The sequence below is a fragment of the Opitutales bacterium genome, assembly GCA_013215165.1.
In the GTDB taxonomy this organism is placed as follows: domain Bacteria; phylum Verrucomicrobiota; class Verrucomicrobiia; order Opitutales; family JABSRG01; genus JABSRG01.
In genome coordinates, this window is record JABSRG010000026.1 from 1 (window position 1) to 44,675 (window position 44,675).

Genomic DNA, 44,675 nt, shown 5'->3' on the forward strand with positions numbered 1-44,675 from the left:
TCTACTGCTTCACCAAAAGAACTGAGTGTCTGCTGCCCGAGCTTGTTAATCCTGGCAACGAGTTCGTCTTCGACAGCGTCAATCCGGGTGCTTTGCCCCTGCTTGAGCCGACTGAGCTCGACCACTTCTTTAACCCGATCGAATAGTAGCGGATCTGCTTTGAGAACAGAAAGGAGGGCGTCGAGCTCCGATTGTTCGACTTGTTTTGGAGAGGATTTTTTATCAGCCATCCCAAGCCTATTTCATATTAGTGAACGCTTGTACACCTTAAAGTGGTGTTTCTGCAAAAAAACTCCCCGTTCCTTCAATTGCACCCAATACTACACCATCACCAAATCCTGAATTGACACACATGACTCAAAACCGTTTTCTCCTTCATTTTTCTTTAATTTAAGGGAATCATCATGTCTCAGCACAACAGTTTCAAAGTCGGCGCTTCATCAAGCGGTAACAAACGCACAGTACTCAAGCGCTTCGAGCGCGTGTCACTACTCAAAAAACGCGGCCAGTGGAAAGACGGAGACCGCGTCGTAGGCCTAAAGAAGACAAAACCCGAATAACTGACCGCCTCTTACCTATTCACAAAGCCTGATTTCCAGACGAAGTCAGGCTTTTTTCGGCAAAGGTAACCGCCGAAAAACACAACCCAACGGCGTAAGCATACTTTTCTCTGTCTCGATGGTTGCAGAATCGACGATTCTGTCTCATTTACGCCGGGATGGAAAACGTCATTATCATTGGCACCGGCTGCGCCGGACTCACCTCAGCTATCTATACAGCTCGCGCTAACCTCGAGCCTCTCTTACTCGAAGGCTCACAGCCAGGTGGACAGCTGACTACGACGAGTGAGGTTGAAAACTTTCCTGGATTTCCAGAGGGCGTCGATGGCTTTATGCTTATGGACAGCCTGCGCAAGCAAGCGACACGCTTCGGCACTCGATTCGCCTCGGAATTGATCAAATCCGTTGAATTCGAAGGTGAAGTAAAAAAACTCACCACCGAGTCTGGAAAAATCTACGAAACCAAGACCGTCATCATAGCAACCGGGGCACGCCCACGCCTGCTCGACATACCGGGCGAAAAGGAGATGTATGGTGGAAAGGGTGTCACTACATGCGCCACGTGTGACGGCGCCTTTTATCGCGATATGGACGTCGTCGTGATCGGCGGTGGCGACTCCGCCTGTGAAGAGGCCCTGTTCCTCACTCGATTCTGTTCCAAAGTCACGATGGTGCACCGACGCGACGAATTCCGTGCGTCACCCATCATGGCAGACCGCGCTAAAAATCACGAAAAAATCGAGATCATCTGGGACTCGGTCGTAGACGAAATCATTCCTGACGATCAAGGCATGACCCGCGCCATCAAAGTGACGAATCGCAATACCAGCGAGCCTTCCGAAGTTGAATGTAAAGGTGTCTTTATCGCTATCGGACACATTCCTAACACCGACTTTGCCCAAGACGTCCTCAAGACTGATGAAGACGGCTACATTGTCCCCGAGTTGGGAAGCCAAGTCCGCACGAGCATCCCTGGGATCTTCGTCGCTGGAGACTGTGCCGACCACGTCTATCGCCAAGCGATCACCGCCGCCGGCATGGGCTGCCAAGCCGCAATCGACGCCGAGCGCTGGCTCGCCGACCAGGAATAAATAACACGCAAAACAACTTCGAAGCAAAACGCCGACCCACACCACGGGGCGGCGTTTTTTGTACTAACTTGCTTAATACAGCAGCGCCTAGCCGGTGACCCTTCACTCGGGCGGCTTACTCGCCACGACAAATGAGTGGCCACAATCAAACTCATTGGGTTCGAGAATGGCCGCATGGCGCCCATGCCATCGCCCCGACTCCAGGTCAGAGCGCAAGCAAGCTACAGCAGAGTCGAGTTGCTGCGGGTCCATCAGCCTGAACGACGAGATTCCAGCACGAAAAGCCTCGTCAAGGTATTCTTCTGGTCTCCGCCAAGCCGAACAAAAAAATCCGTCCTGATTATCGGACGGAACTGGATAGGCTTCATCAACCGCTCCGGCAAAACCAACGACAGCAAGACGCTGAAGCAATTGACCCATAGGTGGGAAAATCGCTTCAGCTTCAACAAACAAGGCATCGAAATAAGCACGCATCCAGAAATCTGAGGGAATACGCCTTGGGTCAGAAGTGAATGCAACAAAACGGCCGCCCGGTTTCAAAACCCGGCGTATTTGATTCAGTCCCAACTCTGGATCAGTAAAGTGGTGCATTGACAGAGTGCAATAGACTGCATCGAACTGATCATCGTCAAAAGGCATGGCCTCAGCGCTGCCTCGGTACCAGTCAATCGAATCGCGTCCTACCGCGCTTTCCAACATGATTGTCGAAGGTTCGAGAGCAGTCATCGAATAGCCGAGATCAGCCAGCGCCGCAGTATAGTTCCCCGTGCCAGCGCCAACATCTAAAATATGAGCACCCTCCGGCTGATCCAGCAACGCCACTAATTTGCTCAAAATACGCACATCAGCAGCCCGCCTAGAATTGTAGCCTTTGCCAATCAAATCGTAAGTCGGTAATTTCGTGCTCATAATCTCTTCAGTAATACCAAAACAACAGAGCGTCCAACTTATGCTGCTCGCCCACCCTAAACTATTAGATCACAACATTCATCGATTTCTTAGGCTAGTTCTAGAGGACATTGCCTTAGCCAGCACACATCCAGTTCCTAAATAAGAGATATTACACTATATCGAACTAACCTCCTTGATATGATGCGACATATCCAAGGATGCTTCACGGACCAAATCTAGGATCTTAAATTTCTCCTCTTCAAGCACATCTCGGCTCCAGGTCGTCGCGTATGTGTCAAAACTTCTTTCTAGCCGGTCGAGACAATCGACCACTGCCGGACTATCGATGAAGACCGCCTTAGTATACATACAAATGGCAAACCCATACCGCATATCCTGAGCGGCTATACGTTGCGCCTCATACATCTCTCGAGTCGCATCGAAATCGCGTCCGTCGGCATAGATGAGGCTTTCTCGTTCACTAGAACCTTGATGGCTATACAACCAAATTTCCCGATACCGTATGCCAATACTCTGGTCGAGATACAGCATAATTCCATCGGCAAATTCTTTGACGGCTTCCTTTTTCGCCGCCAAAGCCGAGAGTCGAACTTCACGCATTTCGCGCCGAGTTTCCAACGTATTCGTCACAAGGAGTGATGATAGAGTCAAAAAACCCCCAGCCACAAATGACAGAAAAAACGGGCTGTTTATAAAAGAAATAAGGCCTTTAGACCGCGATACTTTTTGGGTATCCCCAGAGTGCTCTATCAGGGCCTCAACTTCATCTGAGATATTCGTGTCCATTAATGTAGAGTGGTCTAAACTTTAGAATTCCGAGGTTCAACAATAGCAATACCTGAACCATTCACGACCCAACTTATCCAAGTTAATTCGCGGATTCTTTGCACTCTTCTCTAGAAATCTCTTATCAACAGGCTCGTAACACCAAAGTCACGTGTCCCTTATTGACCTACTACGAGATTAGGCCACGGTCAGATATTCGATCTATAATCCTGACCTAATTATGAACTATAAACGCCTGGGCCGCAGCGGCATTGTTGTATCGGATATCTGCATGGGAACCATGACCTTTGGTTCCAGTTGTGATGAGGACGAAGCTTTCCGAATCTTAGACCGCTCGCTTGAGGCCGGTATCACATTTTTTGACACTGCAGAAATCTACCCTGTCCCGCCCAAGGCCGAATACGTCAACGAGACCGAACGCATTTTTGGACGTTGGCTCAAAACCAAAGAACGCTCCCAGGTCATCATCGCGACCAAAGTCACGGGACCTGGCCATGGTTGGTTCAAACCTCCTGTGCGCCACGGTCTGACTGCTCTGGATCCGGTTAACATCCGCATTGCTATCGAAGGGAGCCTCGAGCGCCTGGGCACGGACTACATCGACCTCTATCAAACTCATTGGCCCGACCATGACTATGGCTACGAGGAGACCCTCACTGCGCTCAATGAGCTCGTCTCCGAAGGGCTTGTCCGCGTCATCGGGTCCAGCAATGAGACCGCCTGGGGCGCGATGAAAGCAGACGCCACTGCAAAAGAATTGGGCCTGCTCAGCCGGTACGAGACGATCCAAAACAACTTCTCCCTGGCGAACCGGCGCTTCGAAGATAGCCTGGCAGACATCTGCACCCGTGAAGGCTTAAGCTGCCTACCCTACTCACCTCTAGCCGGCGGCGTCCTAACTGGAAAATACAATGGCGACACCTACCCCGATGACGCCCGCTTCAGCGCTTATTTGAAACAAGGAGGCGAACGCCAAAAGAAAATGGCCCACCGGTTCGTGAATGAAAAAACCTTGGGCACCACCGCCGACCTCATGGAATTGGCCCAGGAAGTCGGCACTACGGCCACAGCCTTGGCAACCGCCTGGAGCAAACAGTTTGACTGGGTCGCCTCAACGATCGTCGGCGCCAACACGGTCGCGCAGCTCGACGAAATTCTTGGGGGCGACGAACTTAAAATTACCGACGAAATCAACGGCGCTATCGACGCTATCAGCCAGAAATATCCCTACCCCATGGGCTGATGGATCGAGACCTTCACCGATATGCATGAGCAACTTTCATCCACTTTTGGATGAATTCAGTTTCGCAAATTCGGTAAAAGAGCCCACATGCTGATCCTTTAACTAAAAGAAAACCTATGCAGTTCGACACGAACACACTCTCTACTCTTGCCACCGAAGCCCGGGGCATCGCAATCGACGGCGTGGTCGCCGCAGGATATGTGGGGCACCTCGGCATGCCCCTCGGAGCCGCTGAAATTGGCGCAGTCACTTACGGCTATGGCCTCAAAGTAGATCCCGCCAAACCGCGCTGGATCAACCGCGACCGCTTCGTGCTCTCTGCTGGTCACGGCTCCATGTTTCTCTATGGCTGGCTCCATCTCGCTGGTTTCGACGTTACCAAGGAAGATCTTTCCAAATTCCGGCACCTTCATAGCAAAACCCCGGGACACCCTGAGTATGGCTATACCGACGGCATCGAAGCCACCACCGGCCCCCTCGGCCAAGGTGTCGGAAATTCCGTGGGACTCGCCGTCTCTGGTAAAATGGCAGAATCTTTCTTCAACACAGAGGAGCATGCTATCTTCGACTACAATGTCTTCTGCCTCGCAGGAGATGGCTGCCTGCAGGAGGGCGTTGCCCGTGAAGCGGTTGCCTTCGCCGGCCACCAAAAGCTCGACAACCTCATTCTCATTTACGACTCCAACGACGTCACCCTCGACGCCATGGGCGAGGCCTCGCAATCCGAGAACACTCAACATGTATATGAAGCCCTGGGCTGGGAAGTTCTCGTCGTCGACGGACACGATCTTGACGCACTCAAAGCGGCGATCGACTACGCCCGGGTCGCCAAGAACGGCAAACCGAAGCTCATCGAAGCTAAGACTGAAATCGGTCGTGGAATACCTGAAGTAGCCGGCACCAGCGGCGCCCATGGTGAAGGCGGTGCCAAATTTGCCGAAGCCTCGATCAACGCCCTCGGCCTTCCCGGCGATCCCTTCTATGTCTCCGAGGAATCCAAGGCCTACTTGGACTCGTTGAAGGCAGAACGCGCTAGCGCATCAGCAGCATGGGATGCACTGTATGCCGACTGGAAAGCTGCCAATGCTGAGTTAGCGCAGACTCTCGAAGACGGTTATGCCAACAAGCTGCCTTCCTTTGACGAGCTCTCTGCGCTCGTTTCAGCCAACGAAAAAGCTGCCGCGACGCGGGCTTCAGCAGGTGCCGCACTGAGCGCCCTTGCTGCTAAACTGCCACTTGTCGTATCCGGCTCTGCCGATCTCCACGGATCCACGAAGAATTACCTCAAAGAAGCGGACGGCGACTTCATGCCCGACAACCGCAAGGGCCGAAACATCCTCTTCGGTATTCGCGAACACGCCATGGGTGCGATCGTCAACGGCATCGCGTACGAAGGCCTCTTTTACGCTTCGGGCGCGACCTTCTTCACTTTCTCCGACTATATGCGCCCCAGCGTGCGCCTCTCGGCTTTGTCCCATATCAACTCCCTCTGGTATTGGACCCACGACAGTGTCGGTGTCGGCGTCGACGGCCCAACTCACCAGCCCGTCGAAACGATGGCCTCGCTGCGCGTCATGCCGCAACTCAGCATGATCAAACCCGGAGACCCCGAAGAATCAGTCGGCGCTATTATCGCCGGCCTTCTACGCACCGATGGCCCCACGGGCTTGAGCTTGTCGCGCCAAAATCTACCACTCATCGAGACGGTTCCCGCAGAAGAACGCCGCAAAGGCGTCCTCAAAGGCGGATACATTATCAAGAAAGAGGCGGGCGAGCTGACCCACATCATCATCTCCTGTGGTAGTGAATTGTCCCTCGCTGTCGAAGCCGCCGAAGCACTCGGAGACGGCGTGCGTGTCGTCTCTATGCCCAGCACCTTTCTCTTCGACCAACAGGACGCAGCATACCAAGAGTCCATCCTGCCGGCTTCTTGCACAAAGCGCGTCGCTGTAGAAGCGGGCGTCCCAGATAGCTGGTATAAATATGTAGGCTTTGCTGGTAAAATCGTCGGCTTCACTCGCTTTGGCCTCAGCGCTCCAGGTGACCAAATCCTCAACGAACTCGGCATCACCAAAGACGCCGTAATCGAGGCCGCAAAAAGCCTGTAAACTCGAGATAGATTTACTTTCGAAGACCCGGTGCACTCAATGGCATCGGGTCTTTTTATTTCAGTGACTTCCTGTTCAGAGCATGAGAAGAGCCCTGCCCAAGCGTATTACGTAGGATGATGGGGAGAGCGATTGCCACGGGGTGGGTCAAAGCTCAGGTCAAACAATGGCTATCGCCATCAATCTAGAGATTTCTTCGCCAAATAGCCACGGCCCCAAAGCAAAACACTCGCGTCTACTAGCGTGCATTAGCGGATCCCTAAAAGACTAAAACCCAGCCGAGAGGCATATAGACACTCCCACGATCTCCTTTTTTAGCACCAGAAAGCGCAGAAGTTTTTTGGGAAGCCATACTCTCTCGATTCTCAAATTCCGCGCTATTCTGCGTCTTCCGCGGCTCATTTAGAATGAGCTAAATTCAAATGTGGTATGCTCTAAAAACCACCTTGCCCATCCTCCACCGGCGGCGTCGGCAGTAAGTCGGTTGGCTCAGCCGGAATGATCGGCCCTAAAGGAACAGCTGGCGTCACCGACTCGGACGGTCGTGCACTGACTGGAATCATGATTGGCATGGGGGCAGATTCAACAGGTTTCAAGGTCGGACGTGGCTTAGGTTTTGGGGTCAAGCGAACGAGCTGTGGATCAGGCGCCATCCATTGAATACTCCCTGATCGTACATCGTAGACAGCCCCAACAATCTTCAGCAGCCCGTCCATCACACGTTGTTTCGTGAGGGGTGAGATCTCAAGGAGGTCGCTGATCGACTGTTGGACATTGGCTTGCACTGCAAAGGGCAATAGTTCTTCTCCAGACAACTCGGGAAAACGCTTTATAGCCTCTTCGACCGCAGGCACCATGTTGTCGAGCAGCCGAGGAAGGTTTCCCGGCAAAGCGGATTCCTCCAATACGGCCCGCACCGCAGCACAATCCGCATTGCCCAAGATCACAAGAAGCGGTGTGCCCAGTTGGTCGACGCCATACTCAATGGACGCGGCCTGATCCACATCCACGACCGCACCAGCGACCCGGACCACAAATAAATCGCCCAAACCCTGATCAAACAATATCTCAGGCGGCACTCGGCTATCACTGCTACAGAGAATAGTCGCTACTGGGTGATGTCCATGTTCAGCCAGAGCCTGCAATCGAGTCCGAGACTGCCTTGGATGCGCAGAATTCGCGGAGACAAACCGAGCGTTTCCCGACTTCAGCAGAGTCATCACCTCTTCCGGCATCATCGACGAGCCCGAAGTGCTCGCCGAGCTCATAGAGGAGGTCAAAAAGCTTGAACAAAGCAAAATAATCAGTGGACGCATGGCTCAAAAGTCGCCGAGGCATCCCGGCCCTTGAATGGCTTAACCCCTGCTGATTATTTACTTTCCAAAGGCGTCAAACACAAAAAACGGGTTATATCTTGTGATTCAGTGACGAACTGACCTAACTATTTAATACATGCAGAGTATCGGCGATAGACTCGAAGAAGCCCGCAAACGGCAAAACCTCACACTGAGAGAGGCATCTGATGCCACCAAAGTCAGGGTAGACTTTCTGACGGCATACGAGAAGAACGAGTTCGTCTTCGACCTCCCGGAAATCTACCGACGCGGATTCCTAAAAATTTACGCTTCCTTCCTGAAGCTCGACGTGAAGAAGGTGATGCTCGACTATTCAGCCCTCACTGCCTCAGCAGCATCAGGACGAGCAGCACGCCAAAGCCATCTGGCGCGCATGGACCTCGATCCTGCGGAGAATGCCACGTCACAAAATAAACCGTCCTTCCGCCCAACAGCCAGTGGTCTAAAGCGAGGCGATGAACACGCTGAAAACTCCGCCACCGCCTCAGGCAAACAAACCCCAATGCCCAAACTCCCAGGCAGCGTCGATTCAGGCACCCTTTGGAAGTTTGGATTAGTCATCGTCGGTGGCCTCCTAGGGATGGTCATTCTCATCCTCTTCGTCAATCAATGGACCCAAGTAGATCCAGACGACATTGACAGGCCTGTTTCCACAACGATGACCTCGACCGAAACCGGCGAAGACAACGCCGCATCCGCGCCCCAAGAAGCTCAGCAATTCACGCTAATCGCAGCCGGAGGCGATGTATTCGTACGCGTCACCGAAGTCGGCTCGGGCGCAGTCCTTCACAACGGCACCATCGCCGACGGAGGATCTGCCGACATATCGTCAAATGGCGCCGCCCGAATCATGTACACGGAACCCAACTTCTTCCGCGTCATCAAAAATGGTCAAACCTTTCGCGCTGCCGACGGCTCCCACCAAATGCGAACCGACCAGTTCTAGAGAGAAGTCTGACCCGTCCTCATGTTTTGTAGGATGATCGCGAGAGTGATTGCCATCGGACGAGTCAAAGATCAATTCAATCAACAGTCGTCATCTCCACGCTATCCAAGAGATCCGAGCTTGAATCAGTTCCAGCCATTCTAGCGCCCCAAAACTTTAGAACCTTGACGCCCAACCCACACGAGGCTTGTCTCCTCATCGAGTCGGGCCGTAGCGCAGTCTGGTAGCGCACTTCGCTGGGGGTGAAGGGGTCGCAGGTTCAAATCCTGTCGGCCCGACCATTTTGAGTTTTTGGAGTTCAATTCAAACTTCACATCAAACTGGAGGTGAGATACTTACAGTTTTTATGGTCCTGTCCTAATTTGTGCGAGAATCGGTAAAATCACCGCATAATCCGATTTTTGTGTCCCTATGTGTGTCCATAGCAGTCGTTATTGAGAAAGTTGAACTCTATACCAACGACTTACGAAAAAAGCCGACAGGTTGTCGGCCTGCCAACTTAAATCACACCTGAAGAGATCAAGACATCACTTTACAACCATGCTTTTTTGATGCTAGCATTAAAAAATGCATGGTTTAGATCGAAAACTTAAGCAGCGGGTTCTTGAGCTACTCGACTATTTCCCCGCGGTTGCACTACTAGGGCCACGCCAGTGCGGAAAAACAACACTCGCATTTGAGATCAAGGAAAGCTGGAGCAAGAAATCCACCTACCTTGACCTGGAAAATGCCGCAGACTTGGCGAAACTGGACGATAGCGTCGGCTATCTAAAACCCTTAGAAGAGCAATTGGTCATAATGGACGAGGTCCAGCACCGCCCTGCACTCTTCCCCGAAATACGCGGCCTAATTGATGACGGCCGACGCAGAGGGCTACGAAGCGGCCGGTTTCTATTCTTAGGTTCAGCATCTTATGAGCTACTCAAACAAAGCGGTGAAAGCCTTGCTGGGCGCATCGCATTTTTAGAGCTCACCCCATTTCGGTTCGATGAGGTGCGCCATGAGGAGATCGATAAGCTCTGGCTACGCGGAGGATTCCCCGACAGTTTTCTCGCACCAACAGAAAGCGTTTCCGCAGAATGGCGACGCAACTTTATAGACACCTATTTAACACGCGACTTAAGCATGTATGGAAAGGCGGACTCATTACCAGCGATGCGCGATCTCCTGAAAATGACTGCACATCTTCACAGCCAAGTTTTAAACGTGAGCCAGCTGGTCGAATCGCATGATTTCAGCCGACAGCAAATCAGCGACTATCTCGATCTTTTTGAGCACACATTCGTCATCCGCCGTTTGAAACCATACTTCACGAACGTAGGGAAGCGGCTCACAAAAAGACCGAAGATATATATTCGCGACAGCGGGCTGCTGCATCAATTAGTCGGAATCCAAGACTACGACACGCTAAGTGGGCACCCGATCAGAGGTGCCAGCTGGGAAGGCTTCGTCATCGAACAGATCACCGCCTTGCTTCCAAGCTGGGAGCCATACTTCTACCGCACATCTAATGGAGCGGAACTCGACCTACTCATGCTAAGAGGAGAGACAATTCTAGCTTTCGAGATCAAAGCTTCGGTCGAAGCGAAACTCACCAAAGGGTTTTACACTGCTTGCGAGGACATTAGGCCAAGTGAAACCTTCATCGTGTCACGTAATAACGGAACGTGGAATACTTCCAGCGGCGTCACCCACACCAATATCAATGATTTACGAAAAATTCTATCTAGCTACGCAGATTAGAATCCACGACAAAACGTGTCTAGTTCCGCCAAATTCTTGTATCCCTATGTGTGTCCATTAGACTTCAATAGAGCTCTAAGTTGCTGCACAAGAATGGGATAAGATTCACTTGGCAAAGGTTCAAATCCTGTCGGCCCGACCATTTTGAGTTTTTGGAGCTCGTGAAGTTTTACACATCGCACTGCGATAGAGCGACTTACAGGCTTTATTACTTTATCTCAATTTTCGCTAAATTCGGTAAAGCTACACCAAAATCCAAATTCTTGTGTCCCTATGTGTGTCCCAAGTGAACGCATTTTTCAAAGGCACGCTATTATTCAGTGACTTATGCAGAAAGCCGACTGGATTCGGCCCTGCCTGCGCCCAGAATGAAATTTTAAATACCTTGAGGTATTCAAATATTTACGCAATGACCCGCTTGAGGAGCCATGGAGGGAGTCGATTAAACTTGCGAGATAGCCAGAGTTGATGGTCTCTAGAAGCTGTTCATATGCTCGAATTTGCTAACCAAACAGATCAGGTAACATGGCCAAGCGTGACAAACCCATGGGCTTCTGCGATCGGATGTTTGCTCTACCAATTTGAACAAACTCAATGGCTCAATCGGCGAGAGCTGGAGAAGCGCCAATGGCCGCAGATCCAATCTATACTCAACTTCGCATACTCTAATTCTAGCCTATATCGGAAGCTCTACGATGAGCATGGAATCGATCCATCCACATTTCAGAACCTCGATGACCTATTGAACCTCCCAATCGTCAGTCGCGAGCAACTACAACGCAACGCAGACGATTGGTTCTGCAAAGAAATCCCCAAAGGCCACGGACAGATTCTCGATCACTTCACAAGTGGTTCTACTGGGCGCCCTCTTCACTCAAGGAGCACTAACCTGACACACTTAATAAAATGCGCTCTGATGATCAGGTCTCACAGTTGGGCCGCGCGCGATCTAAAACAGAGTGTCGTTTACATAACTGAAGCAAATCAAACGAGCGAAGTAAAACACTCGTCCACCTGGGAAAGCGCAACAAAGCACGTGCTAAAGACTGGGCGCTCTTCATCAATCCCTATTACGATGCCGGTAGACGAGATGCTGAGAACGCTACGTGATCTACGTCCGGCCTATCTAATTGCATATCCATCAGTGATAGATTCCCTGATGAATGCGTGCACTTCTCTCAAGTCGCAAATTCCGTCGCTACGTCAGCTAGGAACTTTCGGTGAAGTTTTGACGGAAAGGACAAGGCGTCACGCTAAGGAAGAGCATGGCCTCGCAATTTTTGACAATTACTCCGCCTCCGAACTAGGTCCGATAGCGGTTCAGTGTAGTGATTTTGAACACTATCATGTGCAGTCTGAAGCCGTATTTGTAGAAATTCTAAATGATGATAACACTCCAAGCTGCCCCGGTCACGTTGGCAGAGTCGTGGTAACTTCCCTCCATAATTTCGCGGCACCGATGATTAGATATGAGCTCGGAGACTTGGTAGAAGTTGGTGAGGATTGTAAATGCGGACGAGGCTTGCCAGTGCTCACCAAGATAATCGGGCGCCAGAGGAATCTCTTTAGATATCCAGACGGAACCCGAAGGTGGCCCAAGATCGAACATGATGAGTTCGCTAGCTTCTGCCGCATGAACCAACTGCAAATCGACCAATTTCAGCTCGCACAAATTTCGATCGAACAACTAATTTTGCGCTTAGTTGTCCGGCGGCAGCTTACTGAGGACGATAAAGCGAGAATCGCTCGCTTCGTGGATCAACAATTGGGAACCACTTCATTCATCTGTGCAGAGTAGCTGAATGTAAAGGCCTCCGTTGTAAGTCCTCCGGCCAGACTTTCGGTCGGTATAGTCTTGCCACTCGACACGGATAATGAGCTGCCCCGAGGGGTCATCAGAGTCACTCGCTCGCCTCAGATGCAGCTGAAACCCATCTTCCCAGATAATAAGTTCGGGATCGGGGGATGCGCTATGATACCATTCATTGTCCTGCCGATCCTTGTTATCCCCAAAAAGATACGGCTGGAGCTCCCCGTGGGCATGTTGGCACAGATTAGCCAAGAGATCTCGGTAGTCGCTATTACCGATCAAATAAGTGAACGCTTCGTCCTCTCTTTTTCCACTCAGGCAAAAGCTATGATTGATCGCCGTCTCGCCCAACTCACCGGCGACTTTATTCCACTGAAATAGGGCTGATTCCAAAATCCCCATTTTAGGATGGGGCAACAGTGCAGACTGCACTGCTACCATGCGATCCTTGCCGACTCTGATACAGATCTGACATTGATCCAAAAATCCCACGAAGAAATCCAGGGTCCATAGATCCGTAAATCTGTTTTTTAAGGGCTCATATGCCTGTATCCATTTCTTGAAATCACTTTCGTTAAAATAGCTCCGCGTCATCCCTGTTTCGACCAACTTATGATCGTACTCCATCAAGGCATACACGAGATCGCAGGCCCATTGTTGGTTGAACACGACCCGGCTTTGGCCGCGATTCTTCAGCCAAAAGAGCCGTCCGCAATCATGCAGGTATTGTGCGATTACCTTGGCGTGGCGAACATGGATCTCCTTACTCCACCTGCGACCCGAAAGCTCAGTCGTCGTGCCAGTCCAATCCGCAAACGATTCCTCATGTTTACCAGATCGGATGCGATCGCTAACCAGCTCTGAAGCTTGTCTAAAAACAGAGGGGCCACGCATCCCATATGCGTCCGCCTGTCTGAAGAGAGCGCGCTTCAGCCAATAGGCGACCGGTTGAAATTGATCTTCAGCACTCCGCCTTTTAGCCCGAGAACTTTTCTCGTCAGGAAAGTCTAAGACTGTAATGGGGATGTCGCTACCCACATGGCACAGGTATTCTCCCGCTTGAGCCTTCACCTGGGACACAGCCTCGTCCGAATCTGTGCTTCCGGTGTATACAATGTGGATGGATAAACGATGTAGCTCCTTGGCAAAATCGTCCATTGTCTTTATGCCCTGAACCGTCCGGATATAGTCGAGCCAGTACTTAATCTCCCGATACTCGTTCTCCTTCTTATATACGATTACTTTTTCTTCTGAGCGCTCACCCAATTCGCTCTCAACCCGTGCCTTCTGTGTATCAGGATCCGTCAATGCAATGATGTAAACCGATCCCTCCGAAGCGAATAACCGGTGGGTATTGTGATACAGTTCTTGCCCTCCAAAATCCCATATATTGGCGATACCCGTCTCAGTTACACCGGGCCCGCGGAAGTCTGTCTTCCATTCGATACAGTGGATGCCCTCCGTGGAGTCCGAATGCGTTGCTGGGTCAAATTTCGCATTCCGTTCATCTTTCGATTGGTCATAATATCGCAGGGCTTTAGCGATCGTGGTCTTGCCGCAGCGCCCACTGCCCAAGAGCAGGACTTTCGACATGACAATCTTGTCAACGCTGTCGGCATGCCGACACAGCATTTTAAACGTTTCGGCCACATTATGATCAGGGCGGGAACTCCGATGGATACTGCGGATATCCATCCCAAGGAACTCAGAGAAACTGTCGCAGCCATCACAAGTAAAGTACTGTAGGGGCATATCTTTAACCCCTTTTTCACTATCTATTTCTCCGGGATAAAAAGCGTCGATGGTCTTCAGTGCCTCGCAGCCATTCACATTGAGGTGATGCAAGCTACGTTGCTGATCAATATTCTTGATTTCAGCCAATTGAGTGCAGCCGGATAGATCCAGCTTACGCAAAGAATGTGAACGCGGCAACCGCAGACACGTCCATTGCCCGCAGTTTTCGGCGGTAAATTCTTTGAGGCCGGCGCCCCAGGTCGCCTTAAAGGCTGCCAGCTCATCCGAGGAAGGTTTCTTTTTTGTGCCACGATTCGATCTCAGGATCGCCTCTACATACGCCTCATCCAACTGCGCACAGCCGTCGATGTGGAAATACATCAAGTCCCGCAAGCTGTAGCCCTCGAGGGCATCTTGGGGCAGTGCTGTGCAGTATGATAAATCCAAGAGCTCCAGGCTCTCGGGCAAGTCGGGTAATTTTTTTAGATCCACACAGCCCCGCACGTCGAGCTCGCGAAAATATTTGGGTAAGACAGGCACCTCAGTAATCTCCTTGAGGCACCAGAGATGGAGGCATTTCAGATTGGGAAACAACTCGGCGAGGTTCGAATGCAGGTCTTCATCGGTACGTTTGATAGCCTGTTCTCTCCTCTGAGCGAGATCTTCACCCTTCATTGCGTCATAATCAAGCGCACCCAAAACGATACGCTCTATCTGTTCTTGCGGCCCCGGGTGCGCCTTAATCCATTCGCGCAGCTCGCTTCCCCCTGCTGCGAAATGTAGGGCGACCTCTGTGTCTTCCGATCTACTCATTATTCTCCGTGTTTGTCTTCGTTTCTTTAGAATTTCGATTAACTGATCACCGTTTCAATCAATTGCGATAGTAGGATGGGCGACGGCGCCCCCTGGCAGTCTCTTGTAGCCGACCCGCTCTGTCGGGGCGCAGGCCGTTGCTCCGATCCACGCCAAAGCGGCGAGCCGACAGAGCGGCTCGGCTACACAAAGACTTCTTGGAGGGTTGACCATTACCATTGCTCTCGCTTTTCAGAAATTTACCGATGACTCCATCACAACACTTCACCTCGCGGCTTTTCGGGCGCGTTAAGCCCATCCAGGCCGGACACACGATCGGACGCTCCGGCCCCTCCAGATGCTGACTCGGCGGGGTCCCTCGCCTCGGCATCTTCCGGGCCTACGCTCGCTTGCTGGTTTTTCACCGGACCGGAGGACAGGCAAAGGCGGAAGCCCCTGCTCCAGTAGCGAAGGCCAGGGTGGTCCCTGGTGCGGAAAGCGGAGCGGCAGTTCCCGGCTGTGAGGATCCACGAGCCGCCCCGGAGGACCCGCCGCGCGTCCCGGCCTCCCACATCGATGGGATCCACAGCCACAACACCGCGCTCAGCGTAGGCGCCTGCGTTCCAAGCGTCGAGGCACCACTCATCCACATTGCCATGCATGTCCCACAAGCCGAAGGCATTGGCACACTTGGTCGGAGACCGTACTGGCTGCGTACTGCCGTCCGCATTTGCACCATACCATCCGGCATGAGACAGCGCTGCGGCACCGTCGCCGTTAAAATAGTCGGTGTCGGTGCCAGCACGGCAAGCATACTCCCACTCCGCTTCCGTCGGCAAGCGCGCTTCGACGCCAGCGGGCAAAAGTGAGGCCTGCTCACTCAGCCATACCCCCATCAGACGGGCTTCATGCCATCCCACTCGCTCAACTGGATGGCCATCAGGTTTACTCTTGAAATAGCTGGGATCAGCCCCCTCCTGCCCTTCGATCTGTTGTAAGCGCTCCCCACACTGTTCCGCCATGAAGCGGTATTGCCCCTGCGTTACCGGCGTCTCAGCCATCCAGAATGGCCGGCTCATTTTGACCCACTGCCTCGGCTCCTCATCTGAATACTCGCCACGAGCCCCCCTGCGAAAACGCCCCTCCGGCAGCGCTCGGAAAGCCATTTCATACGGCTGCCCCTTGCAGAGCACATGCCGGGGCAGCGGACAAGATGAAGATGATGAGGATGGCATACGCAACATGATGAAAAGGAGGGCTGCTTACCCGTCGACTCCCTTCTCCGCTCCCATCCAGGTTGAGATATCGGCAGTCGACGGGCGCTTGCCCGGGGATGTGTCCCCGCTCGATTGAGCTGGGGTATTGGAAAAGGCGACGTCCGGTGAAGGCACAGCCTCGCCGTGCCGGAGGACAGGCAAAGGCGGAAGCCCCTGTTCCTGTTGCGATTGCCAGGGTGGTTCCTGGTGCGGATAGCGGAGCGGCAGTTCCTGGCTGTGTTGATCCACGAGCCGCCCCGTTGGACCCGTTGCGCGTCCTGGCCTTTCCCAAATGTGTTCAGATCGACGACAGAGCGATCGCCGCCAATTGATGTCATCCGCCACCTGGGCATGGGCAAAGGCGGAACTCAGTGCCGCACACTCTGAATCCCTGAGATCGCGGGCATCCCGCTGCACCCTTTTCGCCATCGCCCCGCACTTTCGGCGCAAACGGCGGCGACCTAAGGCACTTAAGCGCATACGATCGGGATAGATGGTAAAGCCAAGAAAGGGAACACCCTGGGATGCCCGATTAAGCGTAGCTCCATGTTTCATGGTGAGACCCAGCGCACACAAGGCCTCTTGGACAAGATCCTTCACACGCATCAATTGAGCTTTATCACCGATCACCAAAAAATCATCCATGTAACGCACATGATGGTGATTCCCTGGGAGCCGTTGAATCAAGTGGTCTATCGGATCTAAAAAAAAGTTGCCCAGGTATTGGCTCGTAAGCGCTCCGATGGGCAAGCCATGCTCTGGAAGTGTCGTGTAAGAGCTCAATAGACGCTCCCAAAGCTGTTGGAGGCGCTTTTCGCGAAAACGGCGTGTTAAGCCGTGGCGCAAGCGAGCATGCCCAACCGAGTCATAAAACTTCGCTACATCTATCTTGAGGAACCAAGAATCTGGCTGTAGCCAGCGGCGCACCTGCTCTAGAGCAAGGTGCTGCCCGCGCCCCTGGCGGCAAGCATAGCTGTGGTGATAGGCTCCACGCTCAAAAATGGGCCCGGTGACTGCGATTATAGCATGATGGACCACACGATCTTCAAAGCACGGAGCGTGGATGATTCGACTCTTAGGGTCACGGATAGCGAATGCTCTGTAGGGAGAAAAGCGGTAATCACCCGCATTGAGCTGTCCCGCTATGTGGCTGATCCGCTCTTCTGCACACGTCAGCCATTGAGCAACCTCGACCCGTGAGCGCTTGCCTTGGCTCGCTCGCCAGGCTGCTCTGGATAAGTTTTCGTGCACCCCGATTTGGTCGAAGAGGCCGCCCACCGCTTTCATAGGGCGCGTCCTCCTGACTTCCCTCTATGTGAAAAATTTTTCGAGCCGCTGCGCGGCGGCACCTGTAGATCCGCGTAAGGATCTACTTGGACTCGACCGCCGGCGCCCCCTCCAGTCGCACCTTCAGGAACTCCGCTCCTTTCAGCTCCCTCCGAGGACTCCTGCTCCAGCCGGTTTTTCACCGGACCGGAGGACAGGCGAAGGCGGAAGCCCCTGCCCCCAGAGCGACTGCCAGGGTGGTTCCAGTGGCGGATAGCGGAGCGGCAGACCCCGGCCGTGCTGAACCACGAGCCGCCCCGGCAGACCCGAAGCGCGTCCTGGCCTCGCTCAACGATCGGATCCAAACCCAGAGCACCATGCTGAGTGTAGGCCCCTCTGTACCAGGCATCCTGACACCATTCCCAAACATTCCCGTGCATGTCCCACAAGCCGAAGGCATTGGGACGCTTTGTTGCGGACCGCACTGGATGTGTACTCCTGCCGGAATTTTCACCATACCATCCAGCGTCGAACAGAGCCGCGGCACCGTCGCCGGTATAATAGTCGGTGTCTGTCCCCGCGCGGCAGGCATACTCCCACTCCGCCTCCGTAGGCAAGCGAAGGTGTAGGCCCTCCGGCAGACTCCAGTTTGCACGCAGGCCCGTGAGTAGCTGCTGACAAGCGTCTCAACTGAGAGACGCCACCGGATGATCGGGCTTGCACTTAAAGTCACTGGCTCTGGACGGCAAATCGACTCTACTCATCTTGACGAGTGCGGCATAGTCCGCCTGCGTGACCGGCGTCTCCCCCAGCCAATAGTCATGACAAAGGCCGACCCAATGCCGGGGCTCTTCATCAGCACGTTCACCGCGCGCGCCCATGCGGAAACGCTGATCTTTCGCCGGGATGTGGTGAAAGACTAAGCACTGATGGTCATCTGTGGGCAAACGTAGCGGAGGCTGTTGTTTACGATTCTCGGGCTCCATGACTTCTAAAGGAGCCAAATGAATAATCCCATACCCACAAGGGTTTATCTTCTTTTTACACTGGAGAACCCTGCAAAAACGAGTAGCTCATGAAACCCTACCTGGCTTTCAGGAAATGACCCAGCCCACAGGCAAAACCAGGCGGCGACGAAGCACCGCCCTCCATTTGGAGGGGCATGCTTCGTCATGACCCAAAGCCTAAACGATCCCAAAGCAAAACATTCGCGTCTATTCGCGTGCGTTCGCGGATCCCTAAAAGACCAAAAACCAGCCAGGAGACATATGAACACTCCAACGATCTCCTCTTTTAGCCGCAGAAAGCGCGGAAGTCCGCGGAAGCCTTTTTTTGGGAAAGCCATATCCCCCGATCTTCAAATTCCGCGTTTCTCTGCGTCTTCCGCGGCTCATTTAGAACCAGCTGCATGTAAACATACAACACCGCAGGCGGCGACGAAGGGCCGCCCTCCAGCGGCTTCCATGGTAGGTTCGCGTATAGTTCAAAGTCGTTCAGGCGGATTTAGCACCGCCCAATTTGCGCCGGACGCTCCGGCATCTCCGCTTGCTGGCTGGTTTTCCACCGGACCGGAGGACAGGCAAAAGCGGAAGCCCCTGATCCTGCTGCGAAAGCCAGGATGGTCCCTGAATCGGAAAGCGGAGCGGCAGTCCCCGGCTGAGTTGAACCACGAGCCGCCCCGGGGAACCCGACGCGCGTTCGCTTGGCCAGTCTCGTCAGCAATCGCGTTATCCTTCTGGAAGCCGCGATTCCGATAGGCCCCGATTTCAAACAAGTCTACACCCCAATCATCTTGGCACCATTCCCACACATTCCCATGCATGTCCCACAAGCCGAAGGCATTGGGACGCTTTGTTGCGGACCGTACTGGATGCGTACTGATTCCGGAATTTTCATCATACCATCCAGCATCAGACAGCGCCGCAGCACCGTCGCCGGCATAGTAGTCGGTGTCTGTCCCCGCGCGGCAGGCGTACTCCCACTCCGCTTCTGTCGGCAAGCGCAGGTGTAGGCCCTCAGGCAGATTCCAGTTTGCACGCAGGCCGGTGAGTAACTGCTGACAATCGTCCCAACTGACAGACTCCACCGGGTGGTCTGGCTTGTTCTTAAAATCGCTGGGGGCGGAGTCTAATTCGACTCTACTCATCTTGGCGAGTGCGGCATAGTGCGCCTGCGTGACCGGCGTCTCTCCCAGCCAATAATCATGACGGAAGCCGACCCAATGCCGGGGCTCTTCATTGGCATGCTCTCCCCGCGCGCCCATACGGAAACGCTGATCTTTCGCCGGGATGTGGTGAAAGACCAGGCACTGATGATCATCTATAGGCAAACGTAGCGGAGGCTGTTGTTTACTATTCTCGGGCTCCATGACTTCCAAAGGAGCCAAATGAATAATCCCATACCCACAAGGGTTTATCTTCTTTTTACACTGGAGAACCCTGCAAAAACGAGTAGCTCATGAAATCCTACCTGGCTTTCAGGAAATAACCCAGCTTGCTCGGTTCTTCTCTCAAATGAAACACCCTAACCTGCATCCACCTTCTCAAGCGGAGGCTGCCCTGCCACGCATTGCGCTGCGTCTAGGCGTAGCCGGAAAAGGGGACCTCAGGGGCCTTTTGCCCAGGAGTCATGATCCTCTATCCCAAATCTTCACAGATATCTTCCAACAAATCGAAGGTTTCCTGTGCGCCATCCAGGATGTCGACGACCCAGCCTGTCGGCGCAGTTGTATTGATTTTTTCGATAAAACCCAGAGGCCGGAACTGCGTCTGGTGTGCGGACTGGCCCAGGGCACCGATGCCAAAGCTGTCGATGCCTTTATCCCAGATAGAACCGGCAGCAATCCCATTGAACGGACATTCCAAGCGGTGCTTCCGTTCAGCTATGCGGTCGATCCTTTTAGAACTCCCACCGATACGGACGACCCGAATGCAGGGATCGTGGACTACGATTTCTCTTTTGACTCTAGCACCAACGATGGTTTCGACCGGCGGTTGAACGCGGCGGATATGCGTGTCGTGGCTGACGGCATCTTCGACCCCAAACCTGACGAGTATCCAGATTTGCCAGGCTGGGACGACTGGTTTGCCCAACATCACCCTTCGGTCCTTGAGGCGATAAATCAGGCGGCAGACGATGAGCAGAGAGCGGAAGTCCTCAAAAAATTCTTCGAAAAGCTTAAAGGTGAGCAGACCGCAGACCGAAAGCATATACGGAGTGTCCGCCGCCGGCGGGGCCATCGCTGTCAATCTGCCCTATTACTCCGGCAAATAGATATACTCATCGCAGCTGTAGATCCATTCGATCGCGATCTTCCCGGCGGAACCTTGGAAACAATCCGCGCAGCGCAGAAACAAAAACTGCCGATACTCCTCATCTGTCTCAAGAGAACGGATACTTCTGATAACACCCCCCATCTGAAGTGGGTGCTCGAGGATGACGACCTAGAGGAGCTGCGCGTCCACAGCGTGGGCTCAGACGATGATGCCCGGCTGTCTATGATGCGCTATCTGAGTAGCCTACTTACGAACGACCGGCAGTTCTACGACCGGCTCCAAGGAAATAAAGAGAGACACCCCAAAGCGGAGTACATCGCGCTCTTGAAAGATCTCTTCGAACCCCCGTATGGCCAAACGGTTTTGTTCAAACGCGAAAAGGGGACGATCCACAACTGGCTCTATGAGCAATTCAAGAAGGCTACAACTGCCCCTGTGAGACCAAAGAAGCAGGAAGAGCGTAAAACCCAAGGAGGTGCGTCTGACGAGATCCCCTGCATAGCCCAAAACCGCAAAGCGATCAAGAAACTCAACGAGCACTACACGGGGCGCTACCGTGGTTCTTTTCTGCTCAATGCTATCTTTGTCATCTTGGCGCTAGCGGCAGCTGTCATACGAGAAAACTTAGAGTCCGCAGACGTATCCCTGAACCAATATCTGGTCAGCGCTCAGATCATTTTCGTATCAGGCATTTTAATAAATTCCGTCGTGGCCAACGGAGGATTCCGGATCTCAAAAAAGTGGGTGATCAAAAATTTCAAAGTGTTCTCCGCTCAGGAGGACGAGCCTAAGTTCAACCGGAGCTGGAACCGAAAGGCGATCCTCTCTAGGTATGTCATGGAGCGTATGCGCTCTCTGTTTTACCTACCGAGGCTCGGTCACCTGCGCCCGCCTTCAGTGACCAAGTCACGCAGTATGTCAAACGATCTAGAGACCAGCGCTCTCGACTGGCTACTGTTGGCATGGATCCGTGAACTCAAGCCAACGGACATGCCAGGGAGGTTTAATAGTAGAGCCGTATTGCTTGCCGAGCCGACACATCTCAAATTCTGGCAAGCTGACCTGAAGGCCGCATTGAACAGAGTAAAGGATGCATGGATCAGCCACGAGACGAATGGACAGACGGTGCACCACGCGAAGAATGCCGAAGAACAAGTTACCATGGATCGCTCGCTTCAGTTCGGCGTGACTGCCTTCAATGGATCGGCCATTTTAGCCCTGAGTGCTTTACTCGGATACATCACCATCGGCTATGATGCAAAAGAGCTCCCAGTTCTCCTCATCTTCGGAACCGTCCTGCCAGTGCTCGCAAGCATTCTCTCCACCATCCGCTACTTAACCGAGGCCAGCAGGCTGTCGGAACGCTCAAAAAACATGGCCCTCTTCTTGAAAGATAAAGGATTAGAATTGGAGCGGCTGAATACGGGTATTCACGAAGTGAAAGACATCCAGAGCGCAGGGGGTGAGCCAGCTATAGCCTTGATAGGCGGTCATACGCACTCGGCCTTAGACTCGGTGAGTCTCCTTGCGAGTGATATGATCGAAGAAGTGTCAGACTGGTCTGTCGTCTACCGAAAGGAAGTCGAAGACTCATGAGCGCGGCTCGTATCCCAGCAAAACAGCCGCGATCCCAAAGCAAAACATGCGCGTCTATTCGCGTGCATTAGCGGATCCCTAAAGGATGAAACCCAGCCAGGAGACATATAAACTACTCCAACGATCTCTTTTTTAGCCGCAGAAAGCGCGGAAATCCGCGGAAGCCTTTTTTGAGAAGCCACACCCTCGATTCTCAAATTCCGCGCTTTTCTGCGTCTTCCGCGGCTCATTTAGAACCAGCTGCATTCGAATATACAACACCGCAGGCGGCGACGAAGCACCGCCCTCCATTTGGAGGGACATCCTTCGTCATGACCCAGCGCCTAAACGATTCCAAAGCAAAACATTCGCGTCTATTCGCGTGCATTCGCGGATTCCTAAAAGATAAGCTTGTTGAATAGCTCACTCGCCCGCCAGACGCTGATCCATTTCTTCCAGAGACACCCATTGGGTATTCGGAGAATCCAAAATCTCGGCGATTTTCATTTTTCGCTCAGAATCTTGTTGGCGCACAAGTTGAAGAATAAATGCTGAAAGCTCCTAAACACCCCGGCCAGTATCAACCGGCCTGTCGGCTACCCACAGGTACCCGTCGCCGTGCTGAACGTTGAAACGTTTCACTCAAACGCACGGGAGGCACTCCACATCTCTACGACCTTTGAGCGTTCGACATCACTCAACCGAGGATCGGCTTCTATGCTGGATAGAACCTCTGGTGGTCCCTCCTGAATCAAGGCGCTAAAGGCCCGCTCAATACCGCGCAACCGCATTCCGCTGTCCGGATCTATCTCAAGAGCTAAATCAAAGGCTTTTTCAGGATCTGTGTGGCCGAACGTATCGATAAATGTTCGACGGATGCGGTCTTTGTCATGGGTTTCACTGAACGATTCCAACCAGTCGTCGTAAGCTTCTGGCTGACGATCCAGTAGAACACGCGTCACGCCATCCAGTGAAGCATTCCGAGCTTTTAAATCGGCGTTTCGTACCGAACGCTCAGCAACATCAAAATGAAGACGCGCCAAGCTCTCGAAGTAATTCCGCACAGCATACCAAGTCCGCCCGCCAGGTTTCAACATTGGGATAACCTCATCGATGAGCGCATCCGGATTATCCAGCATAACGCGCGGTCCTAACAAGACGCGACCTGTGTTTTCGGCGATTAATTCTGGCCCCATCCAGTCAAACCATTCCTGAACCCCCTCGACATCCAGGTTTTCGATGGCACGCGGATGGTAAGTGATGCCTCGGAACTGCTCAGGCATTGCGTAAGCTGCCTGAAGTGCCTCTTCGCCACTCAGCCCAGCCAGGGTGCTAAAAAAGGTCCGGACCAGCTTGCGGTTGCCTGGATCACTAGGCTGGTCGTCTAACCAGGACACCATAGCCATAGGATCGCGGTCCGCGGCGATACGCGCTATCTCTAGCAGTGCTCTTTGCGCAGCCTCAGGCGACTCCAGCTGCGAGGCTGCTCGGAGGCTAAACGCGATATCATGATGGGCACTGGAGGACAAAAATGCGGCGTGGGCAGTAGGCCATATAAACTCTGGGGCATCATTCTCGATCCAGTGCAATGCCGCCGCTGCATCCTCCGTCGACCATTTCTTCACCAACGCGTAAATCGGATCTGTGGAATCAGACGTCGACAAATATGCCGAGAATTTCTCGTAGACCGGGATCAAAGCATCGATGGCTATCCTGTGTTGCCTCTCGGGAACGCCTCTGTAGAAAAGCACGGGGTTGACCTTAGCTATGCGCTGCAGGTCGAATGTGTGGGCATACTGATACCAAGCTGTCACGTCGTCACTCTGCCACGCTGCAACAATCCGTTTTTCGAGGGAAAAGCGCTGCTTTTCACTAGGCAAGAATACCTCAGCAGCCTCGAAGGCTATGGCGAAGTCTTCCTTTGCCATGCGATGTACGAGGCGCTCGGCTGCCCGTTTAGGATCCTTCACACCGTCGAGCAATTCCAACAACTGAGACGGATCGTCCAAAAAGATCTCTATAACAAACTCGGTGCGTATTTGCGCCAGAGCCTTGCCCTTTGCTTCAAGATCGTCGCTTTTCTCGATAAAGTAAGCCGCAGCACGTAAAGCAGTTTGAGCATCTGGCGCGCGCGCGATCCCTCTCCAGAGCTGGGGACCATCTTGGTTTAAGGCAAGATTCGCCGCCCGCGCAAATGCGATCTCTGGGTGGTGAATCATCAGATTCTGGCTGATTTGATTCGAAAGGCTGGGCAGGTCTCGATCTACCCAGGCAATCGCCTCTGAATGCACGACTGGATCGAGTCCTATTTCCATCAATGCCCTCAATCCGCGTTGCGCCACGCCATACAAACGATCTGGCGAGGGCAATTCCATGAGCCGAGAAAAGTTGTCTGGTTTTTCACCCAGGGAGCGTATAAAGGCTTCTTCAATCCAATTTTTGGCACGAGGAAATGCCTGAACGAGCATAGAGTGATAAAGGGCGAGCAGCGTATCGGGCTCATCCACCGCCATGATAGACATCTCTACCAGGAGCGCATCTTCCACAATAGCGCGCTCCAGTCGATCTTGAGAACTCAAGCGCTCGAAATGCTCCTGCCAGACGGCTAAATGGTGCTCAACAATCTCGGAGCCGATCTGCCCGTGAGATTCCGCGCCGAAACCCGCCAGCAAGGTCCCTACAATCCAACTTACACTCTGCTTCCAACCAGTCATAAATTCAACCTTTCAATCAAAAGCTGCCGCTCTTCGTCGTCGATACCCTCAATGCTCTCCAATCGCTGTCGAGTTTCGGAGGTATAAGCCTCCATGCGTCTACGAGCCGAATTAATATACCATCGTGCTTCACCGGAATCGCTCATTCGCAGAGCCCATAGCGCAGATAAAAGAAAATCGCCCTCACGACGGTAGTGAGAAGAGGCACCATGCGCGAAATGTCCGTACGCATTATCACTCACTTCGGAGTCCGTCAGCCACGCACCGGCCTCAACGGGATCAGTTTCCATAAGCTGATAAATAAATCCACGCATTGCCTGGGCCCACTGTTCCGGATCACTCAAGCCCGAAGCCCAAGTAAACGCCTGATCCACATCCCGTTTCACCCACTCCCTCACAATGTAATTGGATGCAGAGGGATCGACTTTGCTCGGCGGTATGAGGGATAAACGGGCGACTGCCTCGTCCAACAGTCCCTCCTCACTCATCTTCTGAATGAGTATAGAATTTACCCTCAATTGCTCATGCTCCGACAACGAATCTGTCCAGCGGATCGCACCTTCGAGATCCAAGTCGACATAATTTTCCATCAAAGAGGACAGAAAACTAGACTTATACCCCCCCGTCGCCCACCAGGGATAGAGTTCGGCCATCGTATTGGGATCAGCAAACGTTGCCTTCCTGATCGCCTTCATTGCCATCTCGGCGCGGATGCTAGATTCTGGAATTCCCTTTACAAATTCGACCAGCAATTCCGGCTGTGTCACCAGACGTTCTGATATGTATCCCAAGGCTCTTTCGCGAGCCAGAGTACTTTCAAAGCCAACAGCCAGTGATGAAAGAAGCGACAAGTTGTCGTCGCTCACCGCCCGGACGCTCATCTGAATCAAATGGTCGCGCAGTGGGCCACGTTCAAATCCCCTAATAAAAGATACTGCCCCCGCTGGATCGCGCCCGACCCAGGCACTTAACACGTTGTCGTGACCAGGCAACCTTTCCACCCATCGCGAGGGCTTATCTTGAACATAGGCTATGTAAGCTCGCACCGCCTGCTCAGCCTGCTCAGGATGATTGCGTGACCATTCCGACAGTAACCCCGCGACATTGAGACTATCTGCATAATCACTTTGAAGCATGACAGGCACAGCCCCAAGCGGGTCATTCCGAATCCAAGGCTTAAAGATCTGCCCTGCTAAATATGCCTGCGAACCGATCTGATCCGCATATTCATTAAATACGTCCCAGGCTCTTTCGGGATCCTCTAATGACCAGTTGGTAAAGAGGACCTCGCTAAATCTGCGCCTCACATGCCTACTGCTTGAATCGACTATCATGGCAATGAGTGAGGTATCACTTGATAGCTTGGCGTATCGCAAGACGGAGCTCAAGTCACGCGCAGTGCTGGAGTCCGCGACATCCGCACGCTGTAGCAACAAAGATAGAAATTTCTGAGGATCGGAACGAGCTGCATCACCCAAAGCGGATTGATTCCTTGGAATACGAGCTAAATCGTAGATCTCCTCTGTGGTCATGCTATAGAGGGTGCTCAATGCTTGAGCAGGTGAAGACTCAGCGACGGCCAAAAAACGTTCGCTAGGCGACAGCGCAGTGCTCGCTTCGTCCTCGGTTTCACCAGGCAAATCGACAGCACGACTGCGACGATATACCCAGCTCCCAACACGCAATAAGGAGCGCTGTTCTTCACTTTCGAGCCCCTCTGCCCACTCAACTAGCACTTCATCTTCGGCCAACTTCTCAAGCATCGCAACAGCGAGCTCATCGGGGAAATGATGTGCAGATAACCAACGAGTATCCTCCGTCATTGCGCGATACATAGTCTCCGGAGCCACCTCATACCGACGCAGCAATATGGCGGAAGTCCCGGCAATGGTCACCGCATTGTCTGCATTTTGCAGCTGTATTAAATGACCCGAAAAGTAAATCGGCAGCTGATCGATAGGCACTGTGCCCAGCTCAGCTACAAAGCGTTCGTAGCGCTCGCGAGCAGTGAGTTCGAGCGGCGTGTTCGCAACCACATCAGGCGATCTAGCCGGCCTGTCACAACCAGCAACCAAGAGCACACAACATAATATCAACGAGCGAAACCTCATGACACACAACGGTTCAAACATGAGGCAAGCTACATATGCAACACACAAGATCGTTGATGATACAAAGGGAATTGAAAAAGCGCGAAGGCGCATCCGTTTCCTGCTTCGAAGGTGCCCTCAAGGCCTTGCGGCCTAGCAGGTTGTGTCGAAGTTGCCTGGATCGGTTTCACGTCTTCCGCGGCTCATTTAGAACCAGCTGCATTCACACATGCCCACACCGCCGGCAGCGACGAAGCGCCGCCCTCCAGAACATTCTGTAGTTGGAGGGGCATGCTTTGTCATGACCCAGCGCCTAAACGGCCATTAAAGCAAAACATTCGCGCCTATTCGCGTGCATTAGCGGATCCTCAAAGGACCAAAACTTAGCCCAGAGACAGATATACACTCCCACGATCTTCTCTTTTTAGCCGCAGAAAGCGCGGAATTCCGCGGAAGTATTTTTGGGAGGAAGACTTACGTCTCGATTTTCGAATTCCGCGCTATTCTGAGTCTTCCGCGGCTCATTTAGAGCGTGCTGCATTCAGACATGCCACATCGGCGGCGGCGACGAAGCGCCGCCCTCCAGCACCGCGGCTACATTTTCTTCAACCGCCGGCGGCGATTGAAGATGTTGCTTTCATCTTGTTGGTTCTTCTCCGGATCGGGGTCTTTGAGGTCAGGGACGATACGTATGAACACCACGGTCAGTATCAATAGGCCTGCAGCAACCCAAAGAAACCAATCACCATACTGGACGTAAAAACTAGGCCGTTTCTGCTGCTCTATGTCGCGGAATAGGAGCATGGGTGAGGAACCGCGGGTGTAGATACTACCCGCTGCATTGACGAATTCTTGCCGTATGCGACCCTGAGCATCGATCCAGCCAGACCAGCCTTCGTTGCCTACACGCACGACAGGGCGGCGCGTCTCGACAGCGCGCAACACAGAATGAGCGGCGTGCTGATAGGCTGCGGCTTCTCGGCCATACCAAGCATCGTTCGTCACGACCAAAAAGAGATCGACGCAAAGCTGGGCTGTCTCCCGAGAAAGATGTGGAAAAACATCCTCATAACAGACGAGTCCGCCGACGCGAAAAGTCGAGCCGTCTACAGTGATCTGCATGGGTGCCGCAGACTCGCCCGCATGGATGTCATAATCGAGCGGGACGGCTTTATCGACAAAAGGTAGCCAACGTAGTGGCACGTATTCGCCAAAGGGAACCCGCTTTCGCTTGGCGTAATAGCTGTCCTTGAGTCCCGTCTCAGGATCGACAAAGAAGATTCCATTATACCAGGAACCATCCGGCTCCTCGATCAGGTTACCCATTAGAATAGGGGTTTCGAGCTCTGCACTCAGCGCCTCAACCCAAGTTTCTAACCCACCGAAGCGATCGCTTACCGCCTCCGGTGTGGAGCTCTCGGGCCACAAGAGAAGATCGACGTCCTGAATCACCGCCAGCCGACTCTGACTTTCCAACACGTCAAGATTTTCACGGGCCCGATCCCGATCCCATTTTAGGTCTTGAGGAATGGCGGGCTGTATAGCTGAAGCAGTGAAAAAGGCCCGCATGTTGTCAGCATTGGGTAGCTCCCGCATGTAGAGGATGAGCGTGATCATGAGCAGGCTCACCACCACGTATAGCTCGGGACACAGACTCTTAATCCATCCTGTCGCTTTTTTACGCCCAATGAACCGGAGGACATAAAAAGAAATGGCCAAATTGACCGCTATCAATAGAGCGGAAACCAAATAGGCTCCTCCATAAGATGCCGGCTGTAAGGCGACTGGATTACGCCACTGCGAAGAGGCCAGCACCGCCCAGGGGAAACCCGTGAAAAGCCATGACCGCACCCATTCGAGCAAGGACCAAGCTCCCGCAATTCCAAACAGCCCGACAATACGCGCGAAAGCTGGCTTAGACCGAAGCAAGGGCACGGCCCAACGCACCAGGGCAAACCAAGGCAACTGCACCAGTGTGACCACAAGCGCCAGCGCCATGACAATCAAGGGACCGGTAATAGAAGGCAGGGGCGCCCCAGCCACGTTCGCTACGTGCCGGAGCCAGATAAGAATCATACTCCAAGCAAACCACTGGCTGGCCAAAACTGTAAGCACCCACATACGCCAGCCTGGGCGCAGGCCGCCCCAAATAATCCAAGGGATAGCAAATAAAAAGGCAGCCTCGGCAAAGTCGAACGGGGCAAACGCGATCACATATAAGATCGCCGAGAGCAGCCCTACGATCATCGCAGAAATTGCAGATTGAGCGCCCAAACCCAGATCGAACATGGAACGGCGACGTGGCTTAATGCCCCGCCGCGCCTCCACGCGCTCTCGGAATGAGTCGCTCATATGCTATCTTTGCCTGAGCTTACTCTGTCACCAGGCTCTTGACGTGGAGATCACGTAATTGGCGCTCAGTCACCTGCGATGGGCTCTGGGTCATGAGATCTTCGGCCTTTTGAGTCTTGGGGAAGGCGATCACATCTCGGATGCTGGTGCGCCCAGCCAGGAGCGTGACAATACGGTCGAAACCAAAGGCCATGCCCCCATGCGGCGGTGCCCCATACTCAAAGGCTTCGAGCATGTAGCCAAAGCGACTTTCAACGACCTCAGGGTCGATTTTAAGCACGTCGATAAACACTTTGCGCTGTAACTCAGGCTGGTGGATACGGATGGACCCGCCCCCGAGTTCAACGCCATTGAGTACTAGATCGTAGTGCTGTCCGCGCACCGCCTTGGGATCAGAATCCAATTTCTCGATATCTTCAGGAACTGGTGAGGTGAAGGGATGGTGAGCAGAGACGTAACGGCCTTCGTCTTCTTCGTAGACCATAAGCGGGAAATCGACGACCCATAGGAATTTCCAATCGTCGGCTCGGATCTCGATTTTGCCCCGCCCTTTGAGCAAATCCGCCGCGAGCAAACGGACCCGGCCGAGAATGGTGCAGGCGCGTTCCCACTCAGTAGCAGCAAAAAATACAATATCCCCTGTCTCGATGTTCAGCTGTTCCTTCAATGCGGCGAGTTCTGCCTCGGAGAAAAACTTCAATATCGGGCTCTTCCAGCCACCTTCGTTGGCTCGGATAAAGGCCAAGCCTTTAGCCCCCAGAGACTTGGCGGCATCTTCGAGGTTTTTGAGTTCACCTTGAGTCAGATCGGCGAGGCCCTTCATATTGATAGCCTTGATGACCCCTCCGCTATCGAGTGTGCCTTTGAACACCTTGAATCCCGATTCGGCAAACACGTCGCCGACATCCTGGAGCTCGAAGCCGAAACGCATATCGGGCTTATCGGCACCGAAGCGGTTCATGGCATCGTGGTAGGTCATGCGGAGGAAGGGCGGATCGAGGTCCACATCGAGCACGTCCTTCCAAATACGCTTCATCATCCCTTCGATGAGCGCATACATGTCCTCGCGGTCGATGAAGGAAAGCTCGAGGTCGATTTGCGTAAATTCAGGCTGTCGGTCGGCGCGGAGGTCCTCATCGCGAAAGCACTTGGCTAGCTGAAAATAGCGCTCAACACCCGCCACCATTAGCATTTGTTTAAACTGCTGGGGTGATTGCGGCAGTGCGAAAAATTTCCCGGCATTCGTGCGGCTCGGGACCAGATATTCGCGCGCGCCTTCGGGCGTCGATTTAAAGAGCAGCGGTGTCTCGATTTCGAGGAAGGTTTCTTCATCCAGGTAGCGACGCACCGACTGTGCGGCTTTACTACGCATGCGCAAGAGCTTGAGATTGGCCGGACGCCGGAGGTCGAGGTAGCGATGCTTGAGCCGTAGATCGATGTTTACCGCATCCCCAGAATCGTCCATGGGGAACGGGGGTGTTTTGGAAGCGTTGAATACTTCCACCGACTCGACTTTCACCTCGATGGCGCCGGTCACCATGTTGGGATTCACGGTGCCTTCGGAACGATCAACCACGGTCCCCGCCGCTGAAATAACAAATTCGCTGCGTAGCTTGTGAGCCACCTCGGAAAGTTGATTATCACTCGGATCCAGCACCAATTGAGTGATGCCTTCCCGGTCACGCAAATCGATAAACAACACGCCGCCGTGGTCGCGGATCGAGTCGATCCAGCCCGCCAACGCAACCTGTTGCCCGGAGTGTGCCTGAGTCAGCTCAGCGCAGTGATGTGTCTTTTTCATAGGATGATCCAAAAAATGCGAAAACCGAGGAGACTGGTCGGGCAGCGCGGAAGAGCAATGGAGAAATGGGGAGGCAGAGTCGAGAGGGTGTGATTGAAATAGCGGGGAAATTTCCCCAACTGCCTTTGTCGTGTAGTCGCCCCGCTCAGTCGGGGTGCAGGCAGTTGCTTCGATCGACACCGTAGAGGCGAGGCGACAGAGCGCCTCATCTACATGAGATTCGCGACCATTTGCGTTGATTAGCGGATGCAATTTTTTTGACACAGCCTTCACTGGAGCCCTCAAACCCATTCCTGATTCGACACAGGCAATGAAGGTGCTACCCATGACAAGACTTCTTCTTTATGAGCGAACCCATCTTGTTCCAACTGGTAATCATCCTCAGTGTCAGCGCAGTCGCGCAATGGCTGGGATGGAAATTTAAGGTACCAGCGATTCTTTTGCTCCTGGCCTCGGGGTTCATACTCGGGCCGATCACCGGACTGATGGACATGGAGGCGTTGTTTGGCGATGCCCTGCTTCCCTTGGTATCCGCATCTGTGGCAATTCTGCTTTTTGAGGGCGGGCTGACCTTACGCTTCAAGGACCTCAAGCATGGCGGGGCCGTGATCTTTCGACTCGTGACTGTTGGCGTCGTCATCACGAGCGTGATCGCGGGATGGCTCGCCTATGCTCTCTTGGGATTTCCTCCGACCATCGCCGCCTTATTCGGAGCACTGCTTTCGGTGACAGGACCCACGGTTATCGGCCCGATCCTTCGCACCATCCGGCCAAAAGGGTCGGTGCGAAACATTGCAAAATGGGAGGGCATCCTGAATGACCCGGTCGGAGTGCTGCTCGCTGTGTTCATCTACGACATCCTGATTCTCGGCTCAGAAGAGCAGATGTGGACACAGCTGGCTTTGGCGATTTTTAAGACGCTCGCTGTTGCATTCGCGCTGTCTTGGGCCGGATCTAGACTGCTCATCTATCTCGTGCGCCACCGCATGCTTCCCGATTTTTTGCACAATCTGACTTCGCTCGCGATCGTACTAGGGACTTTTTTCCTATCTAATGTCGTGCAGCATGAGGCAGGTCTGGTCACCGCAACGCTCTTGGGAATCTTTTTGGCAAACCAAAGAGATTTCCGAGTCGATCACATCATTCACTTTAAGGAAAACCTGACAGTCCTTATCATCTCTTTCGTTTTCATCGTGCTCGCTGCCAATGTGAAGCCAGAGGTATTACAGCTGTTAGACTGGCGGCATTTCGTATTTTTAGTCGCCCTTATTGTAATTGCTCGACCGCTTTCTATCCTAGCATCCACCATCGGAACCGGCACGCCGATGAACCAGAGCGTCCTGCTTATGCTCCTCGCTCCTCGAGGTATCGTTGCTCTATCGCTGACCTCCGTGTTCGTGCTCAAATTAAAGAAAGCCGGCTTTGAAGAAGCTGATGAGCTGTTCGCCTCAATGCTCGTCGTTGTTGTCGGAACCGTGATCTTCTATGGCTCTACAGTAGCCCAAGCGGCCTCCAGGCTTAAACTGTCTGAGCTCGCACCCAGTGGTCTGTTATTCGTGGGAGCGGCACCCTGGGCGATTCATCTAGGAAAAAAGCTCCAGCAACAAGGCGTGTTCGTGCACTTTATCGATAGCAACCGCGATCACGTCGCCATGGCACGAGAGAAGGGCCTCTCCGCTTCGACAGGGGATGTGCTCAGCAACGTTTTCCTTGAAGAGCAGGATTTCTCAGAAATCGGCCACGTCCTCTGCGCTACAACCAACTATGAAGTCAACACGCTCGCAAAACAGATGCTGATGGAGTTTTTCGACCGCCGGGATATTCTGGTCATCGAGCCAGACCATGTGGTCCACAATAAAGAAGATGAGCGCAAACGCCCCTTCGACCCCGCCTTCGGTAGCTTTGTCACACACAATTGGCTCGAAGCTCATGTAACATCAGAGAGCGCTATCAATACACGCGAGGTGCCCGCTGAGGCCAGCAACGTCAAAGACCTACTTGTCGGCGTGGTCCCTTTATTCGTGTTATCCGAGGACAAGAAGGAGCTGAAAATTTTCACCCAAAAATACCGCCCCAATGTCAAACCGGGACAGATTGCAATCGGGCTCTTGGATGCTGGGGAAACTGGTGAAGCTCAATGATATACCGCGAGCGCGAAATATTGCCTTTCAGGAAAACTGTGTTTTCGTGAAACTGTGAAAAATATAACCGTATCACTCGATAATGACGCCTATCGGAATGCTCGGGTATTTGCAGCAGAGCACGACACATCGGTCTCAGCTTTGGTGAAAGAATACCTCCAATCTTTGACTGATACGTCCAAACATCAGCAGATTGAACTAACACAGCGCCAAGACGCCCTTCTAAAAGCAATCACCGAAAGGCACAAGGGCTTCACATCCAGCGAAAACGTGACACGCGAGGAACTCTACCGCTGAGGTGACCTTCGTCGATACCAACGTCCTGCTCTACGCGATCTGTCCAGGAGAATCAGATCGCGAGAAAGCACGGATCGCTCAGGAGATTTTGAGACGCGATAACCTCGTCCTTTCCATTCAGGTCTTGCAGGAGTTTTATGTCCAGGCGACGCGGATCAGCCGGACCGACGCCATCACCCACGAAGAAGCAACTGCCCTGATCAAGCTTTGGCTTCGTTTTCAAGTCGTTCAACAATCGGTCGCGATCCTGCAGCACGCATTGGACTTGAAGGCACGTTATCAAATATCCTACTGGGATGCCGCCATACTTGCGGCAGCGGTTTATGCTGGCTGCACTACGGTTCTTTCGGAGGATCTAAATGCGGGACAACGATTCGACTCGGCCCAAGTGCTCAATCCTTTTGACGATCACCATGGAGCATGAAGCTTTCACCGGGGTCCTCGAACGGATCATCTATGCCAATGAGGAGAACCATTATTGCGTGGGTGAGCTGACGCTCGGAAAAGGGAAGGACAAAGTAACGATTGCCGGTGTGTTACCCAATGTACAGTGCGGAGAGACCCTCGAAGTGTCGGGCGAATGGCAGCGGCATAAGACGCATGGAAGACAGTTTAAAGTAAGCCGATTCAACTCAAAACTCCCGCAATCTGTCTGGGGGATTCGACGCTACCTGGGCAGTGGCTTAGTCCCCGGGATCGGCCCCAAATATGCCGACAAGATCGTGGACCATTTTGGGGTCGAAACCCTAGAAATCATCGGCTCAGACAGCGGCCGACTTGTCGAAGTAGAAGGCATAGGCAAGGGGCGTAGCCGATCGATCAAGGAAGCCTGGGATGCGCAGCAATCTGTTCGCGAGGTGATGGTGTTCCTGCAAGCATATGGCATCACCAACAGCCAATGCGTGCGCTTAGTTAAAAAATACGGGAATGACGTCCTCGAAATTTTAAAGAAAAACCCCTACCGGATCATCCGTGACATCGATCGTGTCGGGTTCAAGACGGCCGATCAAATCGCCCGCAACATGGGCCTGGGAAATGAACACCCGTTCCGCCTGGAAGCCGGCATCGAACACGTCATCCGCGAACAGGAGAAGGAAGGCCATACACTGGTGGAGCAAGAGCGTTTGATCGCGCTCGCCACCCGCACCTTAGAGGTGCCCCCAGAAAAGATTTCTCAACGTATCCAGCAGCTCACAGCAAAAGGGCAATTTCTCTGCAGGACAGGCGACGAAGGCATTCAGGTAAGCCGCGTCGCTAACCAGGAGAAAGAGATCGTGCGCTGCCTGGAACAGCTCCGCACCACCCCCTCTTCCTTGCCGTCCATTAAAATACCCAAAGCAGTCATCTGGTCACAAGAGCAAGCCGGCTTTGAGTTCGCTGCCCAACAAAGCGCGGCCATAGAAATGGCCCTGAGTGCGAAGGTCTCTATCCTCACCGGAGGCCCCGGCACGGGAAAAACGACCATCTTACGCGCTGTCGTCAACATCCTCGAAGCCAAACGCTGCCGCATCCTTCTGACCTCACCGACCGGCCGAGCCGCCCAACGCCTAGCAGAGAGTTGTGACCACCCTGCATCGACCTTGCACCGTTTATTAAAAAACGACCCCAATACCGGCGGTTTTGTGCACAATCAGGACAATCCTCTACCCGCAGACTACATCGTGGTCGACGAGGCAAGTATGCTCGATACATCGCTGGCCGCTAGTCTGCTACGCGCCGTTCCTGCGCAAGCCCACTTGCTTCTCGTGGGTGACACCGATCAACTGCCATCTGTAGGAGCAGGGCACATCCTGCACGATTTCCTTGAGACCCCAGCCGAGTTCATCCCGCGCACAAAACTCGATATCATTTTTCGACAAGGAAAAACCTCCAGCATCGTCACTACAGCTCACGCCATCTTAGCAGGTAAGGCTGCCCTCCCCCACACCGCCAACCTGGCATCAGAAATCGACTGGAGTTCTGACTTTAACTTCGTCACAGCCGAAAACCCAACGGCAACCGCCAAGAAGTTGTTGATGCTCAACCGAGACATCCTGCCCAAACAGCTCCGCGTTGATCCCGTTCAAGACATACAGGTCATGGCGCCGATGTATCGTGGAGAAGCAGGAATCCAGGCCTTTAATGAGTCTTTACAAGAATGCTTAAATCCAGAGGGCACAAAAACCTCTCAACAAAACGTTGAAGCAAATCAAGTATGGACTCAACGACATTTCCGCGAATCGACTGGACGTCCCCAAGCCAAAGTAATCCGCCATAGTGGCCGCACTTTCCGTGAAGGCGATAAGGTCATTCAGATGAAAAACAGTTACGACAAGGATGTCTTCAACGGAGATGTCGGTATCGTCGAAGGAGTTGCCCCCGACGGCGATACCCTCATCGTACGATTTAATAATGAGCGTGTCACCTACGACCGTGGTGAACTTTCTGAACTGGACCACGCCTACGCCATTTCTATCCACAAAAGCCAGGGATCGGAATACCCCATTGTGATTGTTCCGATACTTAAACAGCATTTTGTTATGCTGCAACGCAACCTCATCTACACGGCGATTACGCGCGCAAGAAAACGCGTCTTTGTCATCGGAGACCCCGAAGCCTGGAAAATCGCTGTTGACCGCGTCCAAACTGAAGAACGACGAACGGGGCTGAGCTGGTTTTTAAAGGAGGGTTTTGTGGAGAACGAAACGGAGTAAGTAGAGATGGTGTCTCATACCTAATATCTACTTAAAAGCTCTAGTATACATCAACATACGTATCAGACCCCGGCACACGTCCGTTTTGTAGGGTGATCGCGAGAGCGATTGCCATGGAGTGGGCCAAAGCTCTGACCGAGCAATGGCTATCGCCATCACGCTACGCGTGGCATCTGGATTTAGCTCAGAACACACCACAGATATCTCGGCCAAACAGCCGCGATCCCAAATCAAAACATTTGCGTTTATTAGCGTGCATTAGCGGATCCAAGAAAACTAAAACCCAGCCAAGAGACACATACATACTCCCACGATCTCTTTTTTAGCCGCAGAAAACGCGGAAGCCGCGGCTCATTTAGAGCGTGCTGCATCAAAACCGGCGGCGACAAAGCGCCGCCCTCCAGTGCCTTCTGTAGCTGGAGGGGCATGCTTTGTCATGACCCAGCGCTAAAACGGCCCCAAAGCAAAACATTCGCGTCTATTCGCGGATCCCTAAAATACTAAAAGCCAGCCTAGGGATACATGCACATTCCCTCGGCCTACTTTTTTGCCGCAGAAAGCGCGGAAATTCGCGGAATTTATTTGGGGAAAGTATACATCTCGAATCTCAAATTCCGCGTTGTTCCGCGTCTTCCGCGGCTCATTTAGAACATGCTGCATTCAAACATACAACAACTCAGGCGGCGGCGAAGCGCCGCCCTCCAGTTTTGCTTGGACCAACCCTCGACATAACTGGTTAACGAGACCATCAAAGACCTCAAATATTAACAGATAGCGTTAGCGAGTTTTATAAGAGCTCCAAAGCTTTGAAAGCGGCACAGCATGAAAACGGTCATCACCGAGTCTCAATACAGAATCTCCATCGTAGAGCACAATCCCCCGCATGAAATCCGACCCAGCTTGCTCAGCGAGGCGGCGTAAACCCATAGCATCGCTCAATGTGACACGAGAGGACGCCTTTACCTCGACACCCCAAACCCGACTGCCACGAGTGATCACACAATCGACCTCCACTTTGTCTTTGTCGCGGTAATGATAAAACTGCAGATCTGGATCAGTCCATGCAGCATGAGCAACAAGCTCTTGTAAAACAAACGACTCTAAAAGATGGCCAAACTGGCCTTTTTTCAGCATCCAATCTTCAGGATGCAGACCGCTCAGAGTCGCTGCCAAGCCTGTATCGCACATGTGAAGCTTTGGCGACTTGATGAGGCGCGAAGCAGTATTTCTATGCCATGCGGGCAATCGCCGAACGAGGAACAGTTTTTCAAGGATCGCAATATGACGATAGACCGTATCTCGATCCATTTTGAGGTCCACTGCGAGAGAGGATACATTGAGTAATTCGGCCGTACGAATAGCGATCATACGTACCAAGCTACCTATTTGATCTCCATCCTGAATGCGCGCCACATCGTACACGTCGCGCTCAATGATCGATCTGAGGTATTGCCGGTGCCATTGCCGAGCACGCGCTATCAAACGCCGATTAGGCTCAGGATAGCCTCCTAGCGTAATCCGCTCGGGCAACTGAGAAGCCTCCAAAGTCTTGTTGCTCCGTATAGGCTCAACAAAACCTTCGTGGAGTAGCCTCTCGAGAAAGAGTCCGGGCGCGCCCACTTTCTCTGCTTGGGTAAAAGGCTGGAGGAAAAGGCATTCCATACGTCCAGCCAATGAGTCTGCTAACCTTGGAAGCTGCAGTAAATTAGCCGAGCCGGTGAGCAAAAAACGGCCTGCACTACGTTCTTTATCAACGGCACGCTTGATCGCAAGAAACAGCTCTGGTGCGCGCTGCACCTCATCCAACGTTACCTTTTCTGGAAGCTGAGCAACAAAACCCATAGGATCATTACGGACTGCATCCAAGAGGTTTTGATCATCCAAGCTAATGTATGCTCGGTTATCTTGAAAATGCTCTGCCAATGTAGACTTACCACTCTGTCGAGCTCCTAAAAGACAGACAACCGGGGTGTCTGATAGAGCTTCCTCAAGCGATATTTTAAGGTGCCTATGAACAAAGATTTTTTCTGCGTCCATTTGCGGTATAACATACCGTCCATTTGCGGTATGTCAATTCGTCTATTTGCGGCATGGAATAGCGTCCAATTGCGGTATATATGCGCGTCTGATTGCGGTATAGTCAAGAATCGAGGAAGCTGGAAAAAACACATACCTGAGCCACTACGGGAAGCAAATAGTCAAGAAATGGAAGCCTCTGTATTTTTCTTATTACCGATCTACGGTGTATCATATCCGGACTTCCAAAGTTATACCGGTTATGCGTATTCTATTCTCGGGGAGATTTGAAAACTTCCAAATTGCATGAGAAAGATCACAGTAGATTTCAATGCGCCGTTTACGCTAACGTTCACGTTTGCTGCTTGCCTAGCTACGATCGTAGGCGGTTTTTCTGATGGGGCTGCGCGCACGCTTTTTATGGTCGGGGCCCCGATGGATTGGGGCAATCCATTCGATTACATACGGCTCTTCAGCTACATCCTCGGACATGCGGATTGGACACACTTCGCTGGAAACTTCACACTCATCTTGCTCGTGGGACCGATCCTCGAAGAGAAATACTCTACCCGACGCATCGTCATAATGACTTTGGTCACTGCTGTGATTACCGGGCTCCTCCATGCCGTATTCTCAAGCGGAGGCCTCATGGGCGCGAGCGGCATTGCCTTCATGCTAATTTTGCTGAGCAGCCTTACCAATTTGAAGACGGGTAGCCTTCCCCTGACTTTCGTCATCGTCGCACTCCTGTATGGCGGCAACGAAATTTATATGGCAATCACCCAGCAGGATAACATTTCCCAGTTCGCACATCTCGCAGGCGGTGCCATGGGGGCAATTTTTGGATTTTTTCTGAGGGGTAAGTGACCGATCGGATTTCGACATCGTGAGGCAATAGGGTCACGTCAAAGCGTGCCCCTCCAAGCAGAGATAGCACAGAGGGCGGTGCTTCGTCGCCGCCGAAGGAGGACTTGAAACGTTTTTTGCCAATTCAAATACAGCACGCTCGGACTTGGCCGCGGAAGACGCGGAACTGCGCGGAATTTGAAAATCAAGAGCTATAACTTTCCCCAAATAACTTCTGCGGATTTCCGCGCTTTCTGCGGCAGAAAAATGGGCCGTAGGACAGTGTATGTGAGGGGTTAGTTTCGGTTCGATCAACGGCCCACGCGGCGACAGAGCGCCGCGACTACAACAACAGCTTTCAGGAGCATCCTGCACAAATTCGGTCGCTTGTGTTGTCTGTTTGTATCTGCGCTGGGTCACGACGAAGCGTGCCCTTCCAATCCGAGATAGCACTGGAGAGCGGTGCTTCGTCGCCGCCGAAGGTGTGGCTATAGACTCAGGCCTTCTTATCGTCTTTAATCGCGTCCGCGTCGAAACCTAGAGCATCGTCCCTTTCCAAGTCCGAACCCACTGAGCGTTCAGATGAGGCAAAAGAACTTGAAGAAATCGTGTCCGTAGAGTCCGAAAACTCCTCCTCGACCGACGGGTTCGTGGCCCCATGCCCGTAGGGCCGCTGCACTGTAATGCCGCCGACACTGGTCACGAGGATATCAATATCCCCGATTTTTCGGAACCCGAGGTTATCCATAAGCTGGGCCTGCAGCGTTTCGCGCAATTCTTCACGGACTTCCCGCATTTTTACGTCTCCATCGACCTTGAGTTTTATTTTCAGTGTCGGGATGCCCTTTTTGACCTTTGTGAAGACTTTCGGTTGTTTGATCGTATCGATCTGAGCGCAGGCTGATTGGACCAATTCATTAATCGCTGAGCGGCTGATCGAAACCGAACCACTGCCATCTTCAAAGGCGACGATCACCTTCACTTTACGTGGCCTCATGATGAATGCGACGAGGAATATGGCAAGCAACAGACTGATTCCAAATCCGAGATAGGGAGCATAAGGCTCAGACCAGAATGCTTGGAAGTAGGCTTCAATTTGCTTAATCATAGATAAAAAAAGCCCGGCAAATGCGGGCTTTTAAAAGGTTAAAATTAGTCGACCTTAGGAGAAATGGTGTCATGCCCATCGCCGTCCGATTTGGCACTCTCATGGCGCACAGCATCGATGATGATGTCCACTTGCGCGACTGCGGTAGAAGTCATTTTTTCCACGTAATCGATAATGGTCTGTTGGACAATTTGACCTGTCTTGGCCAGCTCGACACCAAATTTGAGAACCACCTTAATCTCGATGATATACTCTTCGGCTTCGTTAGTAGTCACTTTCACGCCGCTACGCGAGCTGAACATGTCCGTGATGTTTTCCTTTAGGCTGCCACTACCGACACCGACAACGCCGGGCACCTCAAGGGTGGCCAGGCGCACGATATTGGCGACAACTTCATGGTTAATGCGGATACTACCTGAAGAGGGACTCTCTTCATTGATGGTGTGCACTGTTGTATCGGTGGATTCTTTTGGGTCGCTCATGCAAAAAAGTCAGATTGGGTGAATGAATCTTCAGGGGCGCGGTTCATGAATTCCTCCACGAACTTGGTGGTAGCTTCACCTTGGCGGAATACTGGGTCGTTCACAATAGCTTTTGTAAAAGGAATCGTCGTTTTGATCCCACGAATAATATATTCGCTCAATGCGCGGTTCATCCGATCGAGAGCCAGCTCTCGATTTCGGCCGTAGGTGATCACCTTGGAAATCATGCTATCGTAATACGGCGGAATCACATAGCCCCCATAGGCATGAGAGTCGATCCGCACGCCATGGCCGCCTGGAGCGTAGTAGAGCCCAATCTCTCCGGGGCAGGGAGCGAAGTTGCGCGATGGATCCTCGGCATTCACCCGGCACTCAATCGCGTGGCGGATTATTTTAACATCGCTCTGGCTATACTCGAGCTTCTTGCCGCTCGCAATGAGGAGCTGCTCTTTCACAAGATCGATCCCAGTCACCGCCTCGGTCACGCCGTGCTCGACCTGGATGCGGGTATTCATCTCGATGAAGTAAAAGTTTCCGTGCTTATCGACCAAGAACTCGATGGTGCCGGCATTGGTATATTCGGCCGCTTTGGCTGCGGCGACGGAGGCCTGCCCCATCTTCTTGCGGAGCTTATCGGACAAGAATGGAGATGGAGCCTCCTCAATCAGCTTTTGGTGACGGCGTTGGACGGAGCAATCACGCTCACCCAAGTGGATGATGTTGCCGTGCTCGTCGGCCAGCACTTGAAACTCGATATGGCGCGGGGCTTCGATAAATTTCTCGATATAGACGTCACCATTTCCAAAGGCCTTCGCCGCCTCATTGCGCGCCGCATTAAATTCTTTCTTGAAAGCGACTGAGTTGTGCGCCGTGCGCATGCCCTTACCACCGCCACCGGCAACAGCTTTAATAATGACGGGAAATCCGATCCCTTCAGCAACACGCAGAGCTTCAGTCTCATCGGCGATCGGTCCATCACTGCCAGGAACTGTGGGAACACCGGCTTTCTTGACCACCTCGCGTGCTGTGGCCTTGTCGCCCATCATATTGATCGCCTCAGAGCGCGGGCCCACAAACTTGATGTTACACTTTTCACACTGCTCTGCGAACTCCGCATTTTCCGCGAGAAATCCGTAGCCAGGGTGAATGGCGTCCACATCAGCGATCTCCGCCGCACTCATGATGCGGTCTGCTTTTAAGTAGCTGTCGACGCCTTGAGCCGGCCCAATGCAGATAGCAGCATCGGCGAGCTGCACATGGAGCGACTGCTCATCTGCCTCAGAATAGACGGCAAGGGTCTGAATGCCCAATTCGCGACATGCGCGCACGATACGCAGAGCAATTTCTCCGCGATTGGCTATAAGAAGTTTCTTGATCATGCCTGAGGGCAGCCTACTTGAGCTTGAAGAGTGGCTGACCGTATTCTACCGGCGCACCATTCTCGACGAGGATTTCGACAATCGTGCCGCTCTCTTCTGCCTGGATCTCGTTCATCACCTTCATGGCCTCGATGATACAGACCGTCGAGTCCACACTCACAGTTGCCCCTTTCTCGACAAACGCTTTTGCTTCCGGCGAGGGTGAACGGTAAAAAGTCCCGACCATAGGCGATTTTATCAGTTTCGCCCCGGCGTCATCTGCGGGGTTCTCAGCAGGAGTTGTGGCGGCGTCTGCCTGCGGGATTGGCACCTGAGCGGGCATAGCTGGAGGGTATGCAGCCGGTGCGGGCATGTAGGCCACCTGAGGGGCCGTCACCTCTGTTTTTGAACCTTCGCGAGAAATACGGAGTTTGAGGCCTTCCTCTTCGATCTCGAAGTCGGTGAGGTCACCCCGCTTCATGAGGTCAACCAGTTGCTTAATGTTTTTTAAATCCACAGTAGGTCGTTTTGGTTTTAGAAAAGTGAGCGCGAGAAAAGAGAGATGTCACACAACTGACAACTCGAAAGGCACAAATGTCGCACATGGCCCACAAAAGCTCTCAGAAATAATTCTTGCTTGCTTCTAGCCGCGTTCTTTGCCAGCTCACTTAATCGCGTTCAAATCAGCGATAAGAGCGTGACCTGATAACCCCCGTTGAGAAATAGCAGAGAGTACTCAACGGTTGTATCCTGCAGCAGGATGCGCCCACTCTGCCAGAATCTAACACAATGAACCCATTCGCTTCAGCAGATGCGACTCCTGACTGTTCTCAGTCAGACGACGATCCTTTTAGTAGGAGCGGTGGGCGCTGGTGTATTGATCCTGGCGCTCGCCGATGACCACGTTATACGCTTCGATTTTATTCACTATCGGCGCTTCTGCGCTATGTTCCCTGCTAGAGGCAATGATCCTCAGCACGACACCAACCGATATAGAGAGCCTTAAACAGCGATCGACAAAGGTGGGGAAACTTCTCGAGAAGTACAAAATGGATATCGAGGAAACTTCCTCGGCTATCCTCAGCTTGAACACGATCGCCAACACCGCCGGCGCTACCATAGCCGGGGCCATCTTCGTGGGAGTCGTCGGAGAGGGCAAAAGCGCCTACTTCGCCGCATTCATGACTGTGAGTATCCTCGTTTTGTCGGAGATCATTCCGAAAAACGTCGGAGTCATCTATCGCACGGCCCTGCTGCCCTACATGATCTACCCACTTGCGGCAGTGCGTTTCATGATGTGGCCTATCTCGCGCATGGCGAGTGTGGGTGTCCGCTTCCTCACGCGAGGTAAATCTGCCGAGTCGGAGACCAGCGATGAAGACATCATTCTGATGGCAAAGAAAAGCCAGGAAGAGGGGGAGATTACTCGTGACGAACACGACCTAATTTCCAACGCCCTGAGCCTAGATACCGTATCTATCGATGAAGTGATGACACCCCGAACAGTGGTCACAGCTCTGGATCAGAGCCTAACTGTGGGTGAAATTTTTGCGGAGTATCGCAACATCCCTTTCGCCCGCTTGCCCATCTACGAAGGAAACATCGATACCGTGACTGGCTATGTCCGCCGTCGTGATCTATTGGGCGCCATGGCCAATGATGAGCATCAGCGCCCGGTCGTGGATCTGAAACTGGATATCCTCGTCTTATCGGAAAACGCGGTGGCATCCGATGCCCTGCAGGAATTTCTCCGCAGCCATCAACAAATTGCAGTCGCAGTAGATGAGTTTGGCTCGGTCTCCGGTGTGGTCACGATGGAAGATATCATCGAAGAGCTTCTTGGCCGCGAGATCTGGGAAGATGACGATGTAGCCATCGACATGCGCGAGTTTGCCAAACGCCAGCACAAAGCAGCGCAGCGAGCTAAACAGCGTCCAGCAAGCTAGACAGCGGTGCCCAGACACCTACGCCGCTTCACTTCCCTCAGTAGCGACATCTACATTCAGGTAGCCATGTCGTTTCATTACACGCTCCCGGACAGACGTAGGACATGAAGGCGACTCGATGAGCTCGCGTAAACCGATCCGCGTTTTCTGGCGCTGAACTGGTTCCGTGCGCACATCTTCGATCTTGTTCATCAACTCCTGAGCTTCTTGAGCCCAACGTTCGCGAGCCCCACTTTCCCCGATTTGATAGGCGTCCTGGTTCGGCCCAAAGTCATTGATGATCTCTTGGAAGTAGAAATGGGTTCACAGCCATCCCATAGGGATGCGCTAAAAAATTAAAAAGTGGTTGGCTCTGGCGGACTTCCGATCAAGGAAGTCA

The 44,675-nt window shown here is 52.8% G+C and carries 34 protein-coding genes and 1 tRNA gene; 15 read left to right on the forward strand and 20 right to left on the reverse strand.

Going from position 1 to position 44,675, the window contains the following annotated elements; all coding sequences use genetic code 11:
- Positions 1–230: hypothetical protein (locus tag HRU10_07150; GenBank protein NRA27008.1), on the reverse strand; the 230-nt coding region annotated here is incomplete at its 3' end.
- A gap of 174 nt (positions 231–404) precedes the next feature.
- On the opposite strand from HRU10_07150, the gene HRU10_07155 reads away from it, so the two are divergent.
- Together HRU10_07155 and trxB are read left to right on the forward strand one after the other, a co-directional pair.
- Complete coding sequence (locus HRU10_07155; GenBank protein NRA27009.1) at positions 405–560, forward strand: small basic protein; 156 nt, start codon at positions 405–407, stop codon at positions 558–560.
- 158 nt (positions 561–718) lie between these two features.
- Positions 719–1,651 carry a thioredoxin-disulfide reductase gene (gene trxB / locus HRU10_07160; GenBank protein NRA27010.1) on the forward strand — a complete coding sequence of 311 codons (933 nt, stop codon included), beginning with the start codon at positions 719–721 and terminating at the stop codon, positions 1,649–1,651.
- A 102-nt stretch (positions 1,652–1,753) separates the two neighbouring features.
- Here the strand turns inward: trxB and HRU10_07165 are convergent, their stop codons facing one another.
- On the reverse strand, positions 1,754–2,560 hold the full coding sequence (locus HRU10_07165; protein ID NRA27011.1) for a class I SAM-dependent methyltransferase: 807 nt from the start codon (positions 2,558–2,560) through the stop codon (positions 1,754–1,756).
- Positions 2,561–2,716: 156 nt separating this feature from the next.
- Complete coding sequence (locus tag HRU10_07170; GenBank protein NRA27012.1) at positions 2,717–3,349, reverse strand: hypothetical protein; 633 nt, start codon at positions 3,347–3,349, stop codon at positions 2,717–2,719.
- A 220-nt stretch (positions 3,350–3,569) separates the two neighbouring features.
- Between HRU10_07170 and HRU10_07175 the strand changes: the two genes are divergently transcribed.
- Together HRU10_07175 and HRU10_07180 are read left to right on the forward strand one after the other, a co-directional pair.
- Positions 3,570–4,592 carry an aldo/keto reductase gene (locus HRU10_07175; protein ID NRA27013.1) on the forward strand — a complete coding sequence of 341 codons (1,023 nt, stop codon included), beginning with the start codon at positions 3,570–3,572 and terminating at the stop codon, positions 4,590–4,592.
- Positions 4,593–4,708: 116 nt separating this feature from the next.
- On the forward strand, positions 4,709–6,700 hold the full coding sequence (locus HRU10_07180) for a transketolase (GenBank protein NRA27014.1): 1,992 nt from the start codon (positions 4,709–4,711) through the stop codon (positions 6,698–6,700).
- A gap of 434 nt (positions 6,701–7,134) precedes the next feature.
- On the opposite strand, the gene HRU10_07185 is transcribed toward HRU10_07180, so the two are convergent.
- Positions 7,135–7,968 carry a carbonic anhydrase gene (locus HRU10_07185; GenBank protein ID NRA27015.1) on the reverse strand — a complete coding sequence of 278 codons (834 nt, stop codon included), beginning with the start codon at positions 7,966–7,968 and terminating at the stop codon, positions 7,135–7,137.
- A 184-nt stretch (positions 7,969–8,152) separates the two neighbouring features.
- Between HRU10_07185 and HRU10_07190 the strand changes: the two genes are divergently transcribed.
- The 4 genes from HRU10_07190 to HRU10_07205 all read left to right on the forward strand — a co-directional run bounded on the left by HRU10_07190 (position 8,153) and on the right by HRU10_07205 (position 12,542).
- Positions 8,153–9,001, forward strand: coding sequence for a helix-turn-helix domain-containing protein (locus HRU10_07190; protein ID NRA27016.1), 849 nt, complete (start codon positions 8,153–8,155; stop codon positions 8,999–9,001).
- A 204-nt stretch (positions 9,002–9,205) separates the two neighbouring features.
- A tRNA-Pro gene (locus HRU10_07195) sits at positions 9,206–9,282 on the forward strand.
- A 286-nt stretch (positions 9,283–9,568) separates the two neighbouring features.
- Positions 9,569–10,744, forward strand: coding sequence for an ATP-binding protein (locus tag HRU10_07200; GenBank protein NRA27017.1), 1,176 nt, complete (start codon positions 9,569–9,571; stop codon positions 10,742–10,744).
- 490 nt (positions 10,745–11,234) lie between these two features.
- Entirely contained in the window at positions 11,235–12,542 is a 1,308-nt protein-coding gene (locus HRU10_07205; GenBank protein NRA27018.1) for a phenylacetate--CoA ligase family protein, read from the forward strand.
- Here the strand turns inward: HRU10_07205 and HRU10_07210 are convergent.
- From HRU10_07210 to HRU10_07235, 6 genes are all read right to left on the reverse strand, one after another.
- The gene (locus tag HRU10_07210) at positions 12,522–15,101 is read right to left on the reverse strand and encodes a hypothetical protein (protein ID NRA27019.1); all 2,580 of its coding nucleotides are present in this window, start codon (positions 15,099–15,101) and stop codon (positions 12,522–12,524) included. The two genes, HRU10_07205 and HRU10_07210, sit on opposite strands and share 21 nt — an antisense overlap.
- A 254-nt stretch (positions 15,102–15,355) precedes the next feature.
- Positions 15,356–16,315 carry a formylglycine-generating enzyme family protein gene (locus HRU10_07215; protein NRA27020.1) on the reverse strand — a complete coding sequence of 320 codons (960 nt, stop codon included), beginning with the start codon at positions 16,313–16,315 and terminating at the stop codon, positions 15,356–15,358.
- Positions 16,316–16,342: 27 nt separating this feature from the next.
- Positions 16,343–17,623 (reverse strand): hypothetical protein, encoded by a 1,281-nt coding sequence (locus HRU10_07220; protein ID NRA27021.1) that lies wholly within the window; start codon positions 17,621–17,623, stop codon positions 16,343–16,345.
- Complete coding sequence (locus tag HRU10_07225; GenBank protein ID NRA27022.1) at positions 17,620–18,261, reverse strand: formylglycine-generating enzyme family protein; 642 nt, start codon at positions 18,259–18,261, stop codon at positions 17,620–17,622. Before HRU10_07225 ends, HRU10_07220 begins: the two co-directional genes overlap by 4 nt.
- Before the next feature lie 27 nt (positions 18,262–18,288).
- The gene (locus HRU10_07230) at positions 18,289–18,588 is read right to left on the reverse strand and encodes an SUMF1/EgtB/PvdO family nonheme iron enzyme (protein ID NRA27023.1); all 300 of its coding nucleotides are present in this window, start codon (positions 18,586–18,588) and stop codon (positions 18,289–18,291) included.
- A 497-nt stretch (positions 18,589–19,085) separates the two neighbouring features.
- Positions 19,086–19,970 (reverse strand): formylglycine-generating enzyme family protein, encoded by an 885-nt coding sequence (locus tag HRU10_07235; protein NRA27024.1) that lies wholly within the window; start codon positions 19,968–19,970, stop codon positions 19,086–19,088.
- Positions 19,971–20,115: 145 nt separating this feature from the next.
- Between HRU10_07235 and HRU10_07240 the strand changes: the two genes are divergently transcribed.
- The gene (locus HRU10_07240; GenBank protein ID NRA27025.1) at positions 20,116–22,473 is read left to right on the forward strand and encodes a hypothetical protein; all 2,358 of its coding nucleotides are present in this window, start codon (positions 20,116–20,118) and stop codon (positions 22,471–22,473) included.
- A 617-nt stretch (positions 22,474–23,090) separates the two neighbouring features.
- Here HRU10_07240 and HRU10_07245 read toward each other — a convergent pair.
- The 4 genes from HRU10_07245 to aspS form a co-directional block, all read right to left on the reverse strand.
- On the reverse strand, positions 23,091–25,166 hold the full coding sequence (locus HRU10_07245; protein NRA27026.1) for a hypothetical protein: 2,076 nt from the start codon (positions 25,164–25,166) through the stop codon (positions 23,091–23,093).
- Positions 25,163–27,202 (reverse strand): hypothetical protein, encoded by a 2,040-nt coding sequence (locus HRU10_07250; protein NRA27027.1) that lies wholly within the window; start codon positions 27,200–27,202, stop codon positions 25,163–25,165. The genes HRU10_07245 and HRU10_07250 overlap by 4 nt, the downstream gene beginning before the upstream one ends.
- Before the next feature lie 648 nt (positions 27,203–27,850).
- A complete protein-coding gene (lnt, locus tag HRU10_07255; protein ID NRA27028.1) occupies positions 27,851–29,608 on the reverse strand; it encodes an apolipoprotein N-acyltransferase in 1,758 nt (585 codons plus the stop codon).
- 19 nt (positions 29,609–29,627) lie between these two features.
- Positions 29,628–31,409, reverse strand: a complete 1,782-nt coding sequence (gene aspS / locus HRU10_07260) for an aspartate--tRNA ligase (GenBank protein NRA27029.1) — start codon at positions 31,407–31,409, stop codon at positions 29,628–29,630.
- A gap of 344 nt (positions 31,410–31,753) precedes the next feature.
- Between aspS and HRU10_07265 the strand changes: the two genes are divergently transcribed.
- From HRU10_07265 to HRU10_07280, 4 genes are read left to right on the forward strand one after another with little or no spacing between them, the layout of a single operon-like run.
- A complete protein-coding gene (locus HRU10_07265; protein NRA27030.1) occupies positions 31,754–33,550 on the forward strand; it encodes a sodium:proton antiporter in 1,797 nt (598 codons plus the stop codon).
- Between the two features lie 54 nt (positions 33,551–33,604).
- The gene (locus HRU10_07270) at positions 33,605–33,847 is read left to right on the forward strand and encodes a hypothetical protein (GenBank protein ID NRA27031.1); all 243 of its coding nucleotides are present in this window, start codon (positions 33,605–33,607) and stop codon (positions 33,845–33,847) included.
- 1 nt (position 33,848) lies between these two features.
- Positions 33,849–34,271 carry a PIN domain-containing protein gene (locus tag HRU10_07275; GenBank protein NRA27032.1) on the forward strand — a complete coding sequence of 141 codons (423 nt, stop codon included), beginning with the start codon at positions 33,849–33,851 and terminating at the stop codon, positions 34,269–34,271.
- Positions 34,261–36,540 (forward strand): AAA family ATPase, encoded by a 2,280-nt coding sequence (locus HRU10_07280; protein NRA27033.1) that lies wholly within the window; start codon positions 34,261–34,263, stop codon positions 36,538–36,540. Before HRU10_07275 ends, HRU10_07280 begins: the two co-directional genes overlap by 11 nt.
- A gap of 777 nt (positions 36,541–37,317) precedes the next feature.
- Here HRU10_07280 and HRU10_07285 read toward each other — a convergent pair.
- Positions 37,318–38,577 (reverse strand): ATP-binding protein, encoded by a 1,260-nt coding sequence (locus HRU10_07285; GenBank protein ID NRA27034.1) that lies wholly within the window; start codon positions 38,575–38,577, stop codon positions 37,318–37,320.
- Between the two features lie 285 nt (positions 38,578–38,862).
- On the opposite strand from HRU10_07285, the gene HRU10_07290 reads away from it, so the two are divergent.
- A complete protein-coding gene (locus HRU10_07290; protein NRA27035.1) occupies positions 38,863–39,423 on the forward strand; it encodes a rhomboid family intramembrane serine protease in 561 nt (186 codons plus the stop codon).
- 475 nt (positions 39,424–39,898) lie between these two features.
- On the opposite strand, the gene amaP is transcribed toward HRU10_07290, so the two are convergent.
- Genes amaP through HRU10_07310 form a run of 4 tightly spaced genes read right to left on the reverse strand, consistent with a single transcriptional unit; the run spans position 39,899 to position 42,867 of the window.
- A complete protein-coding gene (gene amaP / locus HRU10_07295) occupies positions 39,899–40,510 on the reverse strand; it encodes an alkaline shock response membrane anchor protein AmaP (protein NRA27036.1) in 612 nt (203 codons plus the stop codon).
- A gap of 44 nt (positions 40,511–40,554) precedes the next feature.
- Positions 40,555–40,992, reverse strand: coding sequence for an Asp23/Gls24 family envelope stress response protein (locus HRU10_07300; GenBank protein NRA27037.1), 438 nt, complete (start codon positions 40,990–40,992; stop codon positions 40,555–40,557).
- Positions 40,989–42,371 (reverse strand): acetyl-CoA carboxylase biotin carboxylase subunit, encoded by a 1,383-nt coding sequence (accC, locus tag HRU10_07305; GenBank protein ID NRA27038.1) that lies wholly within the window; start codon positions 42,369–42,371, stop codon positions 40,989–40,991. Before accC ends, HRU10_07300 begins: the two co-directional genes overlap by 4 nt.
- Positions 42,372–42,384: 13 nt before the next feature.
- Positions 42,385–42,867: an acetyl-CoA carboxylase biotin carboxyl carrier protein gene (locus HRU10_07310; GenBank protein ID NRA27039.1), complete on the reverse strand. Its 483-nt coding sequence runs from the start codon at positions 42,865–42,867 to the stop codon at positions 42,385–42,387.
- Between the two features lie 379 nt (positions 42,868–43,246).
- On the opposite strand from HRU10_07310, the gene HRU10_07315 reads away from it, so the two are divergent.
- Positions 43,247–44,296: an HlyC/CorC family transporter gene (locus HRU10_07315; protein NRA27040.1), complete on the forward strand. Its 1,050-nt coding sequence runs from the start codon at positions 43,247–43,249 to the stop codon at positions 44,294–44,296.
- A gap of 18 nt (positions 44,297–44,314) precedes the next feature.
- Here the strand turns inward: HRU10_07315 and HRU10_07320 are convergent, their stop codons facing one another.
- On the reverse strand, positions 44,315–44,488 hold the full coding sequence (locus tag HRU10_07320) for a hypothetical protein (GenBank protein ID NRA27041.1): 174 nt from the start codon (positions 44,486–44,488) through the stop codon (positions 44,315–44,317).
- Between the last annotated feature and the right edge of the window lie 187 nt (positions 44,489–44,675).

Bases quoted from the DNA above. Each gene is read 5' to 3' on its own strand.
- HRU10_07155 (NRA27009.1), top strand. From the start codon at position 405: ATGTCTCAGCACAACAGTTTCAAAGTCGGCGCTTCATCAAGCGGTAAC.
- HRU10_07300 (NRA27037.1), bottom strand. From the start codon at position 40,992: ATGAGCGACCCAAAAGAATCCACCGATACAACAGTGCACACCATCAAT.
- lnt (NRA27028.1), bottom strand. From the start codon at position 29,608: ATGAGCGACTCATTCCGAGAGCGCGTGGAGGCGCGGCGGGGCATTAAG.
- HRU10_07220 (NRA27021.1), bottom strand. From the start codon at position 17,623: ATGAAAGCGGTGGGCGGCCTCTTCGACCAAATCGGGGTGCACGAAAAC.
- trxB (NRA27010.1), top strand. From the start codon at position 719: ATGGAAAACGTCATTATCATTGGCACCGGCTGCGCCGGACTCACCTCA.
- HRU10_07285 (NRA27034.1), bottom strand. From the start codon at position 38,577: ATGGACGCAGAAAAAATCTTTGTTCATAGGCACCTTAAAATATCGCTT.
- HRU10_07170 (NRA27012.1), bottom strand. From the start codon at position 3,349: ATGGACACGAATATCTCAGATGAAGTTGAGGCCCTGATAGAGCACTCT.
- HRU10_07210 (NRA27019.1), bottom strand. From the start codon at position 15,101: ATGAGTAGATCGGAAGACACAGAGGTCGCCCTACATTTCGCAGCAGGG.
- HRU10_07185 (NRA27015.1), bottom strand. From the start codon at position 7,968: ATGAGCTCGGCGAGCACTTCGGGCTCGTCGATGATGCCGGAAGAGGTG.
- aspS (NRA27029.1), bottom strand. From the start codon at position 31,409: ATGAAAAAGACACATCACTGCGCTGAGCTGACTCAGGCACACTCCGGG.
- HRU10_07190 (NRA27016.1), top strand. From the start codon at position 8,153: ATGCAGAGTATCGGCGATAGACTCGAAGAAGCCCGCAAACGGCAAAAC.
- HRU10_07205 (NRA27018.1), top strand. From the start codon at position 11,235: ATGCTCGAATTTGCTAACCAAACAGATCAGGTAACATGGCCAAGCGTG.
- HRU10_07235 (NRA27024.1), bottom strand. From the start codon at position 19,970: ATGGAGCCCGAGAATAGTAAACAACAGCCTCCGCTACGTTTGCCTATA.
- HRU10_07245 (NRA27026.1), bottom strand. From the start codon at position 25,166: ATGACTGGTTGGAAGCAGAGTGTAAGTTGGATTGTAGGGACCTTGCTG.
- HRU10_07315 (NRA27040.1), top strand. From the start codon at position 43,247: ATGACCACGTTATACGCTTCGATTTTATTCACTATCGGCGCTTCTGCG.
- HRU10_07320 (NRA27041.1), bottom strand. From the start codon at position 44,488: ATGAACAAGATCGAAGATGTGCGCACGGAACCAGTTCAGCGCCAGAAA.
- HRU10_07240 (NRA27025.1), top strand. From the start codon at position 20,116: ATGAAACACCCTAACCTGCATCCACCTTCTCAAGCGGAGGCTGCCCTG.
- HRU10_07280 (NRA27033.1), top strand. From the start codon at position 34,261: ATGGAGCATGAAGCTTTCACCGGGGTCCTCGAACGGATCATCTATGCC.
- HRU10_07215 (NRA27020.1), bottom strand. From the start codon at position 16,315: ATGCCATCCTCATCATCTTCATCTTGTCCGCTGCCCCGGCATGTGCTC.
- HRU10_07165 (NRA27011.1), bottom strand. From the start codon at position 2,560: ATGAGCACGAAATTACCGACTTACGATTTGATTGGCAAAGGCTACAAT.
- HRU10_07265 (NRA27030.1), top strand. From the start codon at position 31,754: ATGAGCGAACCCATCTTGTTCCAACTGGTAATCATCCTCAGTGTCAGC.
- HRU10_07175 (NRA27013.1), top strand. From the start codon at position 3,570: ATGAACTATAAACGCCTGGGCCGCAGCGGCATTGTTGTATCGGATATC.
- HRU10_07200 (NRA27017.1), top strand. From the start codon at position 9,569: ATGCATGGTTTAGATCGAAAACTTAAGCAGCGGGTTCTTGAGCTACTC.
- HRU10_07180 (NRA27014.1), top strand. From the start codon at position 4,709: ATGCAGTTCGACACGAACACACTCTCTACTCTTGCCACCGAAGCCCGG.
- accC (NRA27038.1), bottom strand. From the start codon at position 42,371: ATGATCAAGAAACTTCTTATAGCCAATCGCGGAGAAATTGCTCTGCGT.
- amaP (NRA27036.1), bottom strand. From the start codon at position 40,510: ATGATTAAGCAAATTGAAGCCTACTTCCAAGCATTCTGGTCTGAGCCT.
- HRU10_07230 (NRA27023.1), bottom strand. From the start codon at position 18,588: ATGGAGCCCGAGAATCGTAAACAACAGCCTCCGCTACGTTTGCCCACA.
- HRU10_07290 (NRA27035.1), top strand. From the start codon at position 38,863: ATGAGAAAGATCACAGTAGATTTCAATGCGCCGTTTACGCTAACGTTC.